54 protein-coding genes and 4 tRNA genes are annotated in these 55595 nt (G+C 64.1%); 27 read left to right on the top strand and 31 right to left on the bottom strand.

The genetic code is table 11. From position 1 onward, the window contains the following. Positions 1–57 precede the first annotated feature (57 nt). A complete protein-coding gene (locus tag EP867_RS04720; protein WP_128487056.1) occupies positions 58–714 on the top strand; it encodes a pseudouridine synthase in 657 nt (218 codons plus the stop codon). Positions 715–809: 95 nt separating this feature from the next. Here EP867_RS04720 and uvrC read toward each other — a convergent pair whose 3' ends face one another. From uvrC to EP867_RS04700, 4 genes are all read right to left on the bottom strand, one after another. Beyond that, positions 810–2690 (bottom strand): excinuclease ABC subunit UvrC, encoded by a 1881-nt coding sequence (gene uvrC / locus EP867_RS04715; protein ID WP_128487055.1) that lies wholly within the window; start codon positions 2688–2690, stop codon positions 810–812. A 360-nt stretch (positions 2691–3050) separates the two neighbouring features. Beyond that, positions 3051–3332 carry a Rossmann fold domain-containing protein gene (locus tag EP867_RS04710; RefSeq protein WP_128487054.1) on the bottom strand — a complete coding sequence of 94 codons (282 nt, stop codon included), beginning with the start codon at positions 3330–3332 and terminating at the stop codon, positions 3051–3053. Positions 3333–3505: 173 nt separating this feature from the next. Further along, a complete protein-coding gene (locus EP867_RS04705) occupies positions 3506–3691 on the bottom strand; it encodes a hypothetical protein (protein ID WP_128487053.1) in 186 nt (61 codons plus the stop codon). Then, entirely contained in the window at positions 3688–4497 is an 810-nt protein-coding gene (locus EP867_RS04700) for a S49 family peptidase (RefSeq protein WP_128487052.1), read from the bottom strand. The genes EP867_RS04705 and EP867_RS04700 overlap by 4 nt, the downstream gene beginning before the upstream one ends. A gap of 119 nt (positions 4498–4616) precedes the next feature. On the opposite strand from EP867_RS04700, the gene EP867_RS04695 reads away from it, so the two are divergent. Both EP867_RS04695 and aroC read left to right on the top strand, forming a co-directional pair. Beyond that, the gene (locus EP867_RS04695; protein WP_128487051.1) at positions 4617–5501 is read left to right on the top strand and encodes a LysR family transcriptional regulator; all 885 of its coding nucleotides are present in this window, start codon (positions 4617–4619) and stop codon (positions 5499–5501) included. Between the two features lie 61 nt (positions 5502–5562). After that, positions 5563–6663, top strand: coding sequence for a chorismate synthase (gene aroC / locus EP867_RS04690; RefSeq protein ID WP_128487050.1), 1101 nt, complete (start codon positions 5563–5565; stop codon positions 6661–6663). A gap of 245 nt (positions 6664–6908) precedes the next feature. Here aroC and EP867_RS04685 read toward each other — a convergent pair whose 3' ends face one another. Both EP867_RS04685 and EP867_RS04680 read right to left on the bottom strand, forming a co-directional pair. Continuing rightward, on the bottom strand, positions 6909–7541 hold the full coding sequence (locus tag EP867_RS04685; protein ID WP_128487049.1) for a DsbA family protein: 633 nt from the start codon (positions 7539–7541) through the stop codon (positions 6909–6911). A 15-nt stretch (positions 7542–7556) separates the two neighbouring features. Next, positions 7557–8093 carry a DUF721 domain-containing protein gene (locus tag EP867_RS04680; protein ID WP_128487048.1) on the bottom strand — a complete coding sequence of 179 codons (537 nt, stop codon included), beginning with the start codon at positions 8091–8093 and terminating at the stop codon, positions 7557–7559. Positions 8094–8201: 108 nt separating this feature from the next. Between EP867_RS04680 and EP867_RS04675 the strand changes: the two genes are divergently transcribed. The 3 genes from EP867_RS04675 (at position 8202) to EP867_RS04665 (ending at position 11233) form a co-directional block, all read left to right on the top strand. Further along, positions 8202–9248, top strand: coding sequence for an A/G-specific adenine glycosylase (locus tag EP867_RS04675; RefSeq protein ID WP_128487047.1), 1047 nt, complete (start codon positions 8202–8204; stop codon positions 9246–9248). A 274-nt stretch (positions 9249–9522) separates the two neighbouring features. After that, positions 9523–10683 carry an alkane 1-monooxygenase gene (locus tag EP867_RS04670; RefSeq protein WP_128487046.1) on the top strand — a complete coding sequence of 387 codons (1161 nt, stop codon included), beginning with the start codon at positions 9523–9525 and terminating at the stop codon, positions 10681–10683. A 79-nt stretch (positions 10684–10762) separates the two neighbouring features. Beyond that, on the top strand, positions 10763–11233 hold the full coding sequence (locus EP867_RS04665) for a hypothetical protein (protein WP_128487045.1): 471 nt from the start codon (positions 10763–10765) through the stop codon (positions 11231–11233). 9 nt (positions 11234–11242) lie between these two features. On the opposite strand, the gene EP867_RS04660 is transcribed toward EP867_RS04665, so the two are convergent. Beyond that, positions 11243–11932 carry a rhomboid family intramembrane serine protease gene (locus EP867_RS04660; protein WP_128487044.1) on the bottom strand — a complete coding sequence of 230 codons (690 nt, stop codon included), beginning with the start codon at positions 11930–11932 and terminating at the stop codon, positions 11243–11245. 77 nt (positions 11933–12009) lie between these two features. Here EP867_RS04660 and trpS point away from each other — a divergent pair, with 77 nt between their 5' ends. Then, entirely contained in the window at positions 12010–13050 is a 1041-nt protein-coding gene (gene trpS, locus EP867_RS04655) for a tryptophan--tRNA ligase (protein ID WP_128487043.1), read from the top strand. Positions 13051–13173: 123 nt separating this feature from the next. Here trpS and EP867_RS04650 read toward each other — a convergent pair whose 3' ends face one another. Both EP867_RS04650 and EP867_RS04645 read right to left on the bottom strand, forming a co-directional pair. Continuing rightward, entirely contained in the window at positions 13174–13884 is a 711-nt protein-coding gene (locus EP867_RS04650; protein WP_128487042.1) for a response regulator, read from the bottom strand. Beyond that, positions 13884–14390, bottom strand: coding sequence for a MarR family winged helix-turn-helix transcriptional regulator (locus EP867_RS04645; RefSeq protein ID WP_128487041.1), 507 nt, complete (start codon positions 14388–14390; stop codon positions 13884–13886). The genes EP867_RS04650 and EP867_RS04645 overlap by 1 nt, the downstream gene beginning before the upstream one ends. A 155-nt stretch (positions 14391–14545) precedes the next feature. Here EP867_RS04645 and EP867_RS04640 point away from each other — a divergent pair, with 155 nt between their 5' ends. Further along, positions 14546–15415, top strand: a complete 870-nt coding sequence (locus EP867_RS04640) for a branched-chain amino acid aminotransferase (RefSeq protein ID WP_128487040.1) — start codon at positions 14546–14548, stop codon at positions 15413–15415. 60 nt (positions 15416–15475) lie between these two features. Here the strand turns inward: EP867_RS04640 and EP867_RS04635 are convergent, their stop codons facing one another. The 5 genes from EP867_RS04635 to EP867_RS04615 form a co-directional block, all read right to left on the bottom strand. Then, on the bottom strand, positions 15476–15664 hold the full coding sequence (locus EP867_RS04635; RefSeq protein WP_128487039.1) for a hypothetical protein: 189 nt from the start codon (positions 15662–15664) through the stop codon (positions 15476–15478). Positions 15665–15729: 65 nt separating this feature from the next. Beyond that, positions 15730–16782 (bottom strand): tRNA epoxyqueuosine(34) reductase QueG, encoded by a 1053-nt coding sequence (gene queG / locus EP867_RS04630; protein ID WP_128487038.1) that lies wholly within the window; start codon positions 16780–16782, stop codon positions 15730–15732. Between the two features lie 81 nt (positions 16783–16863). Continuing rightward, positions 16864–17529, bottom strand: a complete 666-nt coding sequence (gene fzlA / locus EP867_RS04625) for an FtsZ-binding protein FzlA (protein ID WP_128487037.1) — start codon at positions 17527–17529, stop codon at positions 16864–16866. 60 nt (positions 17530–17589) lie between these two features. Then, positions 17590–18324 carry a monofunctional biosynthetic peptidoglycan transglycosylase gene (gene mtgA, locus EP867_RS04620; RefSeq protein ID WP_128487036.1) on the bottom strand — a complete coding sequence of 245 codons (735 nt, stop codon included), beginning with the start codon at positions 18322–18324 and terminating at the stop codon, positions 17590–17592. Between the two features lie 49 nt (positions 18325–18373). Further along, complete coding sequence (locus EP867_RS04615) at positions 18374–20056, bottom strand: acyl-CoA dehydrogenase family protein (RefSeq protein ID WP_128487035.1); 1683 nt, start codon at positions 20054–20056, stop codon at positions 18374–18376. A 183-nt stretch (positions 20057–20239) separates the two neighbouring features. Here EP867_RS04615 and EP867_RS04610 point away from each other — a divergent pair, with 183 nt between their 5' ends. From EP867_RS04610 to EP867_RS04595, 4 genes are read left to right on the top strand one after another with little or no spacing between them, the layout of a single operon-like run. Further along, positions 20240–21010: a sulfite exporter TauE/SafE family protein gene (locus tag EP867_RS04610; RefSeq protein WP_128487034.1), complete on the top strand. Its 771-nt coding sequence runs from the start codon at positions 20240–20242 to the stop codon at positions 21008–21010. 11 nt (positions 21011–21021) lie between these two features. Continuing rightward, positions 21022–21795: an alpha/beta fold hydrolase gene (locus tag EP867_RS04605; RefSeq protein ID WP_128487033.1), complete on the top strand. Its 774-nt coding sequence runs from the start codon at positions 21022–21024 to the stop codon at positions 21793–21795. Beyond that, positions 21788–22303, top strand: a complete 516-nt coding sequence (cobU, locus tag EP867_RS04600; protein ID WP_241656810.1) for a bifunctional adenosylcobinamide kinase/adenosylcobinamide-phosphate guanylyltransferase — start codon at positions 21788–21790, stop codon at positions 22301–22303. Before EP867_RS04605 ends, cobU begins: the two co-directional genes overlap by 8 nt. Continuing rightward, positions 22300–22878 carry a histidine phosphatase family protein gene (locus tag EP867_RS04595; RefSeq protein WP_128487031.1) on the top strand — a complete coding sequence of 193 codons (579 nt, stop codon included), beginning with the start codon at positions 22300–22302 and terminating at the stop codon, positions 22876–22878. The genes cobU and EP867_RS04595 overlap by 4 nt, the downstream gene beginning before the upstream one ends. On the opposite strand, the gene EP867_RS04590 is transcribed toward EP867_RS04595, so the two are convergent. The 6 genes from EP867_RS04590 to EP867_RS04565 form a co-directional block, all read right to left on the bottom strand. Next, positions 22872–23696: an SDR family oxidoreductase gene (locus EP867_RS04590; RefSeq protein ID WP_128487030.1), complete on the bottom strand. Its 825-nt coding sequence runs from the start codon at positions 23694–23696 to the stop codon at positions 22872–22874. The genes EP867_RS04595 and EP867_RS04590 overlap by 7 nt on opposite strands. A 10-nt stretch (positions 23697–23706) precedes the next feature. After that, the gene (locus EP867_RS04585; protein ID WP_128487029.1) at positions 23707–24348 is read right to left on the bottom strand and encodes a 5'-methylthioadenosine/S-adenosylhomocysteine nucleosidase; all 642 of its coding nucleotides are present in this window, start codon (positions 24346–24348) and stop codon (positions 23707–23709) included. Beyond that, positions 24345–26264: a 1-deoxy-D-xylulose-5-phosphate synthase gene (gene dxs / locus EP867_RS04580; protein WP_128487028.1), complete on the bottom strand. Its 1920-nt coding sequence runs from the start codon at positions 26262–26264 to the stop codon at positions 24345–24347. Before dxs ends, EP867_RS04585 begins: the two co-directional genes overlap by 4 nt. Positions 26265–26283: 19 nt before the next feature. Next, entirely contained in the window at positions 26284–27090 is an 807-nt protein-coding gene (locus tag EP867_RS04575; RefSeq protein WP_241656820.1) for a polyprenyl synthetase family protein, read from the bottom strand. 59 nt (positions 27091–27149) lie between these two features. Continuing rightward, a complete protein-coding gene (locus EP867_RS04570; RefSeq protein WP_124965217.1) occupies positions 27150–27395 on the bottom strand; it encodes an exodeoxyribonuclease VII small subunit in 246 nt (81 codons plus the stop codon). A 137-nt stretch (positions 27396–27532) separates the two neighbouring features. Next, positions 27533–28516: a complex I NDUFA9 subunit family protein gene (locus EP867_RS04565; protein WP_128487026.1), complete on the bottom strand. Its 984-nt coding sequence runs from the start codon at positions 28514–28516 to the stop codon at positions 27533–27535. Between the two features lie 292 nt (positions 28517–28808). Between EP867_RS04565 and EP867_RS04560 the strand changes: the two genes are divergently transcribed. The 10 genes from EP867_RS04560 (at position 28809) to EP867_RS04515 (ending at position 41694) form a co-directional block, all read left to right on the top strand. Then, a tRNA-Leu gene (locus EP867_RS04560) sits at positions 28809–28893 on the top strand. Between the two features lie 198 nt (positions 28894–29091). Next, positions 29092–29176 (top strand) — tRNA-Leu (locus EP867_RS04555). Between the two features lie 198 nt (positions 29177–29374). Next, positions 29375–29459: transfer RNA gene (locus EP867_RS04550), tRNA-Leu, on the top strand. Positions 29460–29599: 140 nt separating this feature from the next. Next, on the top strand, positions 29600–30757 hold the full coding sequence (gene ctaA / locus EP867_RS04545) for a heme A synthase (RefSeq protein ID WP_128487025.1): 1158 nt from the start codon (positions 29600–29602) through the stop codon (positions 30755–30757). Then, positions 30754–32226, top strand: coding sequence for a carboxypeptidase M32 (locus EP867_RS04540; RefSeq protein ID WP_128487024.1), 1473 nt, complete (start codon positions 30754–30756; stop codon positions 32224–32226). The genes ctaA and EP867_RS04540 overlap by 4 nt, the downstream gene beginning before the upstream one ends. After that, positions 32223–33434: an MFS transporter gene (locus EP867_RS04535; protein WP_128487023.1), complete on the top strand. Its 1212-nt coding sequence runs from the start codon at positions 32223–32225 to the stop codon at positions 33432–33434. Before EP867_RS04540 ends, EP867_RS04535 begins: the two co-directional genes overlap by 4 nt. Before the next feature lie 130 nt (positions 33435–33564). Further along, on the top strand, positions 33565–34662 hold the full coding sequence (locus tag EP867_RS04530) for a carboxynorspermidine decarboxylase (protein WP_128487022.1): 1098 nt from the start codon (positions 33565–33567) through the stop codon (positions 34660–34662). Positions 34663–34694: 32 nt separating this feature from the next. Then, complete coding sequence (locus tag EP867_RS04525) at positions 34695–35936, top strand: saccharopine dehydrogenase family protein (protein ID WP_128487021.1); 1242 nt, start codon at positions 34695–34697, stop codon at positions 35934–35936. Positions 35937–36067: 131 nt separating this feature from the next. Continuing rightward, complete coding sequence (locus tag EP867_RS04520; protein WP_241656809.1) at positions 36068–37861, top strand: autotransporter assembly complex protein TamA; 1794 nt, start codon at positions 36068–36070, stop codon at positions 37859–37861. Then, the gene (locus EP867_RS04515; RefSeq protein ID WP_128487019.1) at positions 37861–41694 is read left to right on the top strand and encodes a translocation/assembly module TamB domain-containing protein; all 3834 of its coding nucleotides are present in this window, start codon (positions 37861–37863) and stop codon (positions 41692–41694) included. Before EP867_RS04520 ends, EP867_RS04515 begins: the two co-directional genes overlap by 1 nt. On the opposite strand, the gene EP867_RS04510 is transcribed toward EP867_RS04515, so the two are convergent. The 5 genes from EP867_RS04510 to EP867_RS04490 form a co-directional block, all read right to left on the bottom strand. Next, positions 41688–42581: a YihY/virulence factor BrkB family protein gene (locus EP867_RS04510; protein ID WP_128487018.1), complete on the bottom strand. Its 894-nt coding sequence runs from the start codon at positions 42579–42581 to the stop codon at positions 41688–41690. The two genes, EP867_RS04515 and EP867_RS04510, sit on opposite strands and share 7 nt — an antisense overlap. A 430-nt stretch (positions 42582–43011) precedes the next feature. Continuing rightward, positions 43012–43698: a YjbF family lipoprotein gene (locus tag EP867_RS04505; protein WP_128487017.1), complete on the bottom strand. Its 687-nt coding sequence runs from the start codon at positions 43696–43698 to the stop codon at positions 43012–43014. Beyond that, a complete protein-coding gene (locus EP867_RS04500; RefSeq protein WP_128487016.1) occupies positions 43689–45836 on the bottom strand; it encodes a YjbH domain-containing protein in 2148 nt (715 codons plus the stop codon). Before EP867_RS04500 ends, EP867_RS04505 begins: the two co-directional genes overlap by 10 nt. Positions 45837–45917: 81 nt before the next feature. Continuing rightward, a complete protein-coding gene (locus tag EP867_RS04495) occupies positions 45918–46541 on the bottom strand; it encodes a sugar transferase (protein ID WP_128487015.1) in 624 nt (207 codons plus the stop codon). Further along, on the bottom strand, positions 46538–47314 hold the full coding sequence (locus EP867_RS04490) for an NAD-dependent epimerase/dehydratase family protein (RefSeq protein WP_164888761.1): 777 nt from the start codon (positions 47312–47314) through the stop codon (positions 46538–46540). The genes EP867_RS04495 and EP867_RS04490 overlap by 4 nt, the downstream gene beginning before the upstream one ends. Positions 47315–47481: 167 nt before the next feature. Here EP867_RS04490 and EP867_RS04485 point away from each other — a divergent pair, with 167 nt between their 5' ends. Beyond that, positions 47482–47802: a hypothetical protein gene (locus EP867_RS04485; protein ID WP_128487013.1), complete on the top strand. Its 321-nt coding sequence runs from the start codon at positions 47482–47484 to the stop codon at positions 47800–47802. 69 nt (positions 47803–47871) lie between these two features. On the opposite strand, the gene EP867_RS04480 is transcribed toward EP867_RS04485, so the two are convergent. Genes EP867_RS04480 through tsaD form a run of 4 tightly spaced genes read right to left on the bottom strand, consistent with a single transcriptional unit; the run spans position 47872 to position 50592 of the window. After that, positions 47872–48294 (bottom strand): EVE domain-containing protein, encoded by a 423-nt coding sequence (locus tag EP867_RS04480; protein ID WP_128487012.1) that lies wholly within the window; start codon positions 48292–48294, stop codon positions 47872–47874. Then, positions 48294–48563 carry a YciI family protein gene (locus tag EP867_RS04475; RefSeq protein WP_128487011.1) on the bottom strand — a complete coding sequence of 90 codons (270 nt, stop codon included), beginning with the start codon at positions 48561–48563 and terminating at the stop codon, positions 48294–48296. Before EP867_RS04475 ends, EP867_RS04480 begins: the two co-directional genes overlap by 1 nt. A 2-nt stretch (positions 48564–48565) precedes the next feature. Next, positions 48566–49510 (bottom strand): NAD(P)H-dependent glycerol-3-phosphate dehydrogenase, encoded by a 945-nt coding sequence (locus EP867_RS04470; RefSeq protein ID WP_128487010.1) that lies wholly within the window; start codon positions 49508–49510, stop codon positions 48566–48568. Then, entirely contained in the window at positions 49507–50592 is a 1086-nt protein-coding gene (tsaD, locus tag EP867_RS04465) for a tRNA (adenosine(37)-N6)-threonylcarbamoyltransferase complex transferase subunit TsaD (RefSeq protein ID WP_128487009.1), read from the bottom strand. The genes EP867_RS04470 and tsaD overlap by 4 nt, the downstream gene beginning before the upstream one ends. A gap of 51 nt (positions 50593–50643) precedes the next feature. Between tsaD and EP867_RS04460 the strand changes: the two genes are divergently transcribed. From EP867_RS04460 to EP867_RS04445, 4 genes are all read left to right on the top strand, one after another. Next, the gene (locus EP867_RS04460) at positions 50644–51372 is read left to right on the top strand and encodes a uroporphyrinogen-III synthase (protein WP_128487008.1); all 729 of its coding nucleotides are present in this window, start codon (positions 50644–50646) and stop codon (positions 51370–51372) included. 71 nt (positions 51373–51443) lie between these two features. Then, complete coding sequence (locus tag EP867_RS04455) at positions 51444–52745, top strand: COG4223 family protein (RefSeq protein ID WP_128487007.1); 1302 nt, start codon at positions 51444–51446, stop codon at positions 52743–52745. A gap of 10 nt (positions 52746–52755) precedes the next feature. Beyond that, positions 52756–54318: a heme biosynthesis protein HemY gene (locus EP867_RS04450; RefSeq protein ID WP_128487006.1), complete on the top strand. Its 1563-nt coding sequence runs from the start codon at positions 52756–52758 to the stop codon at positions 54316–54318. 124 nt (positions 54319–54442) lie between these two features. After that, a tRNA-Thr gene (locus EP867_RS04445) sits at positions 54443–54518 on the top strand. Between the two features lie 288 nt (positions 54519–54806). Here the strand turns inward: EP867_RS04445 and EP867_RS04440 are convergent. Then, positions 54807–55073, bottom strand: coding sequence for a hypothetical protein (locus tag EP867_RS04440; RefSeq protein ID WP_128487005.1), 267 nt, complete (start codon positions 55071–55073; stop codon positions 54807–54809). 212 nt (positions 55074–55285) lie between these two features. Next, positions 55286–55595 (bottom strand): hypothetical protein (locus EP867_RS19765; protein WP_164888760.1); only part of this gene is annotated, 310 nt, incomplete at its 5' end.

Genomic DNA, 55595 nt, shown 5'->3' with positions numbered 1-55595 from the left:
GGAAAGCGCGGCCCCAATCCGCTAGACCCGCCCCGACAGCAGCCCGGGATCACCAGCGTGAGCGAAACCACCTTCATCTATGCCCCCCCGCCGGGGGCGCCCGTGATCCTTCACGCCGATGAAACGATCATTGTCGTGAACAAACCCTCGGGCCTGCTCTCCGTGCCTGGCCGCGGCGAAGACCGCAGCGACTGTCTGATCAACCGCCTGCGCGCGGAGTTTCCCGACGTGCTGCTGGTCCACCGGCTCGATCTCGACACCTCCGGCGTCATCATCTTCGCCCGGACCAAAGCGGCCCAGGGACACCTCGGCAAACAGTTTGAGGCCCGCATCCCGAAAAAGATCTACGCCGCCCGCCTCTGGGGCGAAATGGCTGAGAAAGAAGGCCGGGTCGATCTGCCGCTGATCGTCGACTGGCCGAACCGACCGCGCCAGCATGTGAACTTTGAAACCGGCAAGCCCGCCGTCACCGACTGGCGCGCGCTGAAAACAGGCAATGGCGAAACCCGCGTGCGCCTGATGCCGCTGACCGGCCGCAGCCATCAACTGCGGGTCCATATGGCCGCCCTCGGCCATCCGATCCTCGGCGATCCGCTTTATGCCGAGGGCGAGGCCCAGGCCCACCCGCGCCTGATGCTCCACGCCGAAAGCCTGCGCCTGCGCCACCCCGACACCGGCGTCATGCAAAGCTTCTCCGCCCCCGCCCCCTTCTGAGGCGCCTGCCGGCTTTGGCTTTTTCCAAATACTCCGGGGCAAAGGCACTGCGTTTGCGGGCAGCGCCCCTGCGCTCTCCCCCAGAGACACCCCTCTCACCCCTTCGCATTGAAAAAGTCATGGATCTTCTGCGCCATAGAGGCAGAGATCCCCTCCACCGCCATCAGATCCGGCACTCCCGCCCGGCTCACCGCCTTGGCTGATCCGAAATGCGCAAGCAGTGCCCGCTTGCGCGCAGCCCCCACGCCGGGCACCTCATCCAAAGGCGTCGCCATCATGGATTTCGCCCGCTTCGCGCGGTGGGTGCCAATGGCAAAGCGGTGCGCCTCATCGCGCAGACGCTGGATGAAATAAAGCACCGGATGGTTGCGCGGCAGCGCCATGGGCTTTTGCCCGGGGCGGTGGAACTCTTCCTTGCCGTGATCACGGTCCACACCCTTGGCGACCCCGATGAAGGGGATATCTTCGACCCCCATCTCTGCCATGACCTCCGCCACGGCGGAGACCTGCCCCGCGCCCCCGTCGATCAGCAGCAGATCCGGCCAGGAGGCGGAACTGCGCTCCGGATCCTCCTTCAACAGCCGCGTGAAACGCCGGGTCAGAACCTCTTTCATCATGCCGAAGTCATCGCCCGGCGTCAGATCCTCGCCGCGGATGTTGAACTTGCGGTATTCGCCTTTCATCATCCCTTCAGGACCTGCGACCACCATGCCGCCCACGGCATTGGTGCCCATGATATGGGAGTTGTCGTAGATCTCGATCCGCTTCGGCGGGCCATCGAGATCAAAGGCCTCGGCCAGCCCCGCCAGCAGCTTTGACTGCGCCGTGGTCTCGGCAAGCCGCCGACCGAGCGACTCGCGGGCATTGCGGGCGGCGTTTTCCACCAGTTCAGCCTTTTCGCCGCGTTTCGGGACCAGAATTTCAACCTTCCGCCCTGCCTTTTGCGACAAAAGCTCACCCAGCAGATCCGGGTCTTCCACCTCATGGGACAGCAGAATCTGCCGCGGCGGCTCATGAGCGTCATAAAACTGCGCCAGAAAGGCCTGCAGGATCTCAGGCTCTTCCGCCCCCGCGCCGGTGCGCGGATAGAAATCCCGGTTGCCCCAGCTTTGGTTGGCGCGGATGAAAAACACCTGAACGCAGGCCTGACCGCCCTCGAGATGCAGGGCCACCACATCGCCTTCCGCCACGGTGCGCGGGTTCACCGACTGCCCCTGCTGCACGGCGGTCAGCGCCCGGATGCGGTCACGCAGAGCGGCCGCGCGCTCAAACTCCATGGCCTCGGACGCCGCCTGCATCTGTTCGGCGAGATCGGCCTGAATGCGGGTGGATTTGCCTTCCAGAAAGCGGCGGGCATCCTCGACCAGAGCCTGATAATCCGGCTCAGAGATCTCTCCCGTGCAGGGGCCTGAGCAGCGTTTGATCTGGAAGAGCAGGCAGGGCCGCGTGCGGCTGGCAAACATGGTGTCCGGGCAGTTGCGCAGCAAAAAGACCCGCTGCAACTGCGTCAGCGTGCGGTTCACTGCCCCCGCGCTGGCAAAAGGCCCGTAGAAATGCCCCGGACCCGACCGGCGGCCCCGGTGCTTGGTGATCTGCGGATAAGAAGGATGCGCGGTGATCAGGATATTGGGAAAGCTTTTGTCGTCGCGCAGAAGCACATTATAGCGCGGCTTCAGCTGTTTGATGAGGTTCTGCTCCAGCAGCAGGGCCTCGGTCTCTGTCCTTGTGGTCAGAAACATCATTGCGGTTGTTTCAGAGATCATCCGCGCAATGCGGCCCGAATGCCCCGAAGGCCGGGCATAATTCGACACCCGCGCCCGCAGGTTGCGCGCTTTGCCGACATAAAGAACCTCGTTCTTCGCATTCAGCATCCGGTAGACGCCGGGAGATCCGTCAAGGCGGCGCACCTGATCGGCGATCAGCGCGTGACCCGTCAGCCTGGATTCACCCTCTGTTTCCGGTCTTTCGTCCATCATTCTGATTCCCGCCTCTGAGTCGTCTTCGGCTGCCCTGGCCGTTTCGTAAGATCAAGTGCCAAGTCATCCACGGAATATGTGGATAACTCTGCGGAGAAACATCGGGGAACGTCGAATTTCCCTTAAATTTAACAACGTTTATCGGTTTGCCCATTTTTTAGGCAGTAGTGTAACTATTTGATATTGATAGATAATTTTTATCATTCACCAATCTGGCCCGCTCGGCCCCATGGAATCGGCCCTCTTTCGGCGGAAAAAGGCCCGCAGTGGACAAGTCAAGAGGCCAGACCCTGAATCTGACTGCGCGAAGCGTCGCGGAACAGATCAGGACCGGCTTATGGCCTTGCGCATCTGTCGTGGTCAGACCCGCTTTGACCCCAGGATCTGGCCTGTCACCACCGGGCTGCAGGCCAGCCAATCGAAGGCAGGGCGCAAAAAACCTTCCGGGGATGCATAGTTCCCCACCAGAAGATTAACCCGCAGATTCGGTGCGAATCGCAGGGACAGCGCGGCGAGCTGCCCGGACAACACGGAGAGTGCCGCCCCGCTGCCCTGGTCGCAGAGCATCAGAACCGCTCCCTGCACACGTTTCTCCCCGGAGTTGTCCCCAACCGGCGGGCCGCAGCGCCGGGCATAGTCCACCCAACTCTCCGCGACCTGTGAGAAAAGCGCGGATGAGACAACTTCAGATTGTGATCCAGGGGCGCACCAGATCAGCAGATCCGGCAGATCAGTCCCCGCCGGAAGATATCCGCGACCGGGCAACCCCAGGCTGAGGGCTGCGCAGACCGAAGTCTCTCCGCTCAGCGCGACCTTCACGCCTCTGGCGCCCCGCAGCCGCAGCGGCCTTTGCCGATGGCCGGACGTCCGCAGCTTCGGCATTTGCGCGCGGCGGCCAGGGATCGGGGCTTTCGCGCCCCCGGCAGACCCAAGCGGACCCGGCCAAAGACGGCCAGCGCTGCCAGCACCAGCAACATCAGCCCTGCAATTTTCAGCATCATAATCCGACCCGCGCCCAGAGAGCACGCTCCTCCGCCACCTCTGCCAGAGCTTCCGCCCCGGCTTTCAGCCCCAGTTTCGACAAAAGCCCGCGCCGCGCGGCCTGAGGGACCAGCTTCACCTTCTCCCCATAGATCGAGCGCAGAACCGGCACCGCATGGCCGATGCCATCCGCCAGCCCGATCCGCAGGGCATCGCGCCCGGCCCAGAACGCCCCTTCAAACAGATCGGGCGTGCTCAGGTCCAGCCGCGCCCCGCGCCGCTCTTTGACATAGGCGATAAAAGCCTGATGGATCGGATCAAGGATCATCCTGAGCCGCGCCTCATCCTCCGGCGTCTCGGGCCGGAAGGGATCGGCCGTGCTTTTTGAGCGGCCTGCGGTATGCACCCGCCGCTCAATACCGTGCCGTGCAATCAGATCGGTAAAGCCGAATCCCGCCGAGATCACCCCGATCGAGCCCAGGATTGAGCTTTCGTCGGCGTAGATATCATCCGCCGCACAGGCCAGCCAATACCCGCCCGAGGCCGCCGCATCTTCGACAAAGGCGTGAACGGGCAGCTTTTTGTCCTCCGCAAGCCGCCGGATACGGGCCGCAATCAGCGAACTTTGCACCGGCGAGCCGCCGGGGGAATTGATCAAAAGCGCGACTGCGGCAGGTTTTCCGGCGCTGAAGGCGCGCTCAATCAGCGGCGCAAGACCCGCATCATTCAGCCCGCCGCCAAAGCGGCCCGCCGCACCAATCGCGCCAGAGAGCCGCAGCAGCGGGACCCGGGGCGGTTTCGACAAAAAGGGGAGCGAGAGTTTCATGCCCCAGATGTAAGCTGCCCCCTGCCCTCTCACAAGGCTGCGCGGCGGTTCCGGGCAAAGTGCCTCTGGCCCGTGCCGCGCCCCGATGGCAAAATGCGGCGGGGATCGCGGAGGCACAGATGATTGACCGGCTTGAGATGTTTCTGGCACTGGCCCGCGAGCGCCATTTCGGCCGCGCGGCTGAGGCCTGCGGGGTCGCCCAGCCCAGCCTGTCTTCAGCCATCCGTCAGCTGGAAGACCAGCTTGGTGTGCAGCTCGTGATCCGCGGCTCACGCTTTCAGGGACTGACCCCTGAAGGAGAGCGGGTGCTTGAGCGCGCCCGCGCCATCACCGCCGATGTCCGCAGCCTGCGCGAGGAAATGCGCGCTGTGCGCCATGGGCTGACGGGGCAGCTGCGCATCGGCGTTATCCCGACGGCTCTGCCGCGCATTGCCGATCTGACCGCGCCTTTTCTGCGCCGCAATCCGGGCATCCGCGTGAAAATCCATTCCGCCACCTCAGGCGAAATCCTCAGCCGTCTGCAGGATCACAGCCTCGATGCGGGGCTGAGTTATCTGGACCATGAGCCTTTGGGCAAAGTGGCGGCGATCCCGCTTTTCCAGGAACGCTATGTGCTGCTGACCACGCCGGACGGGCCGCTTGAACGGCGCAGCACCGCCGAATGGGCCGATCTGGCCGGGCTGCCGCTTTGTCTGCTGAGTTCAGAGATGCAGAACCGGCGCATCATCAACGGCCATCTGGCCGATGCCGGATTGAGCGTCGAGGCGGCGATTGAATCAAACTCGGTCCTTGCTCTCATTGCCCATGTGGCGACGGGGCACTGGCATTCCGTGCTGCCGGAGGCCCTGGCCGCCATGGTGACCGGCGATCCGCGTCTGCTCGCTCTGCCGCTGGTTGCCCCCGCCGCGCAGCACCGGATCGGGCTGATCACCCCGGCCCGGGATCTGCACACCCCTGCGCTTGAGGCGCTTCTGGCGGCGGCACGGCGGCTCTCCCCCGCCTGAGAGGGCTTTCCCCGGCTCCGTTCCCCGGCTAGGAAAGCCCGGTCAGAGAAGGAGAGCGGCGATGAGCTTCAACACGTTCGGCCACACATTCCGCACCACCACCTGGGGCGAAAGCCACGGGCCCGCGCTTGGCTGCACGGTGGATGGCTGCCCGCCGAATATTCCGCTGACCGAGGCTGACATCCAGCAATGGCTGGAGCTGCGCAAGCCCGGCACCTCAAAGTTCACCACCCAGCGCCGTGAAGCCGATCTGGTGAAGATCCTCTCCGGCGTCTTTGAGGGCAAGACCACCGGCACGCCGATCCAGCTGATGATCGAAAACACCGATCAGCGCTCGAAAGATTACGGCGATATCGCCACCTCGTTCCGCCCCGGCCATGCCGATATTGCCTACCATCTGAAATACGGCCACCGCGACTACCGCGGCGGCGGGCGGTCCTCGGCACGCGAAACCGCGGCGCGTGTGGCCGCAGGCGGTGTGGCGCGTCAGGTGCTGGCCGCGCTTGCGCCCGATCTGAAGATCACCGGCTATATGGTGCAGATGGGCACGAAAACCATCGACCGCTCGCGCATGGATCTGAGCACCCTCTCGGACAACCCCTTCTGGTGCCCCGATCCGGTGGCAGCGGTGGAATGGGCCGGCTATCTGGATGAGTTGCGCCTGTCGCATAACTCGGTGGGTGCGATCATCGAAGTGGTGGCTGAGGGTGTTCCCCCGGGTCTTGGCGCGCCGCTTTATGCCAAGCTCGATACCGAGATAGCCGCCGCCATGATGAGCATCAACGCCGTCAAAGGCGTCGAGATCGGCGAAGGCATGGCTGCCGCCATGCTGACCGGTGTGGAAAACGCCGATGAGATCCGCATGGGCAATGACGGCCCGCGCTATCTCTCAAACCACGCGGGCGGCATTCTGGGCGGCATTTCGACCGGACAGCCGGTGGTCGTGCGCTTTGCGGTGAAGCCCACCTCTTCGATCCTGACCCCGCGTGAGACCGTGAACCTGCAGGGCGAAGAGGTCGATCTGATCACCAAAGGCCGTCACGACCCCTGCGTCGGCATCCGTGCCGTTCCGGTGGGAGAGGCGATGATGGCCTGCGTGCTGCTCGATCACCTTCTGCTCGACCGCGCCCAGACCGGCGGTCAGCGCGGCACGATCGGCTGATTTTCAACCACCGCTCAGCACCGGGGCGTGATCGCATAATGGTCGCGAACCCTTCAGGCATTCGGGACCAATGGCCCTGAGCGCCTGACCCGGTTACGGCCCGGCCTTTTCACTTCCGTCCCCTGAAAGGGTGCAGCCCTCGCGTGACTGCGAAGCTTGCCCGACGGTCTCCGGGGCACCTTTGGGAAAGAAAACACCCCGCCTGACGGACAGGCGGGGTGCTCAATCGCTTTAAGTCCTGAGGATTACTTCGCCAGTTCGGCGTCAAGCAGGGCTTTCAGATCGGCATAGTTCATATTGCCGTGCCTGGTGCCATTGATGATCAGCGAGGGCGTCGAGGTGATGCTATCGGCTTTCACATTGGCCTCATAGGTCTCGATCAGCGCCTGAGCGGTAGCACCATCGGTCATGCAGGCGTTCAGCTGTTCCTGGCTCAGACCGGCGGTCAGACCGATCTTCTGCAGCGCGGCGCTGGTTGCCTCACCACCACCTGCCGCCCAGTCTTTCTGCTGCGCGTAAAGCATCTCCTGGATGCCGAAATAGCGCATTTCCCCCCCGCAGCGTGCAACCATGGCCGCCCAGAGGCCGGGGCGGTCAAAGAAGACCTCGCGGTAGACGAATTTGATCTTACCGGTATCGATGTAATCGCGCTTCAGCTCTTTAAAGACCGAAGAATGGAAGTTCGCGCAATGCGGGCAGGTGTAAGAGGCATATTCCGTCAGGGTGACGGTGGCGTCTTTATTGCCCAGCACCAGCTCCGGGATCTCGACCTTCTTCTGCTCGGTCGCCTGAGCCACGGCAGGCGCCGCGCTCATCGCAGTCATGCCAAAGGCGGTCAGGGTCGCCAGGGCCAGAGCCGCCGCAAAGGGTTTCATCATCGTGGATTTCCTCTCTCAGGTCCGCTTGCGGGACAGCACGTTCTGGGCCAGCTGCGCCAGAGCGCGTCTGAGCCCGTCATCTTTCACATCTTCAGCCACGGCCAGAGCTTCGGGTCCGGGCTGAGCCGGCTCAGGCGGCGGCGCATCGCGGCGGGCGTGGTCAAAATCGGCCTGCCCCTCCGAAAAGCCATAGGGCGAGGTCTGGGTCAGATGAATACGCGCGATGGCGTTGTAGCCATAGACCGCATTCACCCGCTCGCGCAGACGTTCTTTGCGCATTTCAACCAGGGGCGCGGCGGAGGGCTGCACCAGCACCGTCAGCGTCGCGCCAAAACCCTCGCGGGTATAGCCGACCTTCACCGGGCGCGTCAGCTTTGCCAGATCCGCCCCGGCCACTTCCGGCCAATGGGTCAGAAGGCGGCTGATCGCAAACCCCCGGCTTTCGCCCGCCTTACGGATCCGCTGCGTCAAAAGCCCCCCGGCAGATTCAAAACCACGCCGACGCCGGGAGGGCGGGCTGCGGTCATCGGGGGCTGCGGGCTTTCGCGCCATGGACGGAGGCATCCTTTTATGCAAGGTGCGGGGCATCCCCGCAGATTGCCCCATCTTACAACCCGGGGCGGTCTGCGCCAGACGCGAGGCGCTCCGGAGACATGAAAAATGTGTGAAAGCTTCGCCAAAGACCTGCTGGCCTGGTATGATGCTCACGCGCGCGTGCTGCCCTGGCGGATCTCTCCGGCAGATCGCGCAAAAGGCGTGATGCCCGATCCCTACCGGATCTGGCTCTCCGAAGTGATGCTCCAGCAGACCACGGTGGCGGCGGTGAAGGACTACTTCAACCGTTTCACCACCCGATGGCCGGATGTGGCAGCCCTTGCCGCAGCCGCTGATGCGGATGTCATGGCTGAATGGGCCGGGCTTGGCTATTACGCCCGCGCCCGCAATCTTCTCGCCTGCGCGCGGGCCGTGGCCTCTGCGGGAGGGTTCCCGAAGACCGAGGCCGGACTTCTCGCCCTGCCCGGCGTTGGCCCCTATACCGCTGCGGCCATTGCCGCCATCGCCTTTGACCTGCCCGCCGTGGTCGTCGACGGCAATGTGGAACGGGTCACCTCGCGCATCTTTGCGATGAACGATCCCCTGCCTGCAGCACGCCCGAAGCTGCGCGACCTGGCGGCAGAGCTTTCGCCCCGGGAGCGCCCGGGCGACTATGCCCAGGCGATGATGGATCTGGGCGCCACGATCTGTACGCCGCGCAATCCGGCCTGCACCATCTGCCCGGTCTTTTCCCATTGCGCGGCCCGCCGTCTTGGCATCGCAGCCGAGCTCCCGCGCAAAGCGCCAAAGGCCGCCAAACCTGAGCGCGCCGGCGTGGTCTATATCGCCCGCCGCCCCTCTGACGGGGCGTGGCTGATCGAGACCCGCCCCGAAAAGGGCCTCCTGGGTGGCATGCCGGGCTTTCCCGGATCCGACTGGGTGGCAGGCGGTGCTCCGGCACATGAGCCGCCGCTCACCGCTGACTGGCTGACCCTGAACGGCGAGGTGCGCCACACCTTCACGCATTTCCACCTGAGCCTTCAGGTCCGGATTGCCCGCAGCGACGCCGCCCCCCGGCAGGGTGAGTGGCGGGCGGATTTCTCCCCCTCGGCCCTTCCGACGGTCATGCGCAAAGCCTGGGATCTGGCCGCGCCGCAGTTCCACGAGTTCTGATCCGCTGCCAGCGCGAAGGACCGGAAACGCCCCCGCCCTGAAAAGGCCCGCAGCGCGAACACCTGCCAAAAAGGACGGGCTTTGCAGGCGCACAAGCCTGCCCTCCGCCCCCCATAAGACGCCCCCAACCGATCACAAACCAGTGCACTGTGCACCCGCAGGCCCGTCCGGGGAGGCGTTTGCCCCACCTTTACGGAGGTGCGCTACAGCCATAGGGTGAAGTCCTGGGTGCCGCGCCCGCCTGCGCGGCAAACCCGCAGCCCGAGGAGCCCAAATGCCCGATGCCCCTCCCGCCCCTCCTGCCCGCGCCCTGAAGGACTGGCGCTCTGCGCTGCCGTTCTGGTGTTCGCTCCTGCTGTTGCCGGTGGCTTATATCGCGGCCACCCGGGGCGGCTGGTGGGTGGCGGCTCTGCCGCTATCGGGCTGGACCATGGTATCGATCCTCGATCTCGCCGGCGGCCTCGACGAGGAAAACCCCGACCCCGCCACGCCTGAGCGCGATCTTTTCTGGTATCGCCTCATCACGCTGATCTGGTTTCCGCTGCAGGTCATCGCCGTCTTCGCCTGCCTTTATCATGCCACTCACGGCGGGCTGACCGGCACGGCGGAGAAAATCGGCCTTTTCTTCGGCCTGGGCGTGATCTCCGGCGCAGTCGGCATCGTCTATGCCCATGAACTGCTGCACCAGAAAAACCGCCTTGAGCGGCACCTGGGCGATCTGCTGCTGGCCATGGTGCTCTACTCGCATTTCCGCTCAGAGCATCTTCTGGTCCATCACCGCTATGTTGCCACCCCCCGCGACCCGGTCTCAGCGCGCTACAATGAGGGGTTTCACCGCTATTTCAAACGGGTGCTGACACAGTGCCCGCCCTCAGCCTTCGCTGCAGAGCGACAGATGCTGGCCCGGCGCGGATTGCCCGTCTGGCACATGCGCAACCCCTTCTGGCTCTATGGCGCTTTGCAGCTTGGCTTTCTGGCGCTGGCTTTCCTGATCGGCGGATGGGAGGGCCTGGGCCTCTTTCTGGTTCAGGCCTTCAGCGCCGTCTGGCAACTGGAGCTGACAAATTACATCGAGCACTACGGCCTGACCCGCCGCCACCTCGGCGAGGGCCGCTATGAGCATGTGCTGCCGCGCCACTCCTGGAACGCCGCGCATAAGGTCTCAAACTGGTTCCTGATCAACCTGCAGCGCCATTCGGATCACCATTACAAACCCGACCGCCGCTTTCCCCTGCTGCAAAGCCGGAGCGCCGATGAGGCCCCGCAGCTGCCCCACGGCTATCCCGCCATGGCGGCGCTGGCGATGATCCCGCCCCTCTGGCGGCGGGTGATGAACCCGAAAGTCCGCGCCTGGCGGCGGCAGTTCTATCCCGATATCACCGACTGGACGCCCTATAACAAAGGCACGCTGCCCCCGCCGAAGGGCTCCTCCTGACGGGGGAGGCGGGGGATTTTTCTTGCCCGGCGCCGCTTTGCGCGTGCAGATCAGACAGATCCCGGACCGGAGACTGCCTGTGCGCATCGCTGCTTTTCTCACCGCCCTCATCCTGCCCGCTGCGGCTTCAGCCGCCTGCCCGGGCAAAATGATCCTCTCCTGCGACGTCTCGCAGACCCGCAGCCTGGAAGTCTGCCTCTCGGACGGAGCCTTCCACTATCGCTACGGCCCGAAAGGCAGGACCGATCTTGCACTCAGCGCGCCGCTGAGCAGCGGGCCGGTTGAGCCCTGGCCCGGCGTTGGCAATAACATCTGGTCAAAGCTGATCTTTCGCAACGGCGACTACCGCTATGAGGTCTGGACTGCCTCCAGCCGTACGGGCAATGATCCGCAGTCCGCAGGGGTCGCCGTTCTGAAAGGCGAGACCCCGGTGACGGAGCTGACCTGCCTGCCGGGCCGCACGCATACCCCCGATGTGCTCTTTGAAGATGTGATGACCGATGAGGGCTGGTGCGTGAACAGCGACCAGAAAACCTGGCGGCGCTGCTAGACGCGCGCCTCAGCGCGCCCGCAACAGCGCCAGCAGCCGCTTCGGCCCGCCGGGGATCAGAACGAAGGAAAGACCGAATCCGGCGGCAAAGCCCGCCAGATCGGCAATCCAGTCCGGCGCCACACCGCCGAAGATCCCAAAGGCCAGCCGCACAAGGATCATCACCCCGATCAGACTGAACGCCTGCAGGCCGCTCTCTCCACGCTGGCGCAGCCGCACCCAGAGCACGAAGGAAAAAGCCCCGATCAGCCCGAAGGCCCCGGCATAGCCGCCCACCAGCGGCACCTTCTGCCCCAGGGCCGCGTAGACCATGGCCGCCAGGATCGAGGAGCCGAAAAACAGCCCCACCAGGGCCAGCGGCCGGAACAATTCCCCCACGAATTTCCCAAGCGCCAGCACGAAGACCACCACAAAAGCCGCATGCATGAAACTCAGATGCGCGAAGGGATAAATCACAATCCGCGCCAGTTCCCGCGGCGGAAACTGCCCGGTCTGCACCATCCACAGGAACTGCTCAGGAATAAACACCATCCGCTCCAGCGCCTGCATGCGCCAGCCAATGCCATCCGCCCCCCCGATCAGCCCCTGACCTGACAGCTGAAAGATCACCTCCAGCAGGATCATCGGCACCACCAGGGCCCAGACCACCGGCGGCAAAGGGTTCAGCGGAGACTGCAGCAGATGCGGGTTGGTGCTCATGGCGCCCCTCGTCGTTGACGTCTTTCCCCCTGAGCGATAAGCCGCCTTCACTGCCTTTTCCAGCCCCGGAGGCCCGAATGTCCGACGCAACCGCAACCCCCGCCTTCCCTAACCGGATTTTCTCCGGCATCCAGCCCTCGGGTGGCCTGACGCTTGGCAATTACCTCGGCGCCCTGAAGCGCTTTGCCCAAAAGCAGGATGAGGGGATCGAATCGATCTATTGCATCGTCGATATGCATGCGATCACCGTCTGGCAGGATCCGGCCAAACTGCGCCACGCCACGCGTGAGCTGACCGCGGCCTATATCGCCTCCGGGATCGATCCGGAAAAATCCGTGCTCTTCAACCAGTCCCAGGTCTCGGCCCATGCCGAACTCGGCTGGATCTTCAACTGCGTGGCGCGTCTGGGCTGGATGAACCGCATGACGCAGTTCAAAGACAAAACCGCTGGCAAAAACGCCGAAGCCTCCTCGCTTGGCCTCTATGCCTATCCCGCACTGATGGCCGCGGATATCCTCGCCTATAAAGCCACCCATGTGCCGGTCGGAGACGATCAGAAACAACATGTCGAGCTGACCCGCGACATCGCCGCGAAATTCAACCACGACTTCGGCGTCAATTTCTTCCCCATGCCCGAGCCGGTGATCGAAGGCGCCGCCACCCGCGTCATGAGCCTGCGCGACGGCACGAAAAAGATGTCGAAATCCGACCCCTCAGATGCCAGCCGGATCAATCTGACCGATGATGCCGACACCATCGCCAAAAAACTGCGCAAAGCCGTTACCGACCCCGAGCCCCTGCCCGAAACCCTAGAGGGCCTCTCCGCACGCGCCGAAGCCCGAAACCTCGTGAATATCTATGCCGCGCTCTCAAACACCTCGGCTGAGGCGGTCCTGACGGAATTCGCAGGCCAGGGCTTTGGCACCTTCAAGCCGAAACTCGCAGAGCTCGCGGTCGCGGTCCTCTCGCCGATCTCTTCTGAAATGGCACGCCTGATGCAGGACCCCTCTGAAATCGACCGCATTCTGTCGCGCGGCGCCGAACGCGCCGATGCCATCGCCCGCCCGATTCTCGAAGAGGTCTATGACATCGTCGGCATGGTCCGCCGCAAAGCCTGATCACAAAAGCCAAAGCCCCACACCCGGCTTTGGCTTTTTCCAAATACTCCGGGGTCCGGGGCAGCGCCCCGATCCTCTCCCCGCCGCAGGACTTTGCGGCAAAGACACCGTCAGAAGCGCCCGTTATTCGGGCGCCAGCCGATAGCCTTCACCGCGGATGGTCTGCAGATAGCGCGGCTGCTTGGGATCACTCTCGATCTTGCGCCGCAACCGGGTGATCTGCACATCCACTGCCCGCTCGCTCGACTGGCTTTCTTCGCCCGCAAGCTCCGCGATCAGCTCATCACGCGCCACCACTTCGCCGGAACGTGCCGCGAAAATCCGCATCAAAGCCACTTCGGTCGAGGTCAGCCGCACCGGCTGATCGCCCTGCCAAAGCTCGCTGCGGTCAATGTCATAGCGCAAAGGCCCCAGCATCAGACTGCGCGACGGTGGCGCGGCAGGCTTCAAAGGCTGCGGCACGCGGCGCAAAATCGCATGAATGCGCAGCAAAAGCTCCCGCGGCTCAAAGGGCTTGACCAGATAATCATCCGCTCCCGCCTCCAGACCATCGATCCGGTTGGCACTTTCCCCGCGCGCAGTCAGCAGCAAAACGGGCAGCACATGCCCCTCCTCGCGCAGCGAACGGGTCAGCGTGACCCCGTCTTCGCCGGGCATCATCACATCCAGGACCAGAAGATCAAACTCCAGCCCCGCCAGCAACCGGCGCGCGCGTGCGGCATTATCCGCCACGGTGACCAGATAGCCGTTGCGGATCAGGAATTTCTGCAAAAGGCCACGGATGCGGTCATCATCATCGACAACCAGCAGATGCAGCGGGGCGGTGTCACTCATCAGGTCCCTCCGTCACGCAGAGACATATACTGTCGCATCTGCTCGGGGTCCATCATCTCTTCCAGCACCTGCCAGAAGCCCGCCACGGCCTGCGGCCCGGCCCGCCGGTAAGCCCCCCGCATCCGCCCGCGCTGGCCCTCTGAGAGTTCTTTCTCAAACTCGGTCCCCGCAGCGGTCAGATAGAGATGGCGCTCGCGCTTGTCGCGGCGCCCGACGCGGTTTTCCACAAAACCATCTTCGATCAGCGCCCTGAGCACGCGGTTAAGGCTTTGCTTGGTCACCCCCAGGATCGCCAGCAGCGTATTCACCGTCATCCCCGGACGGCGGTGCACAAAATGCAGCACCCGGTGATGCGCCCGGCCATAGCCGCGGCTTTCAAGAACCCGGTCCGGATCCGAGGTAAAGCCGCGATAGGCAAAATACATTGCCTCAATCCCTTTACGGATCTGTTCGTCGGTCAGGTATAGCAGGGCATCCCCGCCCATCGGACCCGGGGTTCTGTTCATGGGGATCTCCTGTCAGGCGTTTCGTGTTTTTATGTCAGCCTTGTTGACTTTCCAAGTCCGAATCGGTAACCCGGAGACCGGATTTCGCAAGATCATGTCACAGGGACACTCCTCTTGCGCAATTTTTGCAAAGCCTGAGGGGCGAAGGAGGCGATATGGCCGGTTCTTATGAAGATCGTGACGGCAAGATCTGGATGGATGGCAAGCTGGTGGAATGGCGCGATGCCAATGTCCACTTCCTGACCCATGCCCTGCATTACGCCTCTGCCGTCTTTGAGGGTGAGCGCTGCTACAACGGCAAAATCTTCAAAGGCCGCGAGCATTCGCAGCGCCTGATCGATTCCGCCCGCATGCTCGATATGGAGCTGCCCTGGACCGTCGATCAGATCGAAGAAGCCAAATATGCGACCCTGGCCGCCAATGGCTTCAAAGACGCCTACATCCGCGTTCTGGCCTGGCGCGGCGCAGGCGAAGAGATGGGCGTCGCAGCCCTTGGAAACCCGGTCCGTATGGCGATCGCCGTCTGGGAATGGGGTGCCTATTACGGCGACGCGAAATGGCAGGGCGCAAAGCTCGACATCGCGAAATGGAAGCGCCCCTCGCCGGAAACCATTCCGACCGCTGCGAAAGCTTCGGGCCTTTATATGATCTGCACCATGTCCAAACATGCGGCGATGGAAAAAGGCTGCTCGGACGCGCTCTTCTATGACTACCGCGGCTATGTGGCCGAAGCCACCGGGGCCAATATCTTCTTCGTCAAAGACGGCGAGATCCACACCCCCGATCCCGATTGCATCCTGAACGGCATCACCCGTCAGACCGTGATCAAAATGGCCGAAGACATGGGCTATAAAGTCCACGTCCGCCGCATCCTGCCGGAAGAGCTGCCGACCTTCGACGAATGCTGGCTGACCGGCACCGCCGCCGAAGTCACCCCGGTCGGTCAGATCGGTGAACACAGCTACACCGTCGGCCCGGTCACCCGCGCCATTGCCGAAGCCTATGAGGCTCTGGTCCGCGCATAAGTGCCGGTCTGAAAAAGGAACGCCCGCAGCTTTCTGCGGGCGTTTTTTCATGGCCGGCCGTCAGACAGAGCGCCCGCGCTCAATGCGCATAAACGCCTCCAGACGCTCGCGCTCCCCCTCAGGTCGCGGGCGGCGTAAAAGCTCCATCGTGGCGGGATGAACCTCGCGCTGGCGGCGGGCGATCTCAAAAAAGGCCCGGGTCTTCTCCCGGCCCGGCGCACTGCGCGTGTCGGCGATATGACGTGTCATCTTATCCTCCGGACTGACGAAAACAGCGGACAGATAACACAAAATCCCGCGCCTGGCTCCGGATTTCAGCCCCCCAGCCGCGACACCGCCCAGGCGGCCGCGTCTGCCACCACCGGATCGGGATCGCGCGTCAGCGCCTCAGCACAGGGCAGCAGATCCCCGCGCCCGGAATTTCCAATGGCATAAAGCACATTGCGCAGAAAGCGATTCCGTCCGATCCGCTTGATCGGAGAGCCCGCGAACCGCGCCCGAAAGGCCGCATCATCCAGGCCTGCAAGCTCCGCCAGCAGCGGAGCGCCGACCCGATGGCCGTAGCCAGGATCGACCGCATCAACGGCAAATTTATTCCAGGGACAGGCGGCCAGACAATCATCACAGCCGTAAATCCGGTTGCCCATCAGCCCGCGCAGATCTTCCGGCACCGGGCCTTTATGCTCGATGGTCAGATAAGAAATGCAGCGCTTCGGGTTCAGACGTCCCTCCCCCTCAAAAGCCCCGGTCGGGCAGGCCACCAGACAGGCGGTGCAACTGCCGCAGTGCGAAACCTCGGCCGGATCCGGCTCAAATTCCACCGTGGTGAAAATCGCGCCCAGAAAGACCCAGTTCCCGAACTGACGGCTGAGGAGATTGGTGTGCTTGCCCTGCCAGCCCAGCCCCGCCGCCTGAGCAAGCGGCTTTTCCATCACCGGCGCGGTATCGACAAAGACCTTGATCTCACTGCCCGGCGCTTTGTCGATCAGCCAGCGCCCCACACGCTTCAGGCGCTTCTTCACCAGGTCATGATAATCTTTGCCCTGAGCATAAACCGAGACCGCCGCGCGGTCGGACTGCGCCAGCACCAGCCGCGGATCCTGCGGCGGCGTATAGCTCTCCGCCAGCATGATCACGCTGCGCGCCTCAGGCCAGAGCGCCGCCGGATTGCCCCGCCAGGCCATGCGCTCGGCCATCCAGGTCATCTCACCGTGATAGCCACCCTCAACAAAGGCCTCGAGGGCGCCAGCCGCATGGGGGATGGCATCGGGGCGACAAAAGCCTGCGGCAACAAAGCCCGCAGCCTTCGCCTCAGCGATCAGCGCGGTTTTCAACCCGCTCAGGTCAGGAGATGGGCTCACAACCAGGGGCCTCCGGGGATTTTCAAGGGGTGCAGAGGCACCCCTTGAAGCAGGGGGCGCGGGGGGCGGCAGCCCCCCGCCTCTCTCTCAGAAATCGAGATCGGCGTAATGGAGCGGCGGCGGGCTGCCGGGGATCTGATCGGCCAGCAGCGATCGGAACGAGGGCCGCGATTTGATCTTGGCGTACCAGTCCTTCACCAAGGGCTGGCGGTCCCAGTCCACATCTGAGGCGTAATCCAGGCAGCTCAGATGCGCGGCCGCCGCAAAATCCGCCAGGGTCATCTGATCGCCGGCCAGCCAGCGGCGCTGCTCCAGCAGCCAGGCCATGTAATCGAGATGATATTTGATCTGCGCGGCGCCTTCGCGGATGCGCTTGCCATCGGGGTAGCCCTGTTTGGTCACCTTCTTCATCAGCCGCTCATGCAGCAGATTGCAGGTCACCTCGCGGTGAAACTTATCGTCAAACCAGGAGCAGAGCCGCCGCACTTCATAGCGCTTCAGCGCATCGCGCGGAATCAGTGCCGGCTCGGGGAAGACCTCATCAAGATATTCGCAGATCGCCTGGCTTTCCGAGAACATCCGGTCGCCCATTTTCAGAACCGGGATTTTCCCGGCGGGATTGCGGCGCAGAAGCTCCTGGTTCTGCTCCCAGTAACGCTCTTCCACCAGTTCCACCTCAATGCGCTTTTCCGCCAGCGTCAGGCGGACTTTGCGGCAAAAGGGAGAGAGGGCGAAATGAAACAGACGGTTCATGAACATAGGCTCCGGGAGACTGATCTTCCTTGCACTGAAAGGCCTGAAAACTCAAGCCGATCAGGGCTGAAAACATGCCGCACGGCCATCGGCGGCAATGGTTTGCGCACCGTCCATAATCGCGGCCGTGCGGCGACGCTGCGCGGCTGAGGGCTTTGAGGCGGAACGCGCCTTGGGATTGGGCAGCACCATCGCCAGACGGGCCGCCTGGGTCGGGCTCAGCTTTGCGGCAGAGACGCCGAAATAATGCTGCGCCGCAGCCTCGACCCCAAAGACCCCTTCGTCAAATTCAGCGACATTCAGATAAACCTCAAGAATGCGCTGCTTGGACCAGAGGGTCTCGACCACCGGGGTCAACATGGCCTCAAGGGCTTTGCGCGACCAGTTGCGCCCGTGCCAGAGGAAGACGTTCTTCACCACCTGCTGGCTGAGGGTCGACGCACCGCGATTGCTGCCGCGGCTCATCGCGCGGCGGATCTCGGTCATATCAAAGCCCCAGTGGTTGCAGTAATTGGCATCCTCTGCCGCCACCACCGACCGCAGCATCACCGGCGCAATGTCATCGACATCCACCCAGGTCCGGCTGATGCCGCCGAGCCTTGCCCCCTCCTGGCGCATGTAAAGCCCGGCGGGCGGATTGACGGCGGCAAAAAGCCAGACCCAGAGCACGACCAGCAGCACAAAGCCAAGCACCCCGCGCAGCACCCATTTCAGCCCCGAGCGGCGGAACTTCTGCCGAAAGCTCAGCGGCGCGGCCTTTTTACGGCGGGAGGGCGTGGGGGCAGCATCAGACATATCCGATCCTGTCCATGTTCCACGCCGCCCCGTCAAGTCAGAGGCGCGCTCAGTCGAGCAGACGCCGCGCGATCACCTGAGCCTGGATCTCACCCGCGCCCTCAAAGATATTGAGGATCCTTGCGTCACAGAGGATGCGGCTGATGGTATATTCCAGCGCAAAGCCGTTGCCGCCATGGATCTGCACGGCGTTATCCGCCGCAGCCCAGGCCACCCTTGCGCCCAGAAGTTTCGCCATACCCGCTTCCAGATCGCAGCGGCGGTCATGGTCCTTTTGCCAGGCGCTGTAATAGGTGAGCTGGCGGGCAATCATGATCTCCACCGCCATCATAACCAGTTTGTCCGCCACCCGCGGGAATTCGACCAGCGATTTGCCGAACTGTTTGCGGTCTTCGGCATATTGCAGCCCCACTTCCAGGGCGTTCTGCGCCACGCCGATGGCGCGGGCCGCGGTCTGGATGCGGGCGGATTCAAAAGTCTGCATCAGCTGCTTAAACCCCTGCCCCGGCACACCGCCGAGCAGGTTTTCGGCCTTCACCTTGAAGCCGTCAAAGCCCAGCTCATATTCCTTCATCCCCCGGTAGCCGAGCACCTCAATCTCACCGCCGGTCATACCCGGGGTCGGGAAAGGATCGGCATCATCGCCGGGGGTCTTTTCGGCAAGGAACATCGACAGGCCGCGATAGTCCGTGGTCGCAGGATCGGTCCGCGCCAGCAGTGTCATCACATGGGCACGGGCCGCATGGGTGATCCAGGTCTTATTGCCCGTGATCTCCCAGTCACCGGTCTCCGCTTTCACCGCACGGGTGCGCAGGCTGCCAAGGTCTGAGCCGGTGTTCGGCTCCGTGAAGACCGCCGTCGGCAAGATCTCACCGCTGGCGATCTTCGGCAGCCAATACGACTTCTGCTCATCCGTGCCACCGCACAGGATCAGCTCAGCCGCAATTTCTGAGCGCGTCCCCAGCGAGCCCACGCCGATATAGCCGCGCGATAGCTCTTCAGAGACCACCACCATCGAGGCTTTGCTCAGGCCCAGACCGCCGAGATTTTCGGGGATCGTCAGGCCGAAGACCCCCAGATCCGAGAGTTCGCGCACGATCTCCATGGGGATCAGTTCATCCTTCAGATGCCACTCATGGGCGTGAGGGATGACTTTTTCATCCGAGAAGCGGCGGAACTGATCGCGGATCATCTCCAGCTCATCGTCAAGCCCCGTGGCGCCAAAGGTGGCGCGCCCCTGATTTTCGCGCATCAGCGCCATCAGCCGCGCCCGGGCGGGAACCGAATTGCCGGCGATCAGCGCCTCAACTTCCGGCGTCCGGAAGCGGGCAGCCTCAGCCGCAGTGATCCACAGATCCGACAGCCGCAGGATTTCGCCCTGGGTCATCGGCAGACCGCCGAAAAGCTGCGCGAGATATTCGCCGGCACCGATCTGCAGCAAAAGCTGCTCCATCTCGCCAAAGCGGCCCTCTGCACGCAGGCGGCCCGACCAGGCCTCCATCTGCGCCAGCGCCTCGACATAGGTCGCGATCCAGGAGAGGCCATGGGCGGCACGCTGTTCGGCTTCAAGCCGCTTTGCGCTGATGCGTCCCTCTTCGGTGACCGCGGCGCGCAGCTTGTCTTTTGCCAGCGCCAGCAGCCCCTGCAACGGGGCCTGAACCGCACTGCAAAGCGCCTCCAGATCTCCCAGAACCGCAACCCTCTGATCGGACATGCGACCGTCTTCCGCCATGATCTTCCCCTCTCTGTTCAGGCCCGGGGGCCTGAGGGAAGGGTTAATTATTTCGCAGTTGCAGCGCAATAATTATTCAAAGTGACGCTGCATTCTTTTCGATTATGACTGCGCGATCTTTCCGGATGCGGGACGGAAATTCACAGGCTATACCCTTCAGAGCAAAGGAAAAGGCGGGGCGGTATGGATTTCTTCTACGGCGGGCTGACGGCAGAGACCTTCTGGATCGCGGTCCTGGTGACGCTCTTTGCGGGCTTTGTGAAAGGCGCCATCGGCTTTGCAATGCCGCTGATCATGATGGCGGTTTTTGCCTCGATCATGCCGCCGCAGCTCGCGCTGGCGGGGCTGATCCTCTCGGTTCTCACCACCAACCTGCACCAGTCGCTGCGTGACGGCTGGCAGGCCTTTTGTGACAGCGCCTGGACCTATCGCCGCCTGATCGGGGCCACGATCCTTGGCATCGTGATTTCCGCGCCCTTCGTGGTCTATATCCCGGCCCGTCTGCTTCTGGGACTTCTGGGTCTGCCGGTGGCGCTCTTTGCGCTTTATCAACTGTCGGGCCGGCCGATGAAAATCGCTCTGCGCCACCGCAACCGCGCCGAATATCTGCTCGGTCTGATTGCGGGTCTCTACGGCGGGCTTGCGGGCATCTGGGGGCCGCCGGTGGTCATCTATCTGCTGTCGATCGCCGCAGACAAAAAAGAAACCGTGCGGGTTCAGGGCGTTATCTTCCTGATCGGCGGGGCGGTTCTGGCCATGGCCCACCTCGGGACCGGCGTGCTGAACGCAGTGACCCTGCCCTTCTCGGTGGCTCTGGTGATCCCGGCCTTTGTGGGGATGCTCGCGGGCTTCCGGCTTCAGGACCGGCTTGATCCGGTAAAATTCCGCCGCTGGACGCTGATCCTGCTGGCGCTGACCGCGCTCAACCTGCTGCGTAAATCGATCTTCGGCTGAGGAGGGCTGATATGCTCAATATCATTCGTCACGGCGAGGGGGCGGGCGTTCCGCTGCTGATCGTGCACGGGCTTTTCGGCTCGGGGCGAAACTGGGGCGCGATTGCGAAACGGCTCTCCGCCCGTGGTCCCGTCCTGGCCGTCGATCAGCGCAACCACGGCGAAAGCCCCCGCGCCGGAAGCCAGAGCTACGCCGATATGGCCGCGGATCTGGCAGAGGTGATCGCAGCCCATGGCGGACAGGCCGATGTGCTGGGCCATTCCATGGGCGGCAAAGCCGCGATGCATCTGGCGCTGACGCAGCCGGATCTGGTGCGCCGCCTGATCGTCGCGGATATTGCCCCCGTTGCCTATAACCACTCGCAAAGCGCCTATATCGCCGCGATGCGGGGACTGCCCCTTGAAGGACTCAACGGCTCCCGCCTGGAGGCTGACCGGCGGCTGCAGGAAAACCTGGATGATCCGGCGCTGCGGGCGTTTTTCCTGCAAAGCCTGGATCTGAAAAGCGATTCGCCGCGCTGGCGGCTGAACCTCGACGTCCTCGAGGCCGAGATGGAGAAGATCACCGGCTGGCCGGGGACCGGAGGCATCTATGAGGGTCCGGCACTTTTTCTGACCGGTGCGAATTCGCATTACGTCAGGCCTGAGCATAAGCCGCTGATCTCCGCGCAGTTTCCCAAAGCGCGTTTCGTGAAGCTCTCCGGGGCAGGCCACTGGCTGCATGCCGAAAAGCCACGGGAGTTTGAAGCCTCGGTCATCGCCTGGATGGAGGCAACGGGTGGCTGATCTGACGCTCGTGGTCGGCGGCGCGCGCTCGGGCAAATCGCGCTATGCCGAAGGCCTGGTGCGCAGCGGGCCGGGGCCATGGCATTACATCGCCACCGCAGAAGCCTTTGATGCCGAGATGGCTGCGCGTATCGCGCAGCATCAGATCGATCGCGGCCCCGACTGGATCACCCATGAGGCCCCCCGCGATCTGGCGCCCCGGCTGCGCGGGATCCGTGAGGGGCGTGTGCTGGTCGATTGCCTGACCCTGTGGCTGAGCAATCATCTGCTCGCCGGATCTGACCCTGGGGCAGAGACCGAAGCGCTGGAGGCCGCGCTGACAGAGCACCCCTGCCCGATCACCCTTGTCTCGAACGAAGTCGGCTGGGGGATCGTGCCTGAAAATGCGCTCGCCCGCGCCTTTCGCGATGCCCAGGGGCGACTGAATCAGCGCCTTGCGGCCCGGGCCGATCGGGTGGTGACCACCATCGCCGGTCTTCCGCTCGCGCTGAAGGGGGATCTGCCATGACCCGCTTTCTCTGGCTGCGCCACGGGCCGACCCATCAAAAAGCCATCACAGGCTGGCGCGATGTTCCGGCGGATCTGTCCCAGACCGCGCTGATCGCGCAGATCCGCGAGGGGCTGCCGGCTGAGGCGCGGATGATCTCGTCGGATCTGATCCGGGCGGTGGCAACGGCGGATGCCCTGAACCGGGGACAGCCACGCCTGCCGCATGACCCGGATCTGCGCGAGATCAACTTCGGCTCCTGGGACGGCCTTCTGCCCGCAGAGGTTTCAGCCCGCGACCCGGAGCTGAGCCGCGCCTATTGGGAAAACCCGGGCGATCTCTGCCCGCCTGAGGGCGAAAGCTGGAACGCCACCTCCGCGCGGATTGAACGCGCGGCGCAGCGCCTGCATCAGGGCGGCACGGTCATCATCGTGGCGCATTACGGCGCGATCCTGACCCAGGTGCAGCGGGCCACCGGACAGACCGCGACCGAGGCGCTTGGCCAATACATCCGCCCGCTCTCACTGACCGAGATACTCTGGCACGAGGACGGGCGGCGGCAGCTTTTGCGCGTGGACGAACTGCCCGCTCAGTGACCTTCCGCCAGCAGGGCGCGAAGGCCCTCGCGGTAGTCAGTATGCCGAAGGCCCAGGTCCAGACGGGCCTTCATCCGCGCATTGGTGACGCGCTTGTTGTCGTCATAAAAACTGCGCGCCATGGCCGACATCTGCGCGGTCTCAAAGTCCTCTTCAGGGGGCGGAGCCACCCCCAGGAGACCGGCGGCAAAGGTGATGACATCCTGCGGCGGCGCGGGATCATCATCGGCCACATTGATCACAAGCCCCGGCGCCGGAGCGCGCATGGAGGCCAGAATAACCTGAACGATATCTTCCACATGGATACGCGAGAAATACTGCCCCGGCTTGACGATGCGCCGCGCATCTCCGGCCCTGAGCCGGTCCAGCGGCGAACGGCCGGGCCCGTAAATCCCCGCCAGACGGAAGATATGCAGCGGCAGCCCCGTCGCCGCCCAGGCCTGCTCTGCCGCAAGGCGCTGCGCACCGCGCGGGCCCGTGGGCGCGGGCGGGGTCTCTTCATCCACCCAGGCCCCCTGGTGATCGCCATAGACAGAAGTGGCCGACAGATAGCCCACCCAGACCGGGTTTGCCGTCGGAAGCGCCTGCGCATAGCGGGTCAGGAAAGGATCCCCCCCGGCACCCGGACCCGCTGAGACCAGAATATGGGTGAATCCTTCAAAATCAAGGTCTTCCGGAGAAAGCGGCGTGATACCAAGCGCCCTCAGTTCCGCGTGTTTTGCCGCATCCCTGGTGGTGCCGAAGATCTCAGCCCCCGGCAGAGCGCGCGCCAGATGCTGCGCCACATAGCCGGTTCCTAGACATAAAACACGCATCACTTTCCCCTTCTCACAGGGCAATCATGCCCTCTGCCAGCGCCGCCTCAAGACGATCCACCGCCTCTGCCAGACGTGTGTCGATCACCCCCAGTAGCGCCGTCCAGTCCGAATAACCGCGCAGCTCCTCCGCACCATCCGAGATGCCCCGCAGCCCCAGCAGCGGCAGGCCAAAACGGGCCGCTGCCCGCATATGGGCCCAGGTCTCCATATCGACCATATCAGCGTCGATCGCATCGTAAGCGGCACCCGAGACCACATTGCCGCCGGTCGACAGCCTTGCCTGAGGCAGGCCGGGAACCGCTTCGACAAGCGTGACTTCTGCGGGCAGATCAAGAAGCGGCGTGCGCCCCTTTTCAAAACCAAGCGCCGAGGCATCCATATCGCGCCAGGAGACGGAGGAGGCCTGATAGACCTCCCCCTGCACGAGGCTGCGCGATCCGGCAGAGCCGAGCGAGACGACCAGAGCCGGAAGCTCATGCCGTGCGGCCAGAGCCGAAAGCGCTGCCGTGAGCGAAACGGCCCCCTCCACCGGACCGATCCCGGTCATCACCGGCGTGATCCGCGCCTGCAGCGCCGGGCCATATTCAGCCTGGGCCGCCATCACGAAAAGCACCGGCAGGCCGCCCAGGCGGTCCGTGCGGATCCCGCTCATGCGCGCTTCCCAAGGCTTTCAACGCCGAGCGTTGCCAGAACCTTCGCCTCAATCTGCGCCGCTTCCATGCCCGCGACACGGTACATGGCTTCGGGGCTGGCCTGATCGATGAAGATATCGGGCAGCACCATCGAGCGGAACTTCAGCCCGTGGTCAAAGACCGCCTCATCCGCCAGAAGCTGCGCGACATGACTGCCAAAGCCACCAACGGCGCCTTCTTCGATGGTGATCAGCGCCTCATGGTGGCGGGCCAGCTGCAGGATGAGATCGCGGTCGAGAGGCTTTGCAAAACGCGCATCCGCTACGGTGGGCGAGAGCCCGCGTGCGGCCAGCGATTCGGCGGCCTTTTTCACCTCTGCCAGACGCGTGCCGAAAGAGAGAAGCGCGACCCGGCTGCCCTCACGGATGATGCGGCCTTTGCCGATCTCCAGCGGCACGCCGCGCTCGGGCATATCAACCCCAACCCCTTCCCCGCGCGGAAAGCGGAAGGCAGAGGGGCGGTCATCGATCGCAGCCGCCGTGGCGACCATATGCACAAGCTCTGCCTCATCGGCCGCCGCCATCAGCACCATATCGGGCAGGTTGGCCAGGAAGGCGATGTCAAACGATCCCGCATGGGTCGCACCATCGGCCCCCACAAGGCCCGCGCGGTCGATGGCAAAGCGCACCGGCAGGCGCTGAATCGCCACATCATGCACCACCTGATCATAGCCGCGCTGCAGGAAGGTCGAATAAAGCGCGCAAAAGGGCTTCAGCCCGCCCGCCGCAAGACCCGCCGCGAAGGTCACCGCATGCTGCTCAGCGATGCCCACATCAAAGAGCCGCGCCGGGAAGCGCTCAGCAAAGAGGTTCAGCCCGGTGCCATCCGGCATGGCCGCCGTAATGGCGACGATTTTGCCATCCGATTCGGCCTCGCGGATCAGGCTTTTGGCAAAAACACTGGTGTAAGAGGGCGCGTTGGAAGGTGCCTTCACCTGCTCGCCGGTCAGCACGTCGAATTTGCCGGTGGCATGGCCCTTGTCACGCGCACGCTCGGCCGGGGCATAGCCCTTGCCCTTTTTGGTCAGCACATGGATCAGCACCGGCCCCGTGGCGCGGGATTTTGCGGCCCGCAGAACCGGCAGAAGCTGGTCGAGATCATGGCCGTCGATCGGGCCGATGTAGGAAATGCCAAGCGATTCGAAGAGGGTGCCGCCGACAGCGATCCCTTTGAGCATATCTCGGGCGCGTTTCGCGCCTTCCTGGAAGGGCTCAGGCAGGAATTTCACCGCGCCTTTGGCGACTTCTTTCAGCTCATGCAGCGGGGTTCCGGCATAAAGTTTTGAGAGATAGGCCGAAAGCGCGCCCACCGGGGGGGCAATCGACATCTCATTGTCGTTCAGAATGATGAACATCCGCTTTTTCAGATGGCCCGCATTGTTCATCGCCTCAAAGGCCATGCCCGCCGACATCGAGCCATCGCCGATCACCGCCACCGCATCGCCCGGATCGCCGCCGAGATCCCGCGCCGCCGCAAAGCCAAGCGCCGCCGAGATCGAAGTGGAGCTATGCGCCGCCCCGAAGGGATCATAGACCGATTCCGAGCGCTTGGTGAAACCGGACAGCCCGCCCTCCATCCGCAGGGTGCGGATGCGCTCGCGCCGGCCGGTCAGGATTTTATGCGGATAGCACTGATGCCCCACATCCCAGATAATCTTGTCGCGCGGTGCCTCAAAAACCGCGTGCAGTGCCACGGTCAGCTCCACCACGCCCAGGCCCGCACCAAGGTGCCCGCCGGTGACGGAAACCGCCGAGATCGTCTCAGCGCGCAACTCATCCGCCAGCGTTTTCAGCTCACGGTCCGAAAGCCCGCGCATATCAGCGGGAACAATGACGCGGTCGAGCGTCGGAGTGGCAGGGCGATTTGTGCTGCTCATGGCGCGGCCTCCCGGGGCGTTAGCTGTCGCGCGAAATGGTAAAACGTGCGGTATCGATAAGGGTTGCAGCCGCAGAGCCATAAAGGGCCAGCGCGGCCCCCGCCTCTGCAACCAGCGCTTCGGCACGGGCGCGCGCGCCCGCAATGCCCAGCAGTGAGACGAAGGTGGCTTTTCCGGCCTCTGCGTCTTTGCGCAGCTTCTTGCCCGCCTTATCCGCATCACCTTCGACGTCCAGAAGGTCATCTGCGATCTGGAAGGCAAGCCCGATGGCATCGGCATAGGCCGCAAGCGGCGCCGGATCGGCCCCCGCCATCAAAGCACCGGACATGGCCGAAAAGCGGATCAGAGCACCGGTTTTCCCGGCCTGAAGCCGGGTGATCTCTGCCAGCGTCAGCGGCGTCGAAGCCGTCTCGGCCGCGATATCAAGCGCCTGACCGTAAACCATCCCTTCGGCCCCGGATGCCCGGGCCAGCTCTGCAACCAGCGCCAGACGACGCCCGGCAGGCAGCGATTGCGGCAGGGTCAGCAGCTCAAAGGCAAAGGTTTGCAACGCATCCCCGGCCAGAACGGCGGTGGCTTCATCCCATTTGACATGCACCGTCGGCAGGCCGCGACGCAGATCGTCGTTGTCCATGCTCGGCAGATCGTCATGCACAAGGCTATAGGCATGAAGGCATTCAACCGCCGCCGCCGCATCCAGCGCGATCTCTTCGCCGATGCCGTGAAGGGCCGCCGATTCCAGCACCAGAAAGCCGCGCAGGCGTTTGCCGCCCTGGACGGCATAGCGCATGGCCTCAGTCACCGGCCCCTCAGGCAGATGGGCCATACGGCGCTCAAGATGGGCCGCGATCCGTTCCTGTGCGCAGGCCAGACGTGTCGGAAACATCAAAGACCTTCGGCAGGCTCAGTCCCGACCGCGACACCATCGCGGCTGCGGATTTTTTCGATCTTTTCCTCGGCGGCGCGCAGAACCCGGTCGCATTGCGCCTTCAGGGCCGAGCCCTGCTCATAAAGCGCGATCGATTCTTCCAACGGCACAGAGCCCGATTCGAGTTTCCGCACAATCTCTTCCAGGCGCGCCATAGCGGCCTCAAAGCTGAGGGATGCGATCTCTGACATGGGCTCTGACATAGGCGGCTCCGTCCTTGAACTGAAAGGCCCGGACAGGCGTCCGGCCCGGGCACTCTAACCTGCCCTTCGCGCCGATACCATGCGAAGCGGCCCGCGCCAAAAGATTTTGCCCCGCCGTTTGACGGGCGGGGCACAGATCAGGCGCGCATATTGCGGGCAGATTGTTTGATGGCCGCATATTGCCCGGCCGGGCGGTACTGCCAGAGATAATCCTCAAGCAGCGGCGCTGCGGCGCGGGGCGTAATCCCCAGATCGGCAAAACCTTTTGCGCCTGCCGAGACCACGTTATCTGCCGCAAGGAAGCGCTGCTGGTCGCGCGTAACGGTTTTATTGGCGATCAATCCGAAGGTGATCCCCTGAACGATATCCAGGATCGTTGCCGGGATCGCAAAAAAGAAGGACGGCAGCGGCAGGAAGACCCGCTTGCGTCCGATCACGGCACGCGCCTGCTCTGCCGCATCACGCAGGGTAACCACATCAGGACCACCCAGCTCATAGACGCCGGGGGCCGCCTGCCCCAGAACGGCGCGGGCAGCCGCATCGGCCACGTCATCCACATGCACCGGCTGCATCCGGGTCGAGGCCGCCATCAGCGGAACCAGCGGAGCCATACGGATCAGACCGCCCAGACGGTTGTAGAACTGATCTTCGATCCCGAAGATCACCGAAGGGCGCAGGATCACAGCCGACGGATAAGCCGCAAGCACCGCGGCCTCGCCCTCAGCTTTGCTGCGGGCATATTCGCTTTGCGACTGCGCATCCGCGCCGATCGCTGAGATATGGACCAGCGCAGGAACGCCTGCGGCAGCAGCCAGGCGCGCCACGCGCTCTGCCCCTTCGACATGCACGGCGTCGAATTTGTTTTTGCCAAGGCTGTTGAGAACGCCGACGCAGTTCACCACCGCATCTGCGCCCTGCATCGCGGCAGCGACGCTGGCCTCATCGCGGATGTTGCACAAAACCGGCTCAAGCTGGCCCACGGCACCATAGCCGCGCACGAAAAGCGCTTCATTCGGGCGCCGCACGGCCACGCGCACACGCCAGCCCTCTTTGGCCAGACGGCGCGCGATGTAACGCCCGACAAACCCCGAACCGCCGTAGATTGTGACGAGCTTCGACATCCGATTTCTCCTGACCACTTTTGCCCTCCTTTACCCCGTCCCCAGGGGTGCGGCAAGAAGTCCCGGCAGGAAAAGCGGGGCACAGGGAGATTTCACACAGGCCCGCTGAGAAAGCCGTCAGCCGCCGCCCAGACGGCCGGAGCCGGTTTCACGCGCAGCCTACGCGCGCGCGTGATCCTCATATCAGGGAAAAAGCCGGTATTTCAAAAACTTCCGCCAAAATGCAAAATTCCGCAAAAGCCGTGTTGACACCCCCCGGCGGCACAGCTAAATCCTGCCTCACCGAGACGGAGCCCAGATGGCGGAATTGGTAGACGCGCACGGTTCAGGTCCGTGTGCCGCAAGGCGTGAAGGTTCGAGTCCTTTTCTGGGCACCATCTCGGTGAAACAAAACACCCTCTCAGCACCGCTGAGAGGGTGTTTTGCATTTCAGACCCCCCGCAGGTTTCCCTCTCTTAAGTCTCTGAGTTCCCGGCAGAATTTGCGAAAAGAATTTTCAGAAATTTTCACTTTTCGTGATTTTCGCCATTGACCCTCCCCCGCCACACAGCTAAATCCTGCCTTACCGAGACGGAGCCCAGATGGCGGAATTGGTAGACGCGCACGGTTCAGGTCCGTGTGCCGCAAGGCGTGAAGGTTCGAGTCCTTTTCTGGGCACCATCTCGGTGAAACAAAACACCCTCTCAGCACCGCTGAGAGGGTGTTTTGCATTTCAGACCCCCCGCAGGTTTCCCTCTCTTAAGTCTCTGAGTTCCCGGCAGAATTTGCGAAAAGAATTTTCAGAAATTTTCACTTTTCGTGATTTTCGCCATTGACCCTCCCCCGCCACACAGCTAAATCCTGCCTTACCGAAACGGAGCCCAGATGGCGGAATTGGTAGACGCGCACGGTTCAGGTCCGTGTGCCGCAAGGCGTGAAGGTTCGAGTCCTTTTCTGGGCACCATTTCGGTGAAACAAAACACCCTCTCAGCACCGCTGAGAGGGTGTTTTGCATTTCAGGCCCTGCCTCTCTCCGTCTCAGTCCACCTTGAAGCGCCCCCCCGCCCTCACTAGGGTGAGCCCATCGAATACGGGGGCCCGGGAATGGCAAAAAAACGCAGCATTTTCGAAGATGTCGAAGGGACGCGCTCGCAAAGCGCGGGCACCGGCGGCGGCATGATCGAGCGCACGCCCAAGGGCGCGCGCGGCGCGATCCGGATCTGGCTCGGGGTGCTGTTCCTGCTGGTCTTTGCGATGATCGTCGTGGGCGGCGCCACGCGGCTGACCGGCTCGGGGCTGTCGATCACCGAATGGCGCCCGGTCACCGGGGCTCTGCCGCCGATGACTGCAGCCGACTGGGCGCTGGAGTTTGAGAAATACCGCGCCACGCCGCAGTATCAGCTGGCCAACCAGGGCATGAGCCTCTCGGACTTCCAGTTCATCTACTGGTGGGAATGGGGACACCGTCAGCTTGGCCGTCTGGTCGGTCTGATCTGGGCGCTTGGCTTTGCGTTTTTCTTCCTGACCAAACGCATTCCGACCGGCTGGACCGGGCGTCTGCTGTTCATCGGGGCGCTTGGCGGTCTGCAGGGGGCAATCGGCTGGTGGATGGTGGCTTCGGGTCTGACCGGTGAGATGATCCGCGTGGCCTCTTATCGCCTCGCCACCCATCTGGGTCTGGCCTTTGTGATCCTTGGCGTCATCGCCGGCTATATTTTCCTGCTGGGCCGCCCGGAAGCGGATCTGATGAAGGCGCGCCGCGGACGTGAGGTGAAGCTCTTTAAAATGTCGACCGGGTTGATGCATTTCGCTTTCCTGCAGATCCTGCTCGGAGCGCTGGTTGCGGGCATTGATGCGGGCCGCGCCTTCCCGACCTGGCCTTCGATGAACGGCGAGTTTTTCCCCTCGAACGCACTTTATGTGCCCGACGGCGGTGCCACCTGGCGGGCTTTCTTTGAAAATGAGGGTCTTGTTCAGTTCATGCACCGGATGTCGGGCTATCTGCTGATGATCTTTGGTGTGGTGGTCTGGCTGCGCGGGCGCAAATCGCCGCATCTGAACACGCGCCGCGCCTTTGACTGGGTGCTGGTCATGCTCTTCGGGCAGATGGTGCTGGGCATCGTCACCGTGCTGACCATGGCGCATCTGCACACCGCGCTGACCCATCAGATCGGGGCTGTGATCCTGTGGGTGCTGATCCTGCGCGCGCGCCATCTCGCGCAGTTCCCTCTCGCCGGCTCCATCGCAAAGGGCACCGCATGAGCACGACCGCCACGGCTGAACTCTTCGCCTTTCAGCGCGACACCGAAGCGCTTGGTCAGATCTCGGGCCGTCTGGGCTGGGATCAGGAAACCGTGATGCCCGCCGGCTCTGCCGATCAGCGGGCAGAGGAACTCTCGGCGCTGGAGGGCATTCTGCATGCCCGCCGCACCGATCCGCGGCTGAAAGACCTGCTGGATGCGGCAAGCCCCGCCAATGAGGCGGAGGCTGCGCAGATCCGCGAGATCCGCCACAGCTATGAACGCGCGGTGAAGCTGCCGGAAAGCCTTGCCCGCAGCCTTGCGGCGCTGAGCAGCCGGGCCCAGGGCATCTGGGCGGCGGCGCGGGCCGCCGATGATGTCAAAGCCTTTCTGCCGACGCTCTCTGAAATGATCCGGCTGAAGCGGGAAGAGGCCGCCTGCCTCGCTTCGGGCGGCGATCTTTATGATGCGCTGCTGGACGACTATGAGCCGGGCGCGAAAGCCGCGGATCTGGCGGCGATGTTCGACCGCATGCGCCCGCGCCTTGTCGCTTTGCGCGAGCGGGTCCTCGACCGCCCTGCCCCGGAGGCGCTGACAGGCCATTTCCCCGCTGAGATGCAGCTGCGCCTGTCCCGCGAGATAGCGGAGGCCTTTGGTTATGATTTCAACCGCGGCCGTCTGGATCTGGCGGTGCATCCCTTCTCCTCGGGTTCGGGCCAGGATGTGCGCATCACCACCCGCGTCGATGAAGGCGATCCGCTGAACTGCTTTTATTCCACCATCCATGAGACCGGCCACGGCGCTTATGAGCAGCAGGTGGCCCCCCGCTACACCCTGACAGCGATCGGCAAAGGCGCTTCCATGGGCGTCCATGAAAGCCAGAGCCGGATCTGCGAAAACCAGCTTGGACGCTCTGAAGCCTTCAGTGCCTGGCTCTACGCGCGGCTGTCGCGTGAAATGACGCTGAACATCGGCTCGGCCCGCGATCTGTACCGCGCCGTCAACCGCGTCACGCCGGGCTTCATCCGCACCGAGGCGGATGAGCTGCATTACAACCTGCATATCATGCTGCGCTTTGACCTTGAGCGCGCGCTGATCGCCGGGGACCTTGAAGTCGGAGATCTGGAAGCGGCCTGGAACGACCGCTTCGCGGCAGATTTCGGTGTCGCAGTGCCCAGAGCATCTCTGGGGATGCTGCAGGATGTGCACTGGTCCTGCGGGCTTTTTGGCTATTTCCCGACCTACAGCCTTGGCAATGTCTATGCGGGCTGCCTGCATCAGGCGCTGCGCCAGGATGTGCCGGATCTCGATGCCGCGCTTAGCCAGGGCAGCGCTGCCCCCGCCACTGCCTGGCTGCAGGAAAAACTGCGCCGCCATGGTGCACTGCGCAGCCCGGTTGAAACCATCCGCACGGCCTGTGGCTTTGCCCCGGATGAAGCACCGCTGCTGGCCTATCTCGAGGCCAAATTCTCGGATCTTTACGCATTGTGACCAACGAGATCAGCCTCCGGGACCGCCTTGCGCGCGGTCCCGCCGTCTGGGCGCTCGCCGCCAGCATGACGCTGATCTATAGCACGATTTATTATAACTATTCCGGATTGATCCTCTTCTGGCTGGAAGATCCGGGCTGGTCCAAGGTGTTACTCGCCGCCGGGCCAATGCTCGCCCAGCTGATTGCTGCGCTGATGGCGCCCTTTTGCGGGCGGCAGGTTGATCAGGGCCGCGGCCCCGAGATGCTTCTGTTCGGCCCTGTCCTGGGGGCAATCGCCCTCACCGCTCTGGCCTTCATTACCGAGCCCTGGCAGTGGATTGCCGTCTGGGCGGTGATCGGGGTGGCTCAGGCTTTGTGCTTTTATGAGGTGGGCTTTGCCTTCCTGATCCGCCGCCTTGGCCCGGCCGCCCGCGCGGCAATCATCCGGGTGACCCTGGTGGCGGGCTTTGCCTCGACCATCGCCTTTCCGACCTATGCCGCCCTTGGCAACGGCCCCGGCTGGCGGCTGGCCACGCTCTGGGCTGCGGCCCTGACGCTTTTGCTGGTGGTGCCGCTGAATGCCTATGCCACCCGCACCATCCGCCGTCACGCGCCGCCGCCCCTGCAAAGCGCTGCCGCCCCTGCCGGAGAGGCGTCAACAGCCCAAAGCAGCCGCCGCGCCATGATCCTGCTGATCCTTGTCTCGGCCAGCTGCAGCATGAACCACTGGATGATCGTCACCTATATCGTGCCGATCCTGGTGGCGAAGGGCTATAGCACCGCCCTTGCCGTGACCATGGGCGCCTGCCTTGGCCCGGCACAGGTACTCTCGCGGCTGGGGCTGATGTGGGCGGGCAACCGGATCAGCAATCCTCGTGGCGTGATGATCCTGCTGTGTCTGATGCTGCTGGCCTCTGCCGCGCTGGTCGCCGCCTCTGCGGGGCTGGTCTTTGCGGTGATCTATGTCGCCTGCCAGGGTGCGGCATTCGGCGCGATGACGATCCTGCGGCCCGGCCTGATCGCCGATGTGATGGGGCCCGAGAACTATGGCTCGAACGCGGGAAAGATCCTGATGCCCACGCTTTTCGCAGGCGCCATGGCCCCGATGATCGGTGCGATTATGCTGGAGAATATGGGGTTTGAAGCCCTGGCCCTCCTCAGCATTCTGTTGCTCTGCACGGCGCTTTTCTCGCTTCACCGCCTGAAGCTCTCAGCGCGGCAGGGGTAATCCCTGCCGCCTCCCCCCTTGTCTTTGCGCGCCGCGACCCCAAATGCGGTTGAGGCGCGGGCGTAAACCCGCTACAGCCCCCTCGCGCACGCCCGCGCACTTCTGACCCCTGTCGCCGGAAGGGCCCGCCATGCTTCCTACCCCCTGCTACCTGATCGACAAATCCCGGCTGCTGCCGAACATGGAAAAAATTGCCTGGCTGCGTGAGCAGTCCGGGGCAAAGTCGCTTCTGGCGCTGAAATGTTTTGCCACCTGGTCGGTCTTTGACTTCATGTCGCAATACATGGACGGCACCACCTCCTCCTCGCTTTATGAGGTGAAACTCGGCCGCGAGAAATTCCCGGGCGAAACCCACGCTTATTCCGTGGCCTATGCCGATGATGAAATCGATGAGGTTCTGGCCTCGTCGGATAAGATCATCTTCAACACCATTGGTCAGCTGACCCGCTTTGACGCGCAGTCGAAAAACCACACCCGTGGCCTGCGCGTGAACCCTGGTGTCTCGACCTCAGATTTTGACCTCGCCGATCCGGCGCGTCCCTTCTCGCGTCTGGGCGAGCATAACCCCGAAGACATCGCGAAGGTGATGGATCAGATCTCGGGCTTCATGTTCCACAACAACTGTGAGAACGCCGATTTTGATCGCTTTGACGCGATGCTCGGCCATATTGAGCAGCGCTTCGGCTTTCTGATCCGCGATATGAAGTGGATTTCGCTGGGTGGCGGCATTCACTTCACCGGCGAAGGCTATCCGCTGCAAAAGCTGGCAGACCGCCTGAAGCGCTTCTCGGATGAAAATCAGGTTCAGGTTTACCTGGAGCCGGGTGAAGCCGCGATCACCAAATCCGCAACCCTTGAGGTTTCGGTGCTCGACACGCTGCACAATGGCAAGAACCTGGCCATCGTCGACAGCTCGATCGAGGCGCATATGCTCGATCTGCTGATCTATCGCCAGTCCGCAAAGGTCGAACCCAATGCGGGCGAACATGAGTGGATGATCTGCGGTAAATCCTGCCTTGCGGGTGACATCTTCGGCGAATTCCGCTTTGATAAGCCGCTCAAAGCCGGTGACCGGCTGTCCATTCAGGATGCCGCCGGTTACACCATGGTGAAGAAAAACTGGTTCAACGGCGTTAAAATGCCTGCGATTGCTGTCAAAGAACTCGACGGCAGCGTGAAAGTTGAACGCTCTTTCGGCTACGACGAATTCGTCGCGGCCCTTTCGTAAGATCAACGAACCTCTGGAGGTGCATGGGTAGAATGAAACGGAACGTCCTTATCATCGGCGCCGGTGGCGTGGCTCAGGTCGTGGCCCATAAGGCTGCACAAAACAATGACGTCCTGGGCGACATTCACATTGCTTCGCGCACGGCCGCGAAGTGCGAACAGATCATCGCATCTGTGCGGGAAAAAGGCAGTCTGAAGGTGGACGGCGTTCTGAAGGCCCATGCCCTCGACGCCCGAGACAGTGCCAATGTCGTCGCTCTCATCCGCGAGACCGGCGCACAGATCGTCATCAACGTGGCGCAGGCTTTCGTGAACATGCCGATCCTCGATGCCTGCATCGAAGCCGGTGTGGCTTACATGGACACCGCGATTCACGAAGACCCGGCGAAGATCTGCGAGACCCCGCCGTGGTACGGCAACTACGAGTGGAAGCGCCGTGAAGCCGCCGCAAAAGCGGGCGTCACCGCGATCCTCGGCGTGGGCTTCGATCCGGGCGTGGTCAACGCCTATGCGAAACTCGCGATTGACGACTATGTCGCTGAGCCCGAGTCGATTGATATCATCGATATCAACGCCGGCTCGCATGGCCGCTGGTTCTCGACCAACTTCGACCCGGAAATCAACTTCCGTGAGTTCACCGGCACCGTCTACTCCTGGCAGAACCAGAAGTGGCAGGAAAACAAAATGTTTGAGGTCGGTCAGACCTGGGACATGCCGGTTGTGGGCGAGCAGAAGGCCTATCTGACCGGTCACGACGAGGTGCATTCGCTCTCGGCCAACTACCCCAAGGCGGATGTCCGCTTCTGGATGGGCTTTGGCGATCACTACATCAACGTCTTCACCGTGCTGAAAAACCTTGGTCTTCTGTCTGAGAAGCCGGTGAAAACGGCTGAAGGTCTGGAAGTGGTGCCGCTCAAGGTCGTTAAGGCCGTGCTGCCCGATCCGGCCTCGCTGGCGCCTGACTACACTGGCAAGACCTGCATCGCGACCCTGGTGAAGGGCAAAGACAAAGATGGCAAACCGGCTGAGGTGATGATCTACAACGTCGCCGATCATAAGGAAGCCTATCTGGAAGTCGGCAGCCAGGGCATCAGCTATACCGCAGGCGTGCCGCCGGTTGCCGCTGCCATGCTGGTTGCTGACGGCACCTGGGATGTGGGCGCGATGAAGAACGTTGAAGAGCTGGATCCCAAGCCCTTCCTCAACCTTCTGAACAAAATCGGCCTGCCGACCTCGATCCGCGACGCGAAGGGCGAACGTCCGCTCACCTTCTGAGTGAATGAGGCTTCGCAGCTTTGAAAAGTTGAACCGGGGAAGCCACACTTCCCCGGTTTTTCAGTTCCCCCTCCATTGCCCGGGCAGCGCATTTCATGTCAGGGTCAGACCGGACTCCGGGGAGATGTAGTGTGCGACGGTTCTGGCAAATTTCTGGTCTCGCGGCTCTGCCGCTGATGGTTGCAGCCCTTCCCGCCCATACGCTGGAGCCGGTGGAATTCGTGGTCTCCGGCGCGCCCGAAGCCCTGGCTGAAAGCATCCGCAGCACCTCTCTCACTCAGAGCGCATATACCGACAACCGCCGCGACGCGCAGGAGATTTTTGCCGCCGCCCGCTCAGATTACGCCCGCATTCTCGGCACGCTTTATGCCGAAGGCTATTATTCCGGCACCATCAACATTCTGATCGACGGTCGTGAGGCCTCGGGCATCGCGCCGCTGAATGCACCGAAAGCTATCAATAAGATCAGCATTCGTGTGACCCCCGGCCCCGCCTTCACCTTCGGCGCAGCAGAGGTCGCGCCCCTGCGCCCCGGCACCGAACTGCCGGAAGGTTTTGCGACCGGTGAGCCCGCACGCTCGGGTGTGATCCGTCAGGCGGCAGAAGCGGCGATCGATCACTGGCGCGACGGCGGCCATGCCAAGGCGCGCATCGCGGATGAGGCGGTGACCGCGAACCACAAAGACCGGCTGATCAACGCCCGTATCCGCCTCGATCAGGGGCCGGTTGTGACTTTCGGCAAACTGACGTTCCGCGGCCGCACCGCCATGCGTGAGGGTCGGCTTTACAAGATCGCCGGCCTGACCGAGGGCGAGCGCTACTCGCCCGAAGAACTCGCTAAGGCCGCAGACCGTCTGCGCCGCACCGGTGTCTTCCGCTCAGTCTCGCTGGTTGAGGCAGATACGCTTGGCCCCGGCAATACCCTCGATATCACCGCCACCGTCTCAGATATGCCGCGCCGCCGTCTGGGCTTCGGGGCAGAGCTGACTTCGACCGAAGGGGCTGCGCTGACCGCCTTCTGGATGCACCGCAACCTTCTGGGCGGGGCGGAGCGGCTGCGCATCGACGGCGAGATCAGCCGCATCGGCGCGAAAGACGCAGGCCCCGATTATAAACTCGGCCTCTCGCTGGAGCGGCCTGCGAGTTTCACCCCCGATACCACAGCGCGTCTGACGCTAGGAATTGAGCGGGTGCAGGACAGCGATGCCCGGATCGACAATTTCACCGGCGGCTTTGGCCTGTCGCATATCTTCTCAAGCAGCCTTACGGGCCGGGCCGATCTGAACTACGGCTATACCCGCACCGTCGACAGTCTGGGCGAGCGGCGCTACCGCAATATCTCGCTGCCGGTAGGGCTAACCTGGGATCGCCGCGACAATGCCTTTGACCCGAAAAAAGGCTTCTGGATTGATGCGACCGCCATGCCCTTCGCGGGTCTGGGAGCCACGGATTCGGGCCTGCGCGCCAAGATCGACGCCCGCGGCTATCGCGCCATCGGCGAGCGTGTGGTCCTGGCCGCTCGGCTTCAGGGCGGGATCATCGCGGGGGCTGATCTTCTGGACACCCCCTCAGACTACCTCTTCTGGTCGGGCGGGGGCGGCACGGTGCGCGGGCATGAATTCCGCTCGCTCGGCGTGGATCTGGGCAGCGGCGTTGAATCCGGCGGCACCCGCTTTGCCGCAGCCTCGCTTGAGCTGCGCACCCGAGTGACCGAGAAAATCGGTGTGGTCGCCTTTGCCGATTATGGCCATGTCTCTGACAAAGCCTTCTCGGCGGCCCCTCTCGACGACTGGCACGGCGGCGCGGGCCTGGGACTGCGCTATGCCACCCCCGTTGGTCCGCTGCGTCTTGATATTGCGGCCCCTGTCGGCGGACGCAAAGCCAAAGGCGCACAATTTTATCTTGGGATCGGGCAGGCTTTCTGATGCGCTATACCGCTGCTTTTCTGTTGTGCCTGACCCCGGCGGTCGCCTTTGCCCAGGAGGATGACCGCAGTTTTCTGACCGGGCTGCTGGAAGACAACCTCTCCGGCGCAGGCCGTGAGGTTCGGATTGAGGGGTTTCAAGGCGCGCTCTCGTCGCGGGCCCGGATGACCAGCCTGACCATTGCCGACGACGAGGGCGTCTGGCTGCGGCTCACGGATGTGCTTCTGGACTGGAACCGCTCGGCGCTTTTTGGCGGGCGGGTGTCGGTCAATGCGCTGACGGCGGCTGAGATCACTCTCGAACGGCTGCCCAACGCGGGCGAAGATCTGCCCAGCCCCGAGGCGGCCCCCTTCTCGCTGCCGGATCTGCCGGTCTCGGTCCAGATCGGCCAGATCACGGCAGAGAAGATCACCCTTGGCCCTACCGTTCTGGGCGAAGAGATCACCGCCCGTCTGGATGGCGGCGCCAACCTTGGCGACGGTGAGGGCAATGCTCGGCTGGAGTTAAAGCGCACCGATGGCACCGCCGGGGCGCTGGTCCTTGAGGGCGGCTTTGTGAACTCCTCGCGGGAACTGCGCCTCGATCTCTCGCTGCAGGAACCGCAGGGCGGTATCGCCGCCAGGATGATCGGCCTGCCGGGAGAGCCGGCCCTTGATCTCTCGATCAAGGGCCAGGGTCCTATTGAGAATTTCACCGCCAATGTCGCGCTGCGCTCTGACGGGCAGGAACGTGTGGCGGGCAGCGTGCGGCTCTCCTCTGAAAAGGAAGGCGCGAAGGGGTTTGATCTTGACCTGAAAGGCGATGTCACGCCGCTTTTCCTGCCGGATTACCATGACTTCTTCGGCCCCGATGTCTCGCTGAAGGCCGAGGGCAGCCAGTCGGTCACGGGTGCGCTGCGCCTGAACGAGCTGCGCATTGATGCCGCTGCACTGCGGCTCAGCGGCTCCGCCGATATTGCGCCCGATGGCATGCCCAATGCCTTTGATCTGAACCTTGACCTCTCTGCCGCTGACGGCGAGCCGGTGCGCCTGCCGCTCAGCGGTGATCCGGTTGAGGTCAGGGCCGCGAAGCTGCGGCTTGGTTTTGCCGGGGATCAGAGCAGCGATGCCTGGACCCTTACAGGCAGCCTGACCGGTCTGAGCACCCCTGCACTGACCGCCGATGTCTTCAGCCTTGAAGGCAAGGGCCGTATCGGTCGCGCCGCCGACCGCAGCCCGATGGCGGATGGGGCGCTGAGTTTTGACAGCGCCGGTCTGAAGATGACCGACGCCGGACTGGATCAGGCCCTGGGCGACAGGCTGATCGGACAGACCCGCTTTGACTGGCAGAGCGGTCAGCCTTTGCGCATCAGCGTCCTGAAGCTTGAGGGCGAGGATTACAGCGCCGAGGGCAGTTTTGACGTATCAACCGCCAGCGGTGAGCCCGAGATCACCGGCCGCATCGGCGCGGTTTTGCAGGATCTGGGCCGCATTTCGGTGCTGGCCGGTCGCGCCACGGCAGGCAAAGGCACGCTGTCCTGGTCTGGCAGCGTGAAGCCCCTCTCGGGTGCCTTTGACGGACAACTCAGCCTCGACGGCACGGATCTCAGCATCGGCATGGCGGAAGTCGACGGCTTGCTGCGCGGCCAGAGCCTCGTCTCGCTGGATGCGGCACGCGGGGGTGAGGGGACGCAGATCCGCGCCCTTGATCTGCGCGGCCAAAGCCTGCGGGTGCAGGGCCAGGGCTGGATCCGCTCTACCGGTCCGGATCTGACGGCGCGTCTGGATTTCACCGACCTCTCTGTGATGGGGGCCAGCTATGGCGGCAGCCTTTCGGCAGATGCCACGCTGAAGGGCAAAGCCCTCGACAATGACCTGAACCTGACCCTGAAAGGCAGCGGCAGTGATCTGAAGACCGGCATCGCTGAAGCCGACGGCTTTTTGCGCGGCGAGACCGCGCTTGATATCGACGCGCATCTGCTAGACGGAATTGTAACCCTGCGCCAGGCGGTACTGACGGGGCAGACCTGGGATGCGGGGATCAGCGGCTTTGCCGGGACCGAAAGCCGCGATCTGCGCGCGCGCTTTGCGCTTGAGGATCTGAGCCGCGCAGGCGGTCCCTATCGCGGGCGCCTGTCGGGCAATCTGACCTATGCCCTGACCAATGGCACCGAAACGGCCGCCATTGACGCTGAAGCCGGCGACATTGCGATCGGCCAGGCCGAGGCAGACCGGCTGCTGCGCGGCGTGACCCGTCTCTCCGCCGCCGGAAGCCGCACCGCAGGTGTGCTTCGCCTTGAAAAGCTGGATCTGCAGAACCCGCAACTCTCCGCCAGCGGCAATGCCCGTCAGGAGGGGGACCGCCGCCTGCTGGCTCTGCAGGCGCGGCTCAATGATCTGGGGCTTCTCGTCCAGGGCGTGCCCGGGGCTTTGACGCTGCAGGGCGATGTGACCGAGCAGGACGGGACACTCAACCTTGATATCCGCGCCCGCGGGCCGGGGGGCATCGATCTCTCGGTCGCCGGCATCTCAGGGCTGAACTTCGCCAATTCCGCTCTGCGCATCACCGGATCGGCGGATGCGGCGCTCGCCAATGCCTTTACGGGGGGCGTGGCCCTGCGCGGGCCTTTGCGGCTCGATCTGTCGCTGAACGGCGCTCCGGCGCTCTCTTCGCTTTCCGGCCGCGTCAGCCTGTCCGATGGCCGTCTGACCATCGCCAGCCCGGCGATGGGCTTTTCCGGCCTCAATGGCGGCGTGACCCTCTCAGGGGGCCGGGCCGAGGTGGCTCTCTCCGCCGCATCGGATGCCGGGGGCCGCGTCACTGTGAACGGGCCGATCACCCTGACGGCGCCCTTCCAGGGCAGTCTGGTTGTGACGCCCGAGCGTCTTGGCCTGCGCGATCCGCAGCTTTATGAGACCAAAGCCAGCGGGCGGGTGGAGATCAACGGCCCCCTCGCAGGTGGTGCAATGATCCAGGGCCGCATCCGCCTGGAAGAGACCGAGCTGCGCATCCCCTCCACCGGCCTCGGCGGATCGGCGGCCATTCCGGAACTGCGCCACGTCTATGAGCCGGCCGGCGTCCGCGCCACCCGCGCCCGGGCGGGCCTGTTGGGCGGTGCAGGCGGCACCGCGGGCGGAAGCTCAGGAGGGGGCGGGCCGGTTTACGGGCTGAGCCTCTTTGTTCTGGCGGAAAACCAGGTGTTTATCCGTGGCCGCGGCCTTGACGCAGAGCTTGGCGGCAGCTTCCGGATTTCCGGGACCACGGCGAATGTGGTGCCCTCAGGCGGACTTGAGCTGATCCGCGGGCGGCTGGACCTTCTGGGCAAGCGCTTCAACTTTGCCGAGGGCACGCTGCAGATGGAAGGCAGCATGGTGCCGCGCATCCGGCTGGTGGCGAACACCGACACCGTGGATGGCACGGCCAGCGTCATCATTGACGGCCCCGCCGATCAGCCCGAAATCACCTTCACCTCTTCGCCGGAGCTGCCGCAGGAAGAGGTCGTGGCGCGGCTGCTGTTCGGGCGTGGCCTGACCTCGCTGACCCCCCTGCAGGCGGCGCAGCTTGCCTCTGCGGTTGCGACGCTGAGCGGTAAGGGCGGCGCGGGGATCGTCGACAGCCTGCGCAGGAACTTCGGGCTCGATGATTTCGACGTCTCGGCCAGTGAAAACGGGGCGGCGGCTGTGCGGGCCGGTAAATACCTCAGCGAGAATATCTACGTCGATCTGAAGCTCGACAGCGACGGACAGAGCGAGGTGTCGATCAACCTTGATCTGTCAAAATCCGTCACCGTCCGCGGCCGGGCGACCGCCGATGGGAATACCGGCCTCGGCATCCACTATGAGCGCGATTACTGAGGCGGCTGAACAGCGGCTGCAGGGGCCTCAGCCTCTGCGGCCCGCTTGCGGCGATGCTCCTGCAACACAGCATTGACCGCAGCCCCCATCAGCACCGAATAGGCGCTGAGATAGAGCCACATCAGGAGCGCGATCACCGCACCGATAGAGCCGTAGACTTTGTTATAATTTGCAAAATTAGTCAGATAGAGCGTGAAGCCCTTCGAGGCCGCAAGCCACAGAAGCACCGCCACCAGTTGCCCCACAGAGAACAGCGAGGGCTTCGGCCAGTCCATATTCGGGCCGTAGCGGTAGACAATCCCAATGCCAATGACCGTGGCAATCGGCGCAATCGGCAGGCGGGCAAGCTGATACAGCAGTGGCTCAAAAGCCCCCAGCGGCGCGAATTCCAGAACCAGCGGGACCACGATCTCGGCCGCCACTGCGGTCAGAGCCGTCGCCACCAGCATCAGCGTCAGCACCAGGGCCACCAGTTGATGCCCCAGACCACCGCGATTGGGCAGACCGAAAGCGGCATTAATGCCCTGCACCAGGGCCGACACCCCTGCCCGCGCCGACCAGAGCGCGATGCAAAGGCTGAGAAACGTTGTCCAGCCAAGGGTATTGGTCGCTGCGGTCGCCACGCCCATCACCTGATCGTTCAGAATGGTGAAAGCCTCTCCCGGAAGGAAATCCGAGAGTTCTGACATGTAATCGGCAACAACGAGCGGATCAGAAAACAGCGCCCAGATGGCGACAACGGCGGCAATGGCGGGAAAGACCGCAAAAATGGCAAAGAAGGCGATGCCCGCCGCAATCAGACCGACATGGCGGTCCGACATCAACGTCCAGGCCTCATATGCGATGGTAACGGGTTTTCGCAGCGGCTTGGGCAAAAAGGCGGGCATTGAGCACTCCGGATATCAGGGCCGGCAGCAGGCCGGCCCCGAAGCTTATCCGGTCAGACTTAGCGTGTCGAACCCGTCGAGCCGGTTCCGCTGTCGCTGTCGTCATCACCATCCTCGTCATCCGGAAGCCCAGGCAGTGTACCACCGCCGGGAGGCTGCCCGGTACCTGCCCCTGGCTCTGATGCAGGTGGATCCGATCCGTTATTGCTGACAACCGTAGCCGCTACCGCAGCCACGACCAGTCCCGCCACAGTCACCGTGGTGCCAGCGGCGGCACCTGCCCCGAGAAGGCCGGGGTTCGGAAGGGCTGCGGGCGGAGGGGGTGCGGCCGGCACAGGCGGGGGGGCAGGCCCCCCGGGGGCGGTCTGCGCCAGGGCGGGCATCACAGAAAGGGTCGTCAGCAGCAGGGCCAGACGGGCAGGTGACAGTTTCATTTCGCGTTCTCCGCTAGATATGACGGGGGCTCCCTTTCTCCGCTGCAAAGCGGAGAGGGCACTGGCACGTCCGGCTGGTCCGGCCGCTGCAGCAGCGCATAGCCTGCGGCAGGGCCGACCCATTGACGGGACCAGAGCAGAGAATGCGCAGCATTCGTTACGAACTGGTTAATCACACTAAACCCAAGCCCTGTGCAGTGCTCCTCGATGCGGCGCAGACCGCCTGAGCGGCAGACCTTCACAGCACAGTCGAGCCGGATGTCGGTCACCTGATCATCCGGCCCGATGACCTGCCAGAGCCCGCTGTGGCGCGCTCCGGACCTCAGGGCAGAAAGCGGCGGACCGGGATCGGCTGAGATCAGATCCTGCGGCAGGCCCCGCGTTTCCACCAGCCGCCCCTGCCGCAGGGTGAGGGTGAGGGGATCGGTGGTGGAGAAGGTCTCAGCCCCCCCGGTTGTTACAACCCGCGCCGCCAGCGCACGTCCGGCACCTCCCGGCAGCTCCACGCTGAGCAGCTGACCGGAGCGGGCCTGAGCCGGGGTGAGGGCGGGTATCGTCTGCCCGGCCACTCCTCCCGGCCGGGCAGCCTGAACCACGGATTTCAGCCGGTCCACCGTTCCTGCGCAGCCCTGCAGCAGCAGACAGAGGGTGAAGATGCTCAAAGACCTGCAGATCACCGCCATAAAAGCCCCCGCTCGCGCCCGAGGCGGTCGGCATGCCAGCCGCGGACGGTTTCATAAAGCCGGCCCGGCACTTCCGGCCGCTGCCCGCCGTCCCGCTGCAGCATCCGCACCGTCGTCGAAATCTTCCGCCGCGTGGGCAGACCCGCAACCCAGTTCAGCGGTAGGGTCACCCGGATGCCCTTGTCAAAAGAGCCCTCCCCGAAGGCCTGCCGCGAGACATTGCTGAGGGTTGCAAAGGCCCCGACCCGCCAGCCGCTGGCGAATTCGCGCTCCAGCGTCAGGGTGGCGCCATAATCCCCGGCCAGATAACGGCCGAGGTCCAGCTGTGCCAGATAGCCTTTCGGCAGCTCATAATAGGCTGAAAGGTGACCGCCCTTTGCCCGCAGCCTGCCAAAATCCGCAAATCCGCTGAAGGAGCGCTGGCGCAGGTGATAAACCTCAGCACCAAGCGCGAGGCGGCTGTTCACCGGCTTCCACAACAGCTCTGCGGAAACCCCGCCATAGCCGCGCTCCAGCCAGCCTGCTGTAATATGGCCATAAAGTTCAGGCCCCGGGCGCATATACCACGAGAGATAGAGATCTCTCAGGCGCAGATCGCGGCGGTTGCGCAGATAATCATCGGTGCGCACATGGGGCAGCACCGAATTTGACGAGCGCGTCTCACGCCCCATGGTGCCGGCCAGACGCCCCTCTATTGCGCCGGCAAGGCTCAGGCCCCGGGCGAAGTGCCACTGCCCCCGCAGACGCAGGCCGGTGTCAAAGCGAAACGGGCTGTCGGGATCAAAGAGCGAATAGCGGAAATAGGGGGCAATCGCCCAGGAGAGCCGCTTTGCCGGGGAAAATTCCGTCATCGGCGGCGCGGCGGCGGGCACGGCTTCCGAGAGGCGCAGCTGCTGCCACAGACGCCCGGTTTGATCGGGCTGGTGGTCGAGCGCTTCCAGATCGCTGCGCCGGAGGCGGATCACCGACAGATCCAACCCGCGCTCGTCCGGCACCAGATCGAAATATTCGACCGAAGACGGCAGACTTCGGCTGAGGGCGCGGGCCGCCCGCCCGATGGCCTGACCGCCAGAGTGATAGCGCAGATTGCGCACCCTGATGCGCAGCACCGGCCCCGACACTGAGAGAGCCATGGCACGCAGCCCCTCTTCGGCCAGTGCCCGCTGCACCGCGGGGGCAATCGCGCGAACGGCCCGGGCTGAGCCCTGCTCCGTCCAGGCATCGGACCAGGCGGCGGGATCGGCGACAGGGTCCGGACGATGCGAGAGCGGCAGCGGCGCGCCCCCGCGCAACCCAGTCGCCCCGCGCAGCCGCGGGTTCAGCCCCATCTGCAAAGAAACTCCGAGGCGCGAGCCGTAAAGCGCATAGGCCCCCAGCGTCATGTTTTCTGTCAGGCGATAGTCCGCGCCAAAATTCATAGGGCTGCGCGCGGGGAACAGCCTCTGATCGCCGCTGAGTTCCCGATAAGCATCCGAACTCCACTCTGCCTTCAGTCCGAGCCTGGGGCTGACCTGCCATTCGATCCCGGCAAAGGGGGCCGCCGGGCCGCGAAACCACTGCCGGATATTGGGCGTGCCGCCGGTGACTGAGGAACGCTCTGCCAAACGCTCTCCGGTTGAGAAAAGGGGAGAGCGGCTGCCCATCTGCCCCCAGCCCAGACCGGCTGTCACGGTCAGCCGCGGGCTCAGCCGGTGGCTGGCCACGAGATATTCCGCCCCGTCCATTCCGGTTCCGGCGAAATCGCGCAGCCCCAGCGAGACCGCCGGCCACCAGCGGCCCTGGCGGACCAGCAGATAGCTGAGATCAAAGGCGCGGTCGAAATACTTCGCCCCCGGGCCATAGCCCCCTTCGATCCCGGCCGCATTCTGCGGCAGCCGAAAGCCGGTGTAGCGGAAACCGGCCTGAAGACGCGGCGTGATCTGGAAACTGACTGCATTGCGTAAGACGCCCCCCGCCTGACTGACCGAGACGCTGATCCGGCCATCGGGCTGCGGCAGGGCCGACGGCATCTCAATCAGTCCGCTCCCCGCCCGCAGATTGACGCCCGGCGCCATCTCGGCCCGACCGGGCAGAGGCGTCAGCACCGCCAGCGCGAAACCCGCACCAACCAGGGAGAGCGACACGAACTCAAACCGCATGAACCTCACACCCGATACACATCGCAACGAAGGACAGCTTAGGGCAGGATCAGATTATTACAACCTTTGCGTGTATCGCCGCTACGGTTTGATCCGAAAGAGGACCACCCGCAGGGTCTGAGCCAGCAGCCACAGATCGAAGCAGAGCGAGCGATGCCGCAGGTAGATCAGATCGAGCCGGGCTTTGCGCGGGATGCAGCGGCGGATATAGACCGCCTCCGTCTCTGCCGCGCTGTGACACTGCGCCAGAAGACGGGCCTCATGGCGATGAAACCGCAGAGTGGCCAGCCCCGTCAGGCCCGGGCGCGCGCGCAGCACCTCGGCATAAAGATGTGGAAACCGCTCGGTATAGCGGCGCAGCGGCGGGCGCGGCCCGACGAAACTCATATCCCCCCGCAGAACATTCCAGATCTGCGGGATCTCATCGAGGCGAAAGCGGCGCAGCCATGCCCCGCTCGGCGTGATCCGCCCGGACTTATCCGCGCCGGAAACCCCGGTGTTCGCCGCCTCAGCCACAGGGATCATGCTGCGCAGCTTCCAAAGCGTGAAGGGCTGATCGGGGCTGCGCATGCGCTCAGAGCAGTAGAAAAGCGGCCTCCCCTCGCGCAGCAAGAGCCACAGCAAAAGCAGCCCGAACGGGACGGCCAGCAAAAGCGCCAACGAAAGCGCGCCCTCCAGATCGAACAGGCGCTTTGCGGGCGTCATCGGAGAGACCTAGACGGGGGCCGGAGCGCAGCCGCCAGGGCCTGCGGGGTGCTGTCAGGCATCAGATCCGGCACCACCCCGGCCAGCCGCGCCACCGAGAGGGTCGTTCGCCGCGCAGCGCCTTCAGGGGCGGCGCGCCAGGCAAAGGTCAGCCCGGCCGCAGCAAGAATATCCGCCATGGCAACGGGGCGTGCCCCCGAGACATTCATCACCTCCGGCAGCTCGGCCCCCCGCGCGTCTGCCTGCAGAAGTCCCAGCGTCAGCCGCCAAAGGCAGGCGGGGGCAAGATAGCTGCGCTCAGGCCCATGGCCCTCGGGAAAGCGATCAAGCCGCAGCGGCCTGCCTTCGGCCACCTGTCGCCCCAGGCGGTCCGCTCCGGCGATATTCCCCAGACGCAGGACCACCGCGCGCCCTGACCGGCCCTGAAACTCCCGCAAAAACACCCTCTCTGCGGCCAGTTTCGAGACCCCGTAAGCCCCCGGAGCGCAGGGCAGATCCGTCTCTGTCGCGCCCCCGTCGGCGGTCCGGCCATAAACGGCCTGGGTCGAGGCATAAAGACAAAGCGGGACCGAAGCCGCCGCCAGGGCCTGAGCCGCCTCCCGGGCGATGCGGATATTCTCGCCATAGCCCTCCGCCGGGCCTGAGGTTACCCCCGAGAGGACCAATGCACCGTGCAACGGCGGCAGCGCATCGCCCGGGCGCCAGCGCGCAAGCCCGGCTCCGCCGCGGCGCGATGTCCAGATCACCGGAGCGCCTCCCGCTCCGTCGCGCATCAGCTGTCCGGTTCGCCCGGACGCCCCGATCACCATCAGCACCGACAGCCCTCGCAAAATACAACCACAGATTGTTATTCACTCTGACCCGGCCCCGCCCGTCTGGCAAGAGCGGGTGACCTGTGCTGCCCCTGTGATGCGCGGGGGGGATGTGTTATATCAGGCCCATGCGTAAGACATTCTCCGCTCTGATCTGTCTGCTCTCTCTCGCGCCGCCCGCTGTGGCGGCTGAGATCCGCTGCACCGGTGCCAGCGGGCATCTGGGCCGCGAGCGCATCTGCGCGGCCGCAGGCGAAACCTTCCGCAGCAGCAGCGCCAGCCTGACCCTTGAGGTGATAAGCGATGAGCCGCACCGGCTTTCAGCCCGCATCGGCTGGAGCGGCGGACAGGGGCCGCGTGTCGATGTGACCTCGCCCGACAAGCCCCTCGACGGCCGCGCCGTCTCGCGGCTGATGCAGGGGCTGCGCGGCAGCACCGATCTGCCCTGACCCGGCACCCACGGCGCAGCAAAAAGGGCCCCGAGGGGCCCTTTAGTGAGGGATAATCGGGATCGGGGCTCAATAGCCCTCAAGTCCCCCCAGTTCACAGATCACCGCCCATTGCTCCGGCGTCACCGGCTGCACCGAGAGGCGGCTGTTGGTCACCAGAACCATCTCGCTCAGGCGGTGGTCCTGCTTGCACATCTCCAGCGTCACCGGCACCGGCATCTTCGTCAGCGCCCGGATATCGACGCATTCCCAGCGCGGATCGTCCGAGGTGCTGTCGGGATGGGCTTTGGCGCAGACCTCCACCACACCGACGACCTCTTTGCCGATATTGGAGTGATAAAAGAAGCCGCGATCGCCGATCTCCATCGCGCGCATGAAGTTGCGAGCCTGGTAGTTGCGCACGCCCCCCCATTCTTCGCCGATCTCACCTTTGGCTACCTGCTGATCCCAGGACCAGGTGTCCGGCTCGGATTTGAACAGCCAGTAGTTCATCAGCCGATCACCCGACGCCATTCGCGCAGCGTGACGCTCTCAAAGAGGCCCGCTTTGGCATAGGGATCGGCGGCGGCGAAGGCCTCGGCCTCGGCCAGATCGGCAGCCTCAATGACCACCAGCGAGCCGACGGGCTTTTCGTTCTCAATGAAGGGGCCTGCAAAGAGCACCTTGCCCGAGCCGTTGAGAAACTCGAGATGCGCAGCGCGGTTCTCAAGGCGGGTCTCAAGCGCGTCGGCTTTATCAATGCAGGTCAGAGCGAAATACATGGTCATTCCTCTTTGAGGGGGCGGGACAAAAGACGTTTCGCGGCTTCCGCCACAGGCAGATCACCGGCTGAAACCGCAGCCACCATGGCGGTGACCGGCAGATCAGCGGCCATGCCAAGGCTTTCGGCGCGGGCCATGACGGCGCGGGCGGTGGCCAGCCCCTCAACCGTCTGGCTCAGATCCGGGGGCAGACCCTGGCCCAGGGTAAAGCCGTGGCGGAAGTTGCGCGACTGGCTTGAGGTGCAGGTCAGCACCAGATCACCAAAGCCTGACAGTCCCGAAAGCGTTTCAGGACGCGCCCCAAGCCGGGTGGCAAAGCGGGTCATCTCGGCAAAGCCGCGCGTCATCAGGGCGGCGCGGGCGCTGTCTCCGAAGCCCGCCCCGGTGACGATACCTGCCGCGATGGCGATCACGTTTTTCAAAGCGCCGCCCAGTTCCGCCCCGATCACATCGGTGGTGCGGTAAAGCCGCAGCACCGGGGTTGAGAGCGCGCTTTGCAGCGCCTCTCCCACCGCTTCATCGGCGCAGGCGAGCGTCAGGGCCGTGGGCAGGCCGCGGGCGATATCGGCCGCAAAGCTGGGGCCGGTCAGCACGGCGGGGGTGGCACCGGGGATCAGATCCGCGACCAGCGCCGAGGGCCCGCGAAGCGTGCTCAGATCGACACCCTTTGAGCAAAGCACCGGGGCTTTGCCCACGACATCAGGATGCTCCGCCAGAAAGGCCCCCATGGCCTGCATCGGCACGGCAACCAGCACCGGAGCCTCTCCGGCGCGGGGCAGATCTTCCGTCAGCGTGATGGCCTCCGGCAGGATCACACCAGGCAGGCGCGGGTTCTCACGCCCCGCAGCCCAGGGCAGACTGCGCCCCCAAAGCGTGACCGGACCTTTGACCGAAAGCGCCACCGCCAGTGCGGTGCCAAAGGCCCCTGCCCCTAAGACGACCGTCATGCTTTGGCCCCTTTTTTCCCCGACCCCAGCATCGCAGGTGCCGTCTGATCCAGCGGCCAGCGCGGCCGGGCTGAGAGATCGAGCCCGTCGCTGTGGCCGGCGCGAAAACGCTCAATCCCGGCCCAGGCGATCATCGCCGCATTATCCGTACAAAGCCGCAGCGGCGGGGCCACGAAGGGCACCCCGGCCGCGGTGGCAACCGCCGTCAGCTCGCCCCGGATCATCTGATTGGCCGCCACACCGCCCGCCACGGCAAAGGCCGTCACATCCGGGCATTCCACCAGGGCCCGACGCGACTTCTCGCGCAGGACAGCCGCCACGGCCCGCTGAAAGCCCGCACAAAGGTCACGGCGGTCCTGAACCGTCAGCCCGCCCTTTTCGGCAATAATGGCATCACGCGCCCGCAAAAGCGCGGTCTTCAGCCCTGAGAAGGACATATCGCAGCCCGGCCGGTCCAGCAGGGGGCGCGGAAAGACAAAGCGCTTCGGATCACCCAAAGCCGCCTCACGTTCAACATTCGGGCCGCCGGGCTGCGCCAGTCCAAGAAGTCTGGCGGTTTTGTCGAAAGCCTCGCCCGGGGCATCGTCAATGGTGCCGCCAAGGCGGCGGAAGCTTTCGGGCCCGTCCACCCGCAGGAACTGGCAGTGCCCGCCTGAGACGAGGAGCATCAGATAGGGATAAGTCAGACCATCCGTCAGACGCGGGGTCAGCGCATGACCTGCGAGGTGGTTCACCCCCACCAGCGGCAGTCCGGTCGCGGCTGAGAGGCCCTTGGCGCACATCACCGCCGCCAGCACCCCGCCGATGAGACCCGGTCCTGCGGTCACCGCAATGCCGTCAAGTTCCGTAAGATCAAGACCCGAAGCCGCCAGCGCCTCTTCAACGGCAAGATCCATCCGCTCAGCATGGGCGCGGGCCGCAATCTCGGGCACCACGCCGCCGAAGGCGGCATGCAGCGCCTCCTGGCCCGCGACGATATTCGCGAGGATCTCGGGCGCTTCGCCCTTCCGGTGGCGGATCACGGCGGCTGCGGTGTCATCACAGCTGCTCTCGAGACCCAGAAATGTCAGTATATCGGCCATAATCCCTCCGCCCCGTTGCCGGGGGCTGCAAGGGGAGGTAACACCTGACCCATGTCCGGACAATACCGCCCGCTTCTGCTGCTAACCCGCCCCGAGCCTGCCTCGCTGCGCTTTGCCGACCAGGCGCGCGCGGCTTTCGGCACCGGGTTTGATGTACTGATCGCGCCTTTGATGACGACGGTCTTCTTTCACCCCGCCCTGCCGGAGTGGCAGCCCGAGGGGATGATCTTCACCTCTGAGACCGGAGTTGCCGCTTTCGCTGCGCTGGAAAGCCGCCGCGGAACAGCGATTTGCGTCGGTCCGCGCACCGCCGAATCCGCCGAAGCCGCAGGCTGGCAGGCCGAGGTTGTAGGCGGCGATGCCGAGGGGCTTGTGCGGGAGCTGACAGCGCGGCAGCTCAAGGGGCGCTGGCTGCACGCCCGCGGGCGCGAGGCGGCGGGCAATCTGGCCGGGCGGCTGAATGCCGCAGGCATGGAGATCCATGAGCTTGTCGTCTACGCCCAGGACCCGCTGCCGCTGAGCAAAGAGGCGGCAGATCTGCTGATGCACAGCCCTGAGCGGCTGATCATCCCGGTCTTCTCTCCGCGCAGCGGTCGCCTGCTGGCAGAGGCCCTCTCCGATCGGCCCTGCCCCCGACTTCGGCTGGCGGTCATCAGCGCGGCCGCCGCCCGCGCGGTGGCGCCGCTCAGGGCCGCTTCGGTTGCCGTTGCCCCCACGCCGGACCTCGACGGCATGCTCTGCGCGCTCTCTGATCTGCCCGGATTCACCACCAAAGCTTGAAACCGACGCCGGGTCCGATAGTTATAGGCAATGTGGCGACCATCCGCCGCAGGACTGTTATGGAGGCGAGGGTGACCGAACAAAACGAGACTTCCGCGGGAACCACCCCCGCTGATGAGGCCATCCAAAGCCCGAAGGCGCATGCCAGGCGCTTTTCCTCTCCGCCCTCCGCGCAGCACACTGACCCGGAAGAAACAACCGGGGCGACAGATAAACCTCTGACGCCACAGGATCTTCCACCCCAGGAGCCATCCGCCCCAGAACCCATCCCGGAGGCTGAACCTGCGGCGCTGACGACACCCTCTGCCGCAGCCGTATCCCCGCCACCCCTGGCTGAGCCAAAGCGGCGCGGCCCCTTCCTGCCGATCCTTGGCGGATTGATTGCTGCGGGCATCGGCTATGGTGCGGCGCAATATATGCCCAAAGGCTGGCCGATTGCCGTGCAGGACAGCGCTGCGCAGTCCTCGCTGGAAGAGCGCCTTGCCCGCGCTGAGACTGCCCTCGCACAAAGGCCCGAAGCGACGGACACGGCACCGCTGATGGCGCGGATCGAGGCGCTGGAGGCACAACTGGCCGCAGGGCCTGCCGGGACCGGCGCAGATGAAAGCCGCCTCTCCGCGCTTGCTGCGGAAATTGAAGAGCTTCGCAACCGCCCCCTGCCGGAGGCGCAGGTCCTGACGGAAGGCGGCGCGGACCTGACGGCAGAGATTGTCGGTCTGAAAGCCGAGATCGAACGACTGAAAGCGGGTCTTGCCGACAGCGGCGAGACCGACAGCCTGCGCGCCGAGATTGAAGCCCTGCGCGCCGCCACGCTGGCAGAGCGCGAGGCCACGGAAGCCCGGGCCGCAGAACTCGCACGTGAGGCTGAGACCCGCGCCAGCGCCACCCGCGCTGAGGCTGCGGCGCTGCGTCTGGCCACGGCCATCGATGCGGGCACCTCGCTTGAAGCCGCGCTGAAGGATCTGACCGCCGCGGGCTTTGCCCTGCCGCAGGAGCTTCAGGCCAATGCCGCCGGTGTCCGCACTCTGGCGGCCCTGCAGCAAAGCTTCCCCGAAGCCGCCCGCGCAGCGCTTGCCGCAGATGCCCGCCCGCCTGAGGGGGCGGGGCTGGGGGACCGCGTCACTGCCTTCCTCTTCTCGCAGGCCAATATCCGCTCGCTGAACCCCCAGGAGGGGACCGATGCCGATGCGGTGCTCTCGCGTATGGAAGCCGCGGTTTCGGCCAATAATCTGGCCACCGCGCTGAGCGAGGCTGAAGCCCTCAGCCCGGCGGCCGCTGCGGCCCCCGCCATGGCGACCTGGCTTTCTGAGGCCCGCGCCCGTCAGGAGGCTGCGACATCCGCCGCGGCCCTCCTTCAGTCAGCCGCGCAGTGAGAGGCCGGATATGCCCTGGACCCTGATCAAAGCGATCCTCTTTTTCATCATCCTGGCGCTGCTGGCCTGGGTGGCCGCGGCCCTCTCCTCGGCGCAGGGCGGGATCCGCATCGCCATGATGGGCAAAGAAATCACGCTGGCACCGCTGCAGGCCGTGATCGCCTCTGTGGTGGCAGTCTTTGGCCTTTGGCTGATGGCGCGGATCATCGGACTGGTGCTGGCAATCGGGCGCTTCTTTGCCGGTGATGACACGGCCCTGTCGCGCTATTTCAGCTCAAACCGGGAAAGACGCGGCCTGAACGCCCTGTCAGAGGCGATGATCGCCCTGGCTTCGGGTGAGAACCGCGTCGCCATGGCGCGGGCAGAAAAAGCGCAGCGCCTGCTGGATCGCCCGGAACTCACCAGCCTGATCGAGGCCGAGGCCGCCCAGGCGGCGGGTGACAGCGCCAGGGCCGAAGCCGCCTATCGCAGGCTGCTGAGTGACGACCGCGCGCGCTTTGTTGCCGTGCGTGGCCTGCTGAAGCTGAAGCTTGAGGCCGGCGATACCGAGACGGCGCTGAAACTGGCCGAAAAAGCCCTCGCGCTGAAGCCGCGTCACAATGAAATGCAGGATCTGCTTTTGCAGCTTCAGACCGGAGCCGAAGACTGGCACGGCGCAAGGGCCACCCTCTCGGCTAAGCTGAAGGCCGGGGCGTTGCCGAAAGATGTCTGGAAGCGCCGCGACGCCCTTTTTGCGCTGCAGGAGGCAAAGGTTCTGCTCGATGGCGAAAGCTCCATCGAGGCCCGCGAGGCCGCGATTGCCGCGAACAAAGCCTCGCCCGACCTGATCCCTGCTGCCGCTATGGCGGCGCGCAGCTATATTGCTGAGGGTAAATCCAAACTCGCCCAAAGGGTTCTGAAAACGGCCTGGGAGGCGCAGCCCCATCCCGAACTGGCCGCAGCCTTCGCAGAGATTGAGCCCTCTGAGAGCCCGCAGGCGCGGCTGCGCCGCTTTGAGGTGCTGACGGATATTCACCCCGATCACGAAGAAACGCGGATGCTGCTGGCGGAACTGAATATCGCCGCCGAAGACTTCCCCACGGCCCGCCGCGCCCTTGGCGATCTGGTCACCACCCGTCCGGTGGTGCGCGTGCTGACGATCATGGCCGCCATTGAGCGCGGCATGGGCGCAGATGACGCCGTGGTGCGTGGCTGGCTGGCCCGTGCACTCAGCGCGCCGCGCGGGTTGCAATGGGTCTGCGGCAGCTGCAACAGCATCCATGCGGCCTGGGTCCCGGTCTGCCCCCACTGCGGTGGCTTTGATACCCTCAGCTGGTCAGAGGCCCCCGACGCCGGCACCGCAAGCCCGACCGGCACAGAGATGCTGCCGCTGATCGTCGGAAGCCCCACCCCTGCCGCCCCGGTCGTTGAGCCCACTGAAGCTGCGGAGCCCGAGACCGCCCCCGCGCCGCCCGAGGCGGAGGCGGAGACGGGGGCGGAGGATGAGCCCGAACCGGTAAAACCCGCGGCCTCGCCCTTCGTCAGCACCGAACCCGTCACCCCCGAAGAACTGGCCCGGCGCGGCGCCTTTTGAGCAAGAGGCCGAAAACTCTGAGAAAAGTGCGAAGCGGGCTGCAAAGCCCGCTTGCCAAGCCCGGAGCCTGCGTGTAAATCCGGCGAAGCATCCGAAGCCTTGAAGGCCAAAGACTGCAAAAGGTGCCGCTGTAGCTCAGCTGGTAGAGCACGTCATTCGTAATGATGGGGTCGGGGGTTCGAGTCCCTTCAGCGGCACCAGTATCCTACTGGAATACCAGCATAAAATGGCCGCCCTTCGGGGCGGCCTTTTGCATTTCGGCTCTCGTGGAACCACCGTGGAACCAGATTTGACGCTTGGACCCAGAGCCATCATCGCGAAAATGTGAAGCATGGTTTTAGGCCAGATCGGCCGACGCATCGAAAATCCGAGCTTCTCAGCCTGAGTTGCGAATCTGATCGGCAACTCTCGATCATAGGTATGCTTGAAAATGGATGTCCCACGTGAGCGGGCGAAACGGCCACCTGTGCGGCGGCTGACAAAAGGGCTTACAGAGTATCGGAGGTCGAACTGCGCAGCGGGCCGAGCTTTTCAAGGGCCCACTCATCCAGAGCGGTCTTGGGATAGAGCGGCGTGCGGTTCGCCAACTGATAGGCAGGACCACCGCCGCGCGTGGCAAGCGTTGCCAAGGTGGCCGGCGCATAGCTCAACCCGAACTGGGTTTCGAGATAACGACAGGCTTCATCCCGACGCAGGCGCGGCTTGCGGGCGATGAGCTCATCCCTTTCGGTTGCCTTGATATAGGCGGGTTCCATTAGTCTCCTCCTTATGAAGCCCCGTCATTCGGGGCGGGTTGGCATGTGCTGATATTGTCGCCCTTGATCGCCCGTGCCCCAAGATGCTGATTTTGGTTGTCCACATAAATCGGCAGGGCCTGAGCACGTCACATTCTATTTCCGAAGCGTTCTCCTATTTTATTTCCTGCGCTTCTCGGTTCTCCCTTTCGCAATTCATAAAGATTTTCCGCTCACCACGGGCTGGGCAGATCGTCATCCTCTTTCGGGATTTCAGGCTCTTCGTTGCTCGGGAAATAGATTTTCATAAAGGCCTCTGCCGTTTTGCCTGCTTTTCCGATCCGCAGATTGTCGGGCCGTATGAAAACTGAGCTGTGGTCTTCGAAGCGCATAAAGATTTGCGGCGGATTGGCCTTTGCGCGGATTTTCCAAGCGCCCCCAAGGGACGCCGCGAGAGCCGAACAACGGGCAACCCAAGCTCCGAAGGTCAGTCCAGCTTCACGTTCAGCACCTTGCAGATCTGCGCCACCTGCTGCTCCATCC

The sequence above is a fragment of the Falsigemmobacter intermedius genome (assembly GCF_004054105.1).
Lineage (GTDB): Bacteria > Pseudomonadota > Alphaproteobacteria > Rhodobacterales > Rhodobacteraceae > Wagnerdoeblera > Wagnerdoeblera intermedia.
Note: the sequence above shows the minus strand (reverse complement) of the source record. Positions and strands in the feature narration are given on the sequence as shown.

What these genes read in the sequence shown, in the direction of transcription:
- uvrC (WP_128487055.1), bottom strand. Translation starts at nt 2,690, where the DNA reads ATGATGGACGAAAGACCGGAAACAGAGGGTGAATCCAGGCTGACGGGT.
- EP867_RS04705 (WP_128487053.1), bottom strand. Translation starts at nt 3,691, where the DNA reads ATGATGCTGAAAATTGCAGGGCTGATGTTGCTGGTGCTGGCAGCGCTG.
- EP867_RS04700 (WP_128487052.1), bottom strand. Translation starts at nt 4,497, where the DNA reads ATGAAACTCTCGCTCCCCTTTTTGTCGAAACCGCCCCGGGTCCCGCTG.
- EP867_RS04695 (WP_128487051.1), top strand. Translation starts at nt 4,617, where the DNA reads ATGATTGACCGGCTTGAGATGTTTCTGGCACTGGCCCGCGAGCGCCAT.
- aroC (WP_128487050.1), top strand. Translation starts at nt 5,563, where the DNA reads ATGAGCTTCAACACGTTCGGCCACACATTCCGCACCACCACCTGGGGC.
- EP867_RS04685 (WP_128487049.1), bottom strand. Translation starts at nt 7,541, where the DNA reads ATGATGAAACCCTTTGCGGCGGCTCTGGCCCTGGCGACCCTGACCGCC.
- EP867_RS04680 (WP_128487048.1), bottom strand. Translation starts at nt 8,093, where the DNA reads ATGGCGCGAAAGCCCGCAGCCCCCGATGACCGCAGCCCGCCCTCCCGG.
- EP867_RS04675 (WP_128487047.1), top strand. Translation starts at nt 8,202, where the DNA reads ATGTGTGAAAGCTTCGCCAAAGACCTGCTGGCCTGGTATGATGCTCAC.
- EP867_RS04670 (WP_128487046.1), top strand. Translation starts at nt 9,523, where the DNA reads ATGCCCGATGCCCCTCCCGCCCCTCCTGCCCGCGCCCTGAAGGACTGG.
- EP867_RS04660 (WP_128487044.1), bottom strand. Translation starts at nt 11,932, where the DNA reads ATGAGCACCAACCCGCATCTGCTGCAGTCTCCGCTGAACCCTTTGCCG.
- trpS (WP_128487043.1), top strand. Translation starts at nt 12,010, where the DNA reads ATGTCCGACGCAACCGCAACCCCCGCCTTCCCTAACCGGATTTTCTCC.
- EP867_RS04650 (WP_128487042.1), bottom strand. Translation starts at nt 13,884, where the DNA reads ATGAGTGACACCGCCCCGCTGCATCTGCTGGTTGTCGATGATGATGAC.
- EP867_RS04645 (WP_128487041.1), bottom strand. Translation starts at nt 14,390, where the DNA reads ATGAACAGAACCCCGGGTCCGATGGGCGGGGATGCCCTGCTATACCTG.
- EP867_RS04640 (WP_128487040.1), top strand. Translation starts at nt 14,546, where the DNA reads ATGGCCGGTTCTTATGAAGATCGTGACGGCAAGATCTGGATGGATGGC.
- EP867_RS04635 (WP_128487039.1), bottom strand. Translation starts at nt 15,664, where the DNA reads ATGACACGTCATATCGCCGACACGCGCAGTGCGCCGGGCCGGGAGAAG.
- fzlA (WP_128487037.1), bottom strand. Translation starts at nt 17,529, where the DNA reads ATGAACCGTCTGTTTCATTTCGCCCTCTCTCCCTTTTGCCGCAAAGTC.
- mtgA (WP_128487036.1), bottom strand. Translation starts at nt 18,324, where the DNA reads ATGTCTGATGCTGCCCCCACGCCCTCCCGCCGTAAAAAGGCCGCGCCG.
- EP867_RS04615 (WP_128487035.1), bottom strand. Translation starts at nt 20,056, where the DNA reads ATGGCGGAAGACGGTCGCATGTCCGATCAGAGGGTTGCGGTTCTGGGA.
- EP867_RS04610 (WP_128487034.1), top strand. Translation starts at nt 20,240, where the DNA reads ATGGATTTCTTCTACGGCGGGCTGACGGCAGAGACCTTCTGGATCGCG.
- EP867_RS04605 (WP_128487033.1), top strand. Translation starts at nt 21,022, where the DNA reads ATGCTCAATATCATTCGTCACGGCGAGGGGGCGGGCGTTCCGCTGCTG.
- EP867_RS04595 (WP_128487031.1), top strand. Translation starts at nt 22,300, where the DNA reads ATGACCCGCTTTCTCTGGCTGCGCCACGGGCCGACCCATCAAAAAGCC.
- EP867_RS04585 (WP_128487029.1), bottom strand. Translation starts at nt 24,348, where the DNA reads ATGAGCGGGATCCGCACGGACCGCCTGGGCGGCCTGCCGGTGCTTTTC.
- dxs (WP_128487028.1), bottom strand. Translation starts at nt 26,264, where the DNA reads ATGAGCAGCACAAATCGCCCTGCCACTCCGACGCTCGACCGCGTCATT.
- EP867_RS04575 (WP_241656820.1), bottom strand. Translation starts at nt 27,090, where the DNA reads ATGGCCCATCTGCCTGAGGGGCCGGTGACTGAGGCCATGCGCTATGCC.
- EP867_RS04570 (WP_124965217.1), bottom strand. Translation starts at nt 27,395, where the DNA reads ATGTCAGAGCCCATGTCAGAGATCGCATCCCTCAGCTTTGAGGCCGCT.
- EP867_RS04565 (WP_128487026.1), bottom strand. Translation starts at nt 28,516, where the DNA reads ATGTCGAAGCTCGTCACAATCTACGGCGGTTCGGGGTTTGTCGGGCGT.
- ctaA (WP_128487025.1), top strand. Translation starts at nt 29,600, where the DNA reads ATGGCAAAAAAACGCAGCATTTTCGAAGATGTCGAAGGGACGCGCTCG.
- EP867_RS04540 (WP_128487024.1), top strand. Translation starts at nt 30,754, where the DNA reads ATGAGCACGACCGCCACGGCTGAACTCTTCGCCTTTCAGCGCGACACC.
- EP867_RS04530 (WP_128487022.1), top strand. Translation starts at nt 33,565, where the DNA reads ATGCTTCCTACCCCCTGCTACCTGATCGACAAATCCCGGCTGCTGCCG.
- EP867_RS04525 (WP_128487021.1), top strand. Translation starts at nt 34,695, where the DNA reads ATGAAACGGAACGTCCTTATCATCGGCGCCGGTGGCGTGGCTCAGGTC.
- EP867_RS04515 (WP_128487019.1), top strand. Translation starts at nt 37,861, where the DNA reads ATGCGCTATACCGCTGCTTTTCTGTTGTGCCTGACCCCGGCGGTCGCC.
- EP867_RS04510 (WP_128487018.1), bottom strand. Translation starts at nt 42,581, where the DNA reads ATGCCCGCCTTTTTGCCCAAGCCGCTGCGAAAACCCGTTACCATCGCA.
- EP867_RS04505 (WP_128487017.1), bottom strand. Translation starts at nt 43,698, where the DNA reads ATGGCGGTGATCTGCAGGTCTTTGAGCATCTTCACCCTCTGTCTGCTG.
- EP867_RS04500 (WP_128487016.1), bottom strand. Translation starts at nt 45,836, where the DNA reads ATGCGGTTTGAGTTCGTGTCGCTCTCCCTGGTTGGTGCGGGTTTCGCG.
- EP867_RS04495 (WP_128487015.1), bottom strand. Translation starts at nt 46,541, where the DNA reads ATGACGCCCGCAAAGCGCCTGTTCGATCTGGAGGGCGCGCTTTCGTTG.
- EP867_RS04490 (WP_164888761.1), bottom strand. Translation starts at nt 47,314, where the DNA reads ATGCGCGACGGAGCGGGAGGCGCTCCGGTGATCTGGACATCGCGCCGC.
- EP867_RS04485 (WP_128487013.1), top strand. Translation starts at nt 47,482, where the DNA reads ATGCGTAAGACATTCTCCGCTCTGATCTGTCTGCTCTCTCTCGCGCCG.
- EP867_RS04480 (WP_128487012.1), bottom strand. Translation starts at nt 48,294, where the DNA reads ATGAACTACTGGCTGTTCAAATCCGAGCCGGACACCTGGTCCTGGGAT.
- EP867_RS04475 (WP_128487011.1), bottom strand. Translation starts at nt 48,563, where the DNA reads ATGTATTTCGCTCTGACCTGCATTGATAAAGCCGACGCGCTTGAGACC.
- EP867_RS04470 (WP_128487010.1), bottom strand. Translation starts at nt 49,510, where the DNA reads ATGACGGTCGTCTTAGGGGCAGGGGCCTTTGGCACCGCACTGGCGGTG.
- tsaD (WP_128487009.1), bottom strand. Translation starts at nt 50,592, where the DNA reads ATGGCCGATATACTGACATTTCTGGGTCTCGAGAGCAGCTGTGATGAC.
- EP867_RS04460 (WP_128487008.1), top strand. Translation starts at nt 50,644, where the DNA reads ATGTCCGGACAATACCGCCCGCTTCTGCTGCTAACCCGCCCCGAGCCT.
- EP867_RS04450 (WP_128487006.1), top strand. Translation starts at nt 52,756, where the DNA reads ATGCCCTGGACCCTGATCAAAGCGATCCTCTTTTTCATCATCCTGGCG.
- EP867_RS04440 (WP_128487005.1), bottom strand. Translation starts at nt 55,073, where the DNA reads ATGGAACCCGCCTATATCAAGGCAACCGAAAGGGATGAGCTCATCGCC.